At 41.7% G+C, this 57,671-nt stretch carries 53 protein-coding genes (2 of these 53 cut by a window edge); 22 read left to right on the top strand and 31 right to left on the bottom strand.

What is annotated here, in order from left to right; all coding sequences use genetic code 11:
• The 8 genes from CHA01nite_RS07780 to CHA01nite_RS07745 all read left to right on the top strand — a co-directional run.
• On the top strand, positions 1-363 hold the final stretch of the coding sequence (locus tag CHA01nite_RS07780; protein ID WP_174771813.1) for a heavy metal translocating P-type ATPase. 2,013 nt of this gene lie to the left of the window's left edge; 363 of the gene's 2,376 nt are visible here — the last part of the coding sequence; the start codon falls outside the window, past its left edge; its stop codon occupies positions 361-363.
• Positions 364-472: 109 nt separating this feature from the next.
• A complete protein-coding gene (gene ccoS / locus CHA01nite_RS07775; RefSeq protein WP_146940747.1) occupies positions 473-697 on the top strand; it encodes a cbb3-type cytochrome oxidase assembly protein CcoS in 225 nt (74 codons plus the stop codon).
• Between the two features lie 5 nt (positions 698-702).
• The gene (gene ccoN / locus CHA01nite_RS07770; protein WP_146940746.1) at positions 703-2,961 is read left to right on the top strand and encodes a cytochrome-c oxidase, cbb3-type subunit I; all 2,259 of its coding nucleotides are present in this window, start codon (positions 703-705) and stop codon (positions 2,959-2,961) included.
• A 17-nt stretch (positions 2,962-2,978) separates the two neighbouring features.
• Complete coding sequence (locus tag CHA01nite_RS07765) at positions 2,979-3,179, top strand: CcoQ/FixQ family Cbb3-type cytochrome c oxidase assembly chaperone (RefSeq protein WP_146940745.1); 201 nt, start codon at positions 2,979-2,981, stop codon at positions 3,177-3,179.
• A gap of 7 nt (positions 3,180-3,186) precedes the next feature.
• Positions 3,187-4,068, top strand: coding sequence for a cbb3-type cytochrome c oxidase N-terminal domain-containing protein (locus CHA01nite_RS07760; protein WP_146940744.1), 882 nt, complete (start codon positions 3,187-3,189; stop codon positions 4,066-4,068).
• A gap of 95 nt (positions 4,069-4,163) precedes the next feature.
• Positions 4,164-5,618: a cytochrome c oxidase accessory protein CcoG gene (ccoG, locus tag CHA01nite_RS07755; protein ID WP_146940743.1), complete on the top strand. Its 1,455-nt coding sequence runs from the start codon at positions 4,164-4,166 to the stop codon at positions 5,616-5,618.
• Positions 5,619-5,681: 63 nt separating this feature from the next.
• Complete coding sequence (locus CHA01nite_RS07750) at positions 5,682-6,134, top strand: FixH family protein (RefSeq protein ID WP_146940742.1); 453 nt, start codon at positions 5,682-5,684, stop codon at positions 6,132-6,134.
• Positions 6,125-6,892 (top strand): sulfite exporter TauE/SafE family protein, encoded by a 768-nt coding sequence (locus tag CHA01nite_RS07745; RefSeq protein ID WP_146940741.1) that lies wholly within the window; start codon positions 6,125-6,127, stop codon positions 6,890-6,892. The genes CHA01nite_RS07750 and CHA01nite_RS07745 overlap by 10 nt, the downstream gene beginning before the upstream one ends.
• An 85-nt stretch (positions 6,893-6,977) precedes the next feature.
• Here CHA01nite_RS07745 and CHA01nite_RS07740 read toward each other — a convergent pair whose 3' ends face one another.
• From CHA01nite_RS07740 to CHA01nite_RS07690, 11 genes are all read right to left on the bottom strand, one after another.
• The gene (locus CHA01nite_RS07740) at positions 6,978-7,688 is read right to left on the bottom strand and encodes a peptidase associated/transthyretin-like domain-containing protein (RefSeq protein WP_146940740.1); all 711 of its coding nucleotides are present in this window, start codon (positions 7,686-7,688) and stop codon (positions 6,978-6,980) included.
• Positions 7,689-7,756: 68 nt separating this feature from the next.
• Positions 7,757-9,025 carry a serine--tRNA ligase gene (serS, locus tag CHA01nite_RS07735; protein WP_146940739.1) on the bottom strand — a complete coding sequence of 423 codons (1,269 nt, stop codon included), beginning with the start codon at positions 9,023-9,025 and terminating at the stop codon, positions 7,757-7,759.
• 68 nt (positions 9,026-9,093) lie between these two features.
• Positions 9,094-9,597 carry a hypothetical protein gene (locus CHA01nite_RS07730; protein WP_146940738.1) on the bottom strand — a complete coding sequence of 168 codons (504 nt, stop codon included), beginning with the start codon at positions 9,595-9,597 and terminating at the stop codon, positions 9,094-9,096.
• 38 nt (positions 9,598-9,635) lie between these two features.
• Entirely contained in the window at positions 9,636-10,850 is a 1,215-nt protein-coding gene (locus CHA01nite_RS07725; RefSeq protein WP_228458367.1) for a lipopolysaccharide biosynthesis protein, read from the bottom strand.
• Positions 10,851-10,888: 38 nt separating this feature from the next.
• Positions 10,889-12,022, bottom strand: coding sequence for a glycosyltransferase (locus tag CHA01nite_RS07720; protein ID WP_146940736.1), 1,134 nt, complete (start codon positions 12,020-12,022; stop codon positions 10,889-10,891).
• A 106-nt stretch (positions 12,023-12,128) separates the two neighbouring features.
• Entirely contained in the window at positions 12,129-12,617 is a 489-nt protein-coding gene (locus CHA01nite_RS07715) for a hypothetical protein (RefSeq protein ID WP_146940735.1), read from the bottom strand.
• Positions 12,618-12,642: 25 nt separating this feature from the next.
• Positions 12,643-13,803 carry a hypothetical protein gene (locus CHA01nite_RS07710; RefSeq protein WP_170234701.1) on the bottom strand — a complete coding sequence of 387 codons (1,161 nt, stop codon included), beginning with the start codon at positions 13,801-13,803 and terminating at the stop codon, positions 12,643-12,645.
• A gap of 13 nt (positions 13,804-13,816) precedes the next feature.
• Positions 13,817-14,602 (bottom strand): (Fe-S)-binding protein, encoded by a 786-nt coding sequence (locus tag CHA01nite_RS07705; RefSeq protein WP_146940733.1) that lies wholly within the window; start codon positions 14,600-14,602, stop codon positions 13,817-13,819.
• 84 nt (positions 14,603-14,686) lie between these two features.
• Complete coding sequence (locus CHA01nite_RS07700; RefSeq protein ID WP_146940732.1) at positions 14,687-16,024, bottom strand: 4Fe-4S dicluster domain-containing protein; 1,338 nt, start codon at positions 16,022-16,024, stop codon at positions 14,687-14,689.
• Positions 16,025-16,033: 9 nt separating this feature from the next.
• Positions 16,034-16,984, bottom strand: coding sequence for an MlaD family protein (locus CHA01nite_RS07695; protein WP_146940731.1), 951 nt, complete (start codon positions 16,982-16,984; stop codon positions 16,034-16,036).
• Between the two features lie 126 nt (positions 16,985-17,110).
• Positions 17,111-19,258 carry a peptidylprolyl isomerase gene (locus tag CHA01nite_RS07690; protein WP_146940730.1) on the bottom strand — a complete coding sequence of 716 codons (2,148 nt, stop codon included), beginning with the start codon at positions 19,256-19,258 and terminating at the stop codon, positions 17,111-17,113.
• 260 nt (positions 19,259-19,518) lie between these two features.
• Between CHA01nite_RS07690 and lon the strand changes: the two genes are divergently transcribed.
• Together lon and CHA01nite_RS07680 are read left to right on the top strand one after the other, a co-directional pair.
• Positions 19,519-21,924 (top strand): endopeptidase La, encoded by a 2,406-nt coding sequence (gene lon / locus CHA01nite_RS07685; RefSeq protein WP_146940729.1) that lies wholly within the window; start codon positions 19,519-19,521, stop codon positions 21,922-21,924.
• A gap of 210 nt (positions 21,925-22,134) precedes the next feature.
• Positions 22,135-23,247, top strand: a complete 1,113-nt coding sequence (locus CHA01nite_RS07680; protein WP_146940728.1) for an AI-2E family transporter — start codon at positions 22,135-22,137, stop codon at positions 23,245-23,247.
• Between the two features lie 93 nt (positions 23,248-23,340).
• Here CHA01nite_RS07680 and CHA01nite_RS07675 read toward each other — a convergent pair whose 3' ends face one another.
• Together CHA01nite_RS07675 and CHA01nite_RS07670 are read right to left on the bottom strand one after the other, a co-directional pair.
• Positions 23,341-23,589 carry a bacteriocin-like protein gene (locus CHA01nite_RS07675; protein WP_146940727.1) on the bottom strand — a complete coding sequence of 83 codons (249 nt, stop codon included), beginning with the start codon at positions 23,587-23,589 and terminating at the stop codon, positions 23,341-23,343.
• Positions 23,590-23,714: 125 nt separating this feature from the next.
• Positions 23,715-25,073 carry an acyl-CoA dehydrogenase family protein gene (locus CHA01nite_RS07670; protein ID WP_146940726.1) on the bottom strand — a complete coding sequence of 453 codons (1,359 nt, stop codon included), beginning with the start codon at positions 25,071-25,073 and terminating at the stop codon, positions 23,715-23,717.
• A gap of 205 nt (positions 25,074-25,278) precedes the next feature.
• Between CHA01nite_RS07670 and CHA01nite_RS07665 the strand changes: the two genes are divergently transcribed.
• A complete protein-coding gene (locus CHA01nite_RS07665) occupies positions 25,279-26,184 on the top strand; it encodes a DUF4349 domain-containing protein (RefSeq protein ID WP_146940725.1) in 906 nt (301 codons plus the stop codon).
• A 15-nt stretch (positions 26,185-26,199) separates the two neighbouring features.
• Here the strand turns inward: CHA01nite_RS07665 and CHA01nite_RS07660 are convergent, their stop codons facing one another.
• The gene (locus tag CHA01nite_RS07660; protein WP_228458366.1) at positions 26,200-27,696 is read right to left on the bottom strand and encodes a glycoside hydrolase family 125 protein; all 1,497 of its coding nucleotides are present in this window, start codon (positions 27,694-27,696) and stop codon (positions 26,200-26,202) included.
• 324 nt (positions 27,697-28,020) lie between these two features.
• On the opposite strand from CHA01nite_RS07660, the gene pgi reads away from it, so the two are divergent.
• The 8 genes from pgi to CHA01nite_RS07620 all read left to right on the top strand — a co-directional run bounded on the left by pgi (position 28,021) and on the right by CHA01nite_RS07620 (position 35,390).
• A complete protein-coding gene (gene pgi / locus CHA01nite_RS07655; RefSeq protein WP_146940724.1) occupies positions 28,021-29,661 on the top strand; it encodes a glucose-6-phosphate isomerase in 1,641 nt (546 codons plus the stop codon).
• A gap of 40 nt (positions 29,662-29,701) precedes the next feature.
• A complete protein-coding gene (locus CHA01nite_RS07650) occupies positions 29,702-29,920 on the top strand; it encodes a hypothetical protein (RefSeq protein ID WP_146940723.1) in 219 nt (72 codons plus the stop codon).
• 266 nt (positions 29,921-30,186) lie between these two features.
• On the top strand, positions 30,187-31,071 hold the full coding sequence (locus CHA01nite_RS07645; protein ID WP_146940722.1) for a bifunctional 5,10-methylenetetrahydrofolate dehydrogenase/5,10-methenyltetrahydrofolate cyclohydrolase: 885 nt from the start codon (positions 30,187-30,189) through the stop codon (positions 31,069-31,071).
• Positions 31,072-31,078: 7 nt separating this feature from the next.
• The gene (locus CHA01nite_RS07640; RefSeq protein ID WP_146940721.1) at positions 31,079-31,708 is read left to right on the top strand and encodes a 7-carboxy-7-deazaguanine synthase QueE; all 630 of its coding nucleotides are present in this window, start codon (positions 31,079-31,081) and stop codon (positions 31,706-31,708) included.
• A 43-nt stretch (positions 31,709-31,751) separates the two neighbouring features.
• A complete protein-coding gene (locus CHA01nite_RS07635; protein WP_146940720.1) occupies positions 31,752-33,122 on the top strand; it encodes an exopolysaccharide biosynthesis polyprenyl glycosylphosphotransferase in 1,371 nt (456 codons plus the stop codon).
• Between the two features lie 105 nt (positions 33,123-33,227).
• Positions 33,228-33,980, top strand: a complete 753-nt coding sequence (locus tag CHA01nite_RS07630; RefSeq protein WP_146940719.1) for an MlaE family ABC transporter permease — start codon at positions 33,228-33,230, stop codon at positions 33,978-33,980.
• Positions 33,980-34,795, top strand: a complete 816-nt coding sequence (locus CHA01nite_RS07625; protein WP_146940718.1) for an ABC transporter ATP-binding protein — start codon at positions 33,980-33,982, stop codon at positions 34,793-34,795. The genes CHA01nite_RS07630 and CHA01nite_RS07625 overlap by 1 nt, the downstream gene beginning before the upstream one ends.
• On the top strand, positions 34,779-35,390 hold the full coding sequence (locus tag CHA01nite_RS07620) for an outer membrane beta-barrel protein (protein WP_146940717.1): 612 nt from the start codon (positions 34,779-34,781) through the stop codon (positions 35,388-35,390). The genes CHA01nite_RS07625 and CHA01nite_RS07620 overlap by 17 nt, the downstream gene beginning before the upstream one ends.
• 36 nt (positions 35,391-35,426) lie before the next feature.
• Here CHA01nite_RS07620 and CHA01nite_RS07615 read toward each other — a convergent pair whose 3' ends face one another.
• The gene (locus CHA01nite_RS07615; protein ID WP_146940716.1) at positions 35,427-35,753 is read right to left on the bottom strand and encodes a hypothetical protein; all 327 of its coding nucleotides are present in this window, start codon (positions 35,751-35,753) and stop codon (positions 35,427-35,429) included.
• A gap of 84 nt (positions 35,754-35,837) precedes the next feature.
• Positions 35,838-36,644 (bottom strand): M48 family metallopeptidase, encoded by an 807-nt coding sequence (locus CHA01nite_RS07610; protein WP_146940715.1) that lies wholly within the window; start codon positions 36,642-36,644, stop codon positions 35,838-35,840.
• 112 nt (positions 36,645-36,756) lie between these two features.
• On the opposite strand from CHA01nite_RS07610, the gene CHA01nite_RS07605 reads away from it, so the two are divergent.
• Entirely contained in the window at positions 36,757-37,314 is a 558-nt protein-coding gene (locus tag CHA01nite_RS07605) for a DUF4251 domain-containing protein (RefSeq protein ID WP_146940714.1), read from the top strand.
• On the opposite strand, the gene meaB is transcribed toward CHA01nite_RS07605, so the two are convergent.
• Entirely contained in the window at positions 37,315-38,298 is a 984-nt protein-coding gene (gene meaB, locus CHA01nite_RS07600) for a methylmalonyl Co-A mutase-associated GTPase MeaB (RefSeq protein ID WP_146940713.1), read from the bottom strand.
• A gap of 324 nt (positions 38,299-38,622) precedes the next feature.
• On the opposite strand from meaB, the gene CHA01nite_RS07595 reads away from it, so the two are divergent.
• Positions 38,623-38,913 carry a cytochrome C gene (locus CHA01nite_RS07595; protein ID WP_146940712.1) on the top strand — a complete coding sequence of 97 codons (291 nt, stop codon included), beginning with the start codon at positions 38,623-38,625 and terminating at the stop codon, positions 38,911-38,913.
• A gap of 19 nt (positions 38,914-38,932) precedes the next feature.
• A complete protein-coding gene (locus CHA01nite_RS07590; protein ID WP_146940711.1) occupies positions 38,933-39,223 on the top strand; it encodes a cytochrome C in 291 nt (96 codons plus the stop codon).
• 177 nt (positions 39,224-39,400) lie between these two features.
• Here the strand turns inward: CHA01nite_RS07590 and CHA01nite_RS07585 are convergent, their stop codons facing one another.
• From CHA01nite_RS07585 to CHA01nite_RS07520, 14 genes are all read right to left on the bottom strand, one after another.
• A complete protein-coding gene (locus tag CHA01nite_RS07585; RefSeq protein WP_146940710.1) occupies positions 39,401-39,910 on the bottom strand; it encodes a tetratricopeptide repeat protein in 510 nt (169 codons plus the stop codon).
• Positions 39,897-40,595, bottom strand: a complete 699-nt coding sequence (gene prfH, locus CHA01nite_RS07580) for a peptide chain release factor H (RefSeq protein WP_146940709.1) — start codon at positions 40,593-40,595, stop codon at positions 39,897-39,899. The genes CHA01nite_RS07585 and prfH overlap by 14 nt, the downstream gene beginning before the upstream one ends.
• Positions 40,574-41,161: a hypothetical protein gene (locus CHA01nite_RS07575; RefSeq protein ID WP_146940708.1), complete on the bottom strand. Its 588-nt coding sequence runs from the start codon at positions 41,159-41,161 to the stop codon at positions 40,574-40,576. The genes prfH and CHA01nite_RS07575 overlap by 22 nt, the downstream gene beginning before the upstream one ends.
• Before the next feature lie 4 nt (positions 41,162-41,165).
• Positions 41,166-41,711, bottom strand: a complete 546-nt coding sequence (locus CHA01nite_RS07570) for a nucleotidyltransferase domain-containing protein (protein ID WP_146940707.1) — start codon at positions 41,709-41,711, stop codon at positions 41,166-41,168.
• A gap of 67 nt (positions 41,712-41,778) precedes the next feature.
• The gene (locus CHA01nite_RS07565; RefSeq protein ID WP_146940706.1) at positions 41,779-43,170 is read right to left on the bottom strand and encodes an RtcB family protein; all 1,392 of its coding nucleotides are present in this window, start codon (positions 43,168-43,170) and stop codon (positions 41,779-41,781) included.
• A gap of 10 nt (positions 43,171-43,180) precedes the next feature.
• On the bottom strand, positions 43,181-43,807 hold the full coding sequence (locus CHA01nite_RS07560) for a hypothetical protein (RefSeq protein ID WP_146940705.1): 627 nt from the start codon (positions 43,805-43,807) through the stop codon (positions 43,181-43,183).
• A gap of 724 nt (positions 43,808-44,531) precedes the next feature.
• Positions 44,532-45,032, bottom strand: a complete 501-nt coding sequence (locus tag CHA01nite_RS07555) for a hypothetical protein (RefSeq protein ID WP_146940704.1) — start codon at positions 45,030-45,032, stop codon at positions 44,532-44,534.
• Positions 45,033-45,093: 61 nt separating this feature from the next.
• Positions 45,094-47,211, bottom strand: a complete 2,118-nt coding sequence (gene scpA, locus CHA01nite_RS07550; RefSeq protein WP_146940703.1) for a methylmalonyl-CoA mutase — start codon at positions 47,209-47,211, stop codon at positions 45,094-45,096.
• A 149-nt stretch (positions 47,212-47,360) separates the two neighbouring features.
• Positions 47,361-47,891: a hypothetical protein gene (locus CHA01nite_RS07545; RefSeq protein WP_146940702.1), complete on the bottom strand. Its 531-nt coding sequence runs from the start codon at positions 47,889-47,891 to the stop codon at positions 47,361-47,363.
• Entirely contained in the window at positions 47,891-50,434 is a 2,544-nt protein-coding gene (locus tag CHA01nite_RS07540; RefSeq protein ID WP_146940701.1) for a hypothetical protein, read from the bottom strand. Before CHA01nite_RS07540 ends, CHA01nite_RS07545 begins: the two co-directional genes overlap by 1 nt.
• Positions 50,435-50,670: 236 nt before the next feature.
• Positions 50,671-52,776 carry a prolyl oligopeptidase family serine peptidase gene (locus tag CHA01nite_RS07535; RefSeq protein ID WP_146940700.1) on the bottom strand — a complete coding sequence of 702 codons (2,106 nt, stop codon included), beginning with the start codon at positions 52,774-52,776 and terminating at the stop codon, positions 50,671-50,673.
• Between the two features lie 76 nt (positions 52,777-52,852).
• On the bottom strand, positions 52,853-53,518 hold the full coding sequence (locus CHA01nite_RS07530) for a hypothetical protein (RefSeq protein ID WP_146940699.1): 666 nt from the start codon (positions 53,516-53,518) through the stop codon (positions 52,853-52,855).
• A 287-nt stretch (positions 53,519-53,805) separates the two neighbouring features.
• The gene (prfA, locus tag CHA01nite_RS07525) at positions 53,806-54,891 is read right to left on the bottom strand and encodes a peptide chain release factor 1 (RefSeq protein WP_146940698.1); all 1,086 of its coding nucleotides are present in this window, start codon (positions 54,889-54,891) and stop codon (positions 53,806-53,808) included.
• 603 nt (positions 54,892-55,494) lie between these two features.
• Positions 55,495-57,671, bottom strand: partial view of an alpha-amylase family glycosyl hydrolase gene (locus tag CHA01nite_RS07520; RefSeq protein WP_146940697.1) — the 3' portion only. It continues 661 nt past the right edge of the window; the window shows 2,177 of its 2,838 coding nt (coding positions 662-2,838); the start codon falls outside the window, past its right edge — the gene reads right to left on this strand; it ends in the stop codon at positions 55,495-55,497.

Here is a 57,671-nt window from a genome sequence, read left to right as displayed (position 1 = left end):
AAAGTGGCGATGCTCGGTGACGGACTGAATGACGCGGGTGCACTGAAACAGAGCAATGTAGGCATTGCAATTGCCGATGATTCAAACAGCTTTACCCCGTCTTCGGATGTCATCATGAACGGGGAAAAAGTGGTGACTCTGGACCGTTACCTGAATGTCTGCAAAGGCTCGATCACGATTGTGAAAATCACATTTATAATCAGTTTTCTTTACAATATCGTTGGTTTAAGCTATGCAGTAACCGGGCACATGCACCCTCTCTTTGCTGCACTGATCATGCCGGCCAGTTCAATTACGGTGGTTTCCTTTACGACACTTTCCACCTGGATCCTGGGCAGAAAGTATTTTAAAAAACGGCCTTAAACAGGCTTATTTAGACTGATTTTAAATTAGCTAAAACCGGTATTTCGTGATGAAAGTCATTATTTTTCATTAAATTTGAACCCCGAAAATAGGTTAATTTTGTTGTCTAATGGATATTCTGTATTTAATGATCCTTTGCAGCGTTTCTTTGGCTGCTGTTTTCCTGGTTGTGTTTATCATATACGCAAGAAAAGGGCAGTTTGAGGATGATGAATCCCCGGCTGTCAGAATTCTGTTCGACTCCGATGAAATCAAGGAAAAGGAAGAGCCCGACAACAAAGAAGACCTGAAAAACAAAGGAGAAAATAATAAAATTGAAGATAAAAGTGAATAGTTGATATGGAAACACAAAAGTTTAGTTATGACAACAGTATTGTCCGGGCATTCCTCTATGCTACCGTAGCTTTCGGGATCATAGGGTTTTTATTCGGGCTTACGGCGGCATTAATGCTTTTCTATCCTGAGCTTCCGGAATTCCTTTTCGGAACCGATGATACGACCATTAAGAGTTTAGGTGGCGGTATCGACGGATTGATAAAAACGCATGGTGCATTCGGGTTCGGAAGGATCAGGATGCTGCACACGACCACTGTAATTTTTGCATTCGTAATGAATGTGGTTTATGTAGGGGTTTATTACTCGTTACAGAGATTATTAAAAACAAGAATGTACAGCGACACCTTATCATGGATCCATTTCTGGACATGGCAGATTATGATCCTGGTAACTTACGTTACATTCTTTATGGGAATCAATACTTCCAAAGAATATGCAGAGCATGAATGGCCTATCGATATCCTGATTGCTTTCTCATGGATTATTTTCGGAGCAAACATGTTCCTGACGATCGCCAATAGAAGGGTAAGACACCTTTATGTAGCCATCTGGTTCTACGTAGGTACATGGATTGCAGTAGCGATGCTGCATATCTTCAACAACCTGGAAGTTCCTCTGTCTTTCACAGGATGGAAATCCTATTCAGCTTATGCAGGGGTAAAAGACGCTATCGTACAATGGTGGTACGGGCACAATGCCGTAGCATTCGTTCTTACGACACCGGTACTGGGATTAATGTATTATTTCTTACCGAAAGCGGCAGACCGACCGGTATTCTCCTATAAATTATCGATCATTCACTTCTGGTCACTGATCTTCGTATACATCTGGGCGGGTCCTCACCACCTTCAGTATACCGCTCTTCCGGCCTGGGCCCAGGCAGTGGGGACAGGATTCTCGATCATGCTGATCGCCCCGTCATGGGGAGGAATGCTGAACGGGCTTCTTACCTTAAGAGGAGCGTGGGATAAAGTAAGGGAAAACCCTATTCTTAAATTCTTTGTGGTAGCCGTTACCTGTTATGGGATGGCCACTTTTGAAGGGCCGCTATTGGCAACAAAAAACATCAATAAAATCGGTCACTTTACCGATTGGGTAATCGGACACGTACACTTAGGTGCTCTTGGATGGAATGGTTTCATGGCATTCGGGGTAATCTATTATCTGATCCCGATCCTTTGGAGAACGAAATTATATTCCGTAAAATTAGCGAACTGGCATTTCTGGCTGGGAACACTGGGAATCATTTTCTATGCGGTACCGATGTATATTTCAGGTTTTACGCAAGGGTTAATGTGGAAGCAGTTCAACCCGGACGGAACTTTGGTTTGGAAAAACTGGCTGGATACGGTGACAGCAATCATTCCTTACTTTAAAATGAGATTCGTAGGAGGATTGTTCTATCTTTCAGGAGCTATCCTGATGGTGGTAAACCTTGTAGCAACTGTAAGAAAAGGATCATTCCAGAAAGATGTACCGGCAGAAGCTCCGGCTTTGGCTAACATCAGCAAAAAACGTAAAGAAGGGGAAGGAACCCACCTTTGGCTGGAAAGAACTCCGGTATTGATGGGAATCTTATCTTTATTAACGATCTCCATCGGTAGTATGGTGGAAATCATTCCTACGCTTTCGCTTAAGAAAAGTGTACCTACGATTTCAGCGGTAAAACCTTATTCGCCGCTTGAACTGGAAGGCAGGGATATTTATATCAGAGAAGGCTGTAACGCCTGTCACTCACAGATGGTAAGACCTTTCAGGGATGAGATCGTAAGATTCAACGGTAAAAACGGACAGTACTCCAAAGCAGGGGAATTCGTTTACGACAGACCTTTCCTTTGGGGATCAAAGAGAACCGGACCGGATTTGCACAGAGAAGGAGGTAAAAACCCGAGTTCTTGGCACTACAAGCACATGTATAACCCGAGATCAACGTCAGCAGGTTCCATCATGCCCCGTTACCCTTGGCTGATCGCTACCGATCTGGACCGGTCTAAGATGGTAGACAAAATGAAGCTGATGAAGAATGCTTTTGAGGTACCTTACACCAAATCTGAAATCGATTCTGCCAACTCATGGGCTAACAACCAGGCTTCAAAAATCGTAAGAGACATCATGTCTGAAGCACCGGATTTGAAGCAGGCCTATGCGAAGAGACCGAAAGGAGAACTGGAGAAAAAAGAAGTGGTAGCGCTTATATCTTATCTTCAGAGATTAGGAACGGATATTAAGACGACTGAAATTAAAACAGCAAGTAATAACTAATATTAAAGGTTCACATCATGATCCCTCAGAATTTTAAAGACATCTTATCCAACACCGACAATGCCGGTTTTTACCAGACGTTGGCTTTGATATTCTTTTTGCTGTTCTTCATCAGCCTGGTAATTTATGTTTTCAGCAAGCCTAAAAAATATTACAAGGAAGAAGAGGAAGCTCCCCTGCAGGATGATCAGGATGACGATTTTAATTTAAAAAATTAATTTTATTATGAAACAAAGAACACCGGTTGTTATAAACATCCTCATCATAGTCGTACTTTTAGTTATTTTTTACTACCTGTTTGTACAGAGTTATCAATTCTTAAGCTCACCTTATTTCTGGGGAACCGTGATCATTGCCGGTATTCTGGCGTACATCCACGGAGCTATCGGGGACCTTGTTGAAAACAACAAGTTCAAGAAATTATCTCCTGAAGAAAAGGCGGCTTATCTGGCTGAGAAAAAAGTACCTTATTTTAAGAGATTATACAACGCAGCATTCAAGAAGCAATCTGCCGCAGAGGAAAAGGATATCCTTATCGATCATGGCTTCGACGGGATCATGGAATTGGATAACCAATTGCCGAAATGGTGGGTAGGCCTGTTCTATTTTGGGACCGCTTTTTGTATTCTATACGTAGCAGCCTACTCTTTTACTGACTTTGCCCACCCAATCAACGAGTACGAGCAGGAATATAAAGAGCAGATTGCAGCAATTGATATCTATAACAAAACCCAGCCTCCTGTAACCATTGAAACGGCTAAATATTCGGCAGATAATATTGCGGAAGGTAAGGAATTGTTTAAAACCAACTGTGCATCCTGCCATAAGGAAGACGGCGGTGGCGGTATCGGACCTAACCTTACCGACAAATTCTGGATCAACCAGCCTGAGAAGACGTTGTTTAAAAACGTATTTCACATGGACTGGAACGGTTCGCCAAACAATCCTGCGATGAGAGCCTTCGGTAAGAACGGAGAGGTTTCGGGAGCTGAAATTGAAAAGATTGCAGCTTATGTATACCACATCAACCAGGAATTGCCTCCGGTTACGGAAGCTCAGGGCGGTGCAGCTCCTCAGGGAACTGAAGCGCATTGGGAAAAAGAATAATTTTAAATAAAAATTAAGCATATGAGAAACATAATTTGTTATTAGAATAAAAAATAATAACGAATTATGTTTTTCTTTTTTAAATACTATTGCAAATGGCAAATATAGAAGAAACAGAAGCACGCGGCGGACAAGGGCAGGTTCTGGACCCTGAAACTTACAGAGATTCTATTGGCACCATGGATCAGTCCGGGAAGAGAAAATGGGTATATCCCAGAAAACCGAGAGGGAAATTCACCAACTACCGGCATCTTGTAAGCTATACTTTATTACTCATTTATTTTGCGGTACCTTTCATTAAAATTAATGGAAACCCGCTGATCTTATTTAATGTGATCGACAGGGAGTTCTTTATTTTCGGACAGCCCTTCTATCCTCAGGATTTTTTCATTCTTACTTTGGGGGCTATTGCTTCTCTGATATTCATTATTGTGTTTACGATTGCTTTCGGCAGAATTTTCTGCGGGTGGATCTGCCCTCAGACAATTTTCCTAGAAATGATTTTCCGTAAAATAGAATATGCGATTGAAGGAGACCGGAACAGACAGATGAAGCTCGACCGGCAGGAATGGAATACTGAAAAAATCTGGAAAAGGGGACTGAAATGGACAATCTATCTTTTTATCTCGTTGATTATTACCCATTTTATGTTTATGTATATCGTGGGATATAAAGAAGTGATAAAAATCGTATCCGAAGGACCTTTTGCCCACCCTACCAATTTTATTGTAATGATCCTTCTGACGGCAGCCTTTTATTTCGTATTCGCCTGGTTCAGAGAACAGGTTTGTACGTTGGTCTGCCCATACGGAAGATTACAGGGTGTGCTGATTGATAAAGATACGGTAAATGTTTTCTACGATTTCAAGAGAGGGGAAAACAGAGCCAAATGGAGAAAAGGGGAAGACCGTAAAGCAGCAGGGAAAGGAGACTGTATCGACTGTCACCAGTGTGTGGTGGTCTGCCCTACCGGAATCGACATCAGAGACGGACAGCAGCTGGAATGCGTCAACTGTACCGCCTGTATCGACGCCTGTGATGAAGTAATGGAGAAAGTAGGATTACCGAAAGGACTGATCCGGTATGCTACCGAAAATGAAATCGAGAAACAGACCGAGTTTAAATTCTCCGGCAGGATGAAAGGTTTTGCAGTTATCCTCGTACTGTTAACTGCATTTTTGGGTTATCTTTTATACAACAGAGGTGAAATGGAAGCTAAATTCATTAAGCCGGCAGGAAGTACCTTCTTTGTAAGGGATGGCAATATTACCAACACGTATAATTACACCTTCCTTAACAAAACGAATGATAAGAAACTGGTGACGATTAAAGTTATCGAGCCAAAGCATGGAGAGGTGATTTACAGCGGTTCCAGTAAAATTCCTGTGGAAAGAGATAAAATTACCAAAGGGACGGTAAATATCAGCTTCCCTGAAAGTGAGATGAACCTTTCAAAACAGAACATCACCATCGGCGTCTACGATATGAACGGTAAGCTGATCGATTCTTATCAGACTTATTTTGAAGGACCATTTAAATTACAATTTTAACCATCATCCATCCTCACGATTGAATATTGATCGTGAGGATCTTTATAAGCAATACAGAAAGAAATGAAAAATTTTAGTTGGGGACACGGCGTATTCATCGCATTAGCAGCATTTATTATCTTTATTTTATCGATGCTGTTCCTTTTCCCGAACGGACAGAAAAATTCTGAGATGGTAACGGACAATTACTATGAAGAAGAACTGAAATACCAGGATGTGATTGATGCTAAAAAAAGAGCTGATACATTACAGGAAAAACCGGTATACAGCCAGGATAAAGCAGGGATTAAAATTACCTTTCCGCAGGATTACAATAACTCCAATGCCACGGTAAAATTCGTTATGAACAGAACCGATGACCAGAATCTGGACATTCATAAAGCGGTACAGCTTGATGCGAACCGCTCCTTTACGATTCCTGCCCAGGTTTTGAAAATGGGAAGTTATACTTTACGTTTGAACTGGACAAAAGACAAGACCGACTACCGACTGGATTATGATGTGATATGGAAATAGCACTTATTATATCAGCCATCGGATTGGGTTTCGCCTCAGGATTCCATTGTGTGGGAATGTGCGGACCGATTGCCCTTTCCATGGGGCTGACCAAAAAACAGGCCACCAATTTTTACCTTCAGAACCTGACGTACCAATTCGGCAGGATTTTCACTTACTCTCTGTTGGGAGCAATCCTGGGGATTATCGGAGAAGGCTTTGAAATGGCCGGATTTCAGAAATACCTTACGATCGCCGTAGGAGTTCTGCTAATTATCATGGCGCTTTTTTCTTTCGGAGGAAAGGACTTTGCTTCGAAGATACCTTTTATTTCTAGGTTTCTATTCAAAGTAAAATCGAATCTCGGAAGACTGCTTCAGAAAGCAGATTACCGCTCCAGATTTACTACCGGCGTATTAAACGGGTTTTTACCCTGCGGAATGGTCTATATGGCCTTAACTGCAAGCTTGGCAAGCGGCGGAATAGCACAGGGCGCTTTATATATGGCTTTATTCGGACTGGGTACTCTTCCGTTTATGTTTGCTGTCGTTCTGGTGGGAAACCTGATGAATCAGGCATTCCGGGTAAAAGTCTTGAAAGTCATCCCTGTAGTAATGATCATTTTAGGCGGACTGTTTATCGTCAGAGGTATGGAATTAGGCATTCCCTACATTTCTCCCAGAGCAGAAGCCATGACGGTTTCCAAAGACAACCAGGGCGACTGCCATTTGCCGGGAGATCACAGCACCCATGATCATAGCAAAGTGAACTGCCATTAGGTATTCTTAAAAGAACAAAATTATTATTAAGTAAACCACCGGAATTTTCGGTGGTTTTTTGATTAAGTCTAAAATTATATCATTCTTACCTGATGTAAATTTCGTAAGAAAACTCCTTCGAATCAACAGGGGTCATTCCTTTGATCTGTGATCTTTTAACAAGGGAATTTATTTCTGAAGCCCTGACCATCCTTTTTCCGTCGGTAGAAATAGGCTCTTCCGGTGATGAAATTTTCAGCCATCCGCCGTTGTTGATCAGATAATATTCATAACCGATCTCAAAAAATACTTTTTGATTATTACTTTTTGCTGCTTCGAGCTTATTTTTAAAATCTAATTTTTCTTTTACCGCTCTGAATCCTGATAATACCGAATCAAATGAAGAATCCTTATTAGAGGTCATCTCAGAAAAAGAATTTCCTGCTCTGCTATCTTTTTGTATGATTCCGAAGTAATACGTACTGCGGATCACATTTCCTAGGTTTCCCCAGTTTTCTGTCTGAACGAAAGTGGTATATCCTTTTTTTTTCACCCGGATTTTAAAATGAACCGGCCCATCTCCAGAATGATTGATCTTACCCGTAAAGTATCCCTTGGCATCGGTAGTCGCGATCAGGAGCCCTTTTTCATCGTAGAGTTGCGCGTTTTCCAAAGCATTTAAATTGGCAGCATCCACAACAAGTCCTGCAACTTCTATCATATTTACTTTCTTGGTATCAAATTCTATTTCAGAAGCATTTAATGATACAGAGAAAACAATGCACAGCAATAAAAGAACATTAAAATTTTTTTTCATTTGTTTTAGAATATTTTCATGGTTAATTATTTATAAATGAAAATGCCCTTTTTAAAAGGGCATTTGTATCAGTTGATCACATCAAATCTCGCATAGTCCGCAATCTTCTTCGGAAGCTTAATGCCTTCTTCGGTCTGGTTATTTTCCAGCAAAGCAGCCATAATTCTCGGCAGAGCCATGGCAGAACCGTTTAGGGTGTGGACGAGCTGGGATTTTCCGTCTGTTTTGTAACGGCACTTCAGCCTGTTGGCCTGAAAGGTTTCGAAATTGGAGACGGAACTTACTTCAAGCCACATTTCCTGGGCTGCGCTCCATACCTCGAAATCATAGGTCATCGCAGAAGCAAAGCCGGTATCACCTCCGCAGAGTCTGAGTACCCGGTAAGGCAGCTCCAGATCCGTAAGAATTTCTTTGATATGCTCCACCATTTCTTCCAGCACGGCATAAGAGTTTTCAGGCTTTTCAATTCTTACGATTTCTACCTTTTCAAACTGGTGAAGACGGTTCAGGCCTCTTACGTGGGCACCGTAGCTTCCCGCTTCTCTTCTGTAGCATTGGGAAAAAGCCGTATTCTTTATCGGTAAATCTTTTTCTTCCAGCAAAACATCGCGGTAAAGATTTGTTACCGGAACTTCCGCCGTAGGGATCAGGTATAAATCATCTGCCTGGATGTAGTACATCTGCCCTTCTTTATCCGGAAGCTGGCCCGTTCCATATCCGGAAGCTTCATTCACAACGTGAGGCGGGTTTACCTCAGTGTATCCCTTTTCAACATTTTTATCAAGGAAATACTGAACCAAAGCTCTCTGCAACCGGGCTCCTTTTCCTAAATACACAGGAAAACCGGCACCGGCAATTTTAACCCCCAGCTCAAAATCGATCAGGTTATATTTTTTCGCCAGTTCCCAGTGCGGGATAGCTCCTTCCCCCAGGCCTTCCACGTCGTGAGACTGGTAAATAATTTCATTGTCATCCGCAGAAGCCCCGCTTTTTACGAGTTCGTTCGGAATATTCGGCAATTGGTACAGGATATTGATCAATTCTTTTTCCTTGACATCCAGCTGAGATTTCAATTCCGAGATCGACTCTTTATATTTTGCGGTTTTAGATTTTGCGGATTCAGCTTCTTCTTTCTTCCCTTCTTTCATTAAAAGCCCGATTTCTTTCGAGATTTTATTGCTTTCGGCAAGCTGGGAATCCAATTCAAACTGAATTTTCTTTCTTTCCTCGTCGGTAGTGATCGCTTCATCTACCAACCCGGGATTTCTGAATTGTCTTTTCTGAAGACCTTCTAAAACGCGTTCTTTGTTGTCGCGCAAAAAATTGACTTGTAACATTTTATTTAGATGTTAGTTATTAGAATGTTGAACATCTGGATGTCAACCGTTTTGCAAAGGTATTAAATTTATTTTACGATGGTTACCACATTGGAGGCACCCGGTGTTTTTGTAAACCTCAGGGTATCGTTATAATATACTTTCGAGACTTCAAACACAGATGGCGTCATCCGGTATTGTATTTCCAGCTTTTCGTTGATCGTATCAAGAATGGTATTGTTACGCTTCTTAATTAAAGAAACGGCAATAACCGAATGGTAGGTTTTATTATTGGGATCAAGGGTATCCAGCCCGATTCTCCTTGCGCCTGCAATGTATTCGATGAAAAGCGTGGAATCGGCAGTCGCCCGTAGCGTACTGCTTACAGGGGCGATATCCTTGATTCCGTTTACGTCATTCATGGAATAGGTAAAGTATGTCTGGTCCTTCTTCTGGTGAAGCAGATCCCGACCGGCACCGTTTTTCATGTAGATATTTAAAATCTGATCGATCTTCTGCAGATCATCATCGCCCGTCCTGCAGCTCAGAACAGCTAAACATACGACCAGGATTCCGAAAACAATATTCCTCATTTCCAACAAAGATAAAAACTTATTTTTATTCCGTCCTCCTATTTTTTCTTTAAGACCTTATTTAAAAGTAAACTGATCTCGGCTTTTGAAAGGAAATAATCCCGGATCCTGAATTCCGTCATCTTATAAAACTGCCAGAACAGAAGCCCGGACGAGAGACAATATGAAATAGAAGTCACAATGCAGGCTCCTGAAATTCCCCATCTCGGAATTACGTAGAAAGAAGAAATAATCGTAAAAATCAGTCCGATCAGTGATTTTACATTAAGAATCCTGAGCTTATTGATTCCTGCAAAATAATAACCGATAATATTGCTTACGGCAATGGCAAGGATGCCCGGTGAAAGCAGAAGCACGATTTCCTTGGTACGGCTGAAATCCTTTCCGAAAATCACGGCATACACCTGAGCAGGGATCATAAGCATCATCACAATAAATACTAAAGTAATTAAAAAACTCATTTTCAAGGAAACCTTTGTTTTCTCAATGGCTTCCACAGGGCTTTTGTTGTTTACCACATCCGCGTACAACACCAGGGAAAGGCTGCGGCTGACCGTCCATACCGCTTCAGAAAAGGCTATACCCACTGAAAAAATCCCGACGCTGGCAATTCCTTTAAAATATTCCAGAAAGTAAAAAGACAACCGGTAATTCAGAAACTGAAGAAAAGCGCTTACCTGCGTTTTCCATCCGTAATCGAAAAGCTTATAACCGGCCGCCTTTGGGAATGATAATTTTTTAAAGCTACACGGTCTCAGTACCTGAATGGCACTGACCAGAAATAAAAGCCCGAAACAGCTGATCTGGGCAATAAAATAAGCTTCAACGGAAGTTATACGGATCAGGTAAATAATAATGATAATAAAAGCGATATGCACCACCTGCTGCAATACCGTATACAGGTTAAACATTCGGATGTTCTGCTGACCGACAAACAGATTTACATTGGCCGCCAGCAATGCCGATAAAACAGACAGGATCACCAGGTAGCATGAATATTCCGGAGCCTGGTTAAAACTGAAAACAACAGAAACAACACCTCCTATGAGAACAGACCATAGATAGGCAAAAGGCAAAATCTCTTCAGTCCTGTATCTTTTCGCGAAGTAGCTCATGCTGCTCCCCACAAAGACATTGGCAAAAAAACTGATAACGGTAAGATTGGCCACCATAATGGAAATGGTTCCCTTTCCTTCGCTTCCCCACTGATTGGTTGTATAAATGACCAGTCCGAAATTTAGGATCAGAATCAAAAACCGCGAAACAAAAGTCTTAAAAATAGTCCCCTGCTTCATTTTCGCACTGCATTATCGATAAATTTTACGAACGGTCCCCTGATCGTTGCCCAATTGTATTTTTCTTCATAAGCATTCCTGGCATTTCGGGCATGTTTCACATACAATGCCGGATCTTCAAGATATTTTAAAATATGCCCGGTAATGGTTTCCGGATCTTCGGGATCCACCAGAAATCCGAATCCGGATACATCCATATGTTTTCTGATGGCTTTCAGGTCGGTGTAGACAACAGGCTTACCTGAAGCGGCATAATAGAATAATTTGATCGGTAAACAGTGATGATTTTCATAATTCATGCTTCTCAGGTCGAAACAAATATCCGCTTCCGCATAGGTTTCCGTAAAAGTTTCAAAAGAGGCCGGTTTGCTGATGCTTATATTTTCAAACCGGTATTTTTCAAGCTGTTCTGCAAAATACCTTTCGTCGCTATCCTTTCTAGTCCCTCCGATCAGCAGAATACGGAGATTCAGGCCCGGCCTCTTTTTCCTTAATCGGTCGGCAGCTGCAAAAAAATGCCCGATTCCCTTTTCTTCGGAAAACTGTCCGGTATAGCACAGGGTAATGGTATCCGGCTGCAGCGTCTTCATATTCTGGTGAATGTAAGCATCATCCGGATAATACGGCAGTACCATCTTTTTTTTAAACGGAAAAAAATAAGCCAGCGGAAACTTTTTCGTATCCTCACCAAAGATAAAATGGGTGCTGATTAACCCCGCGTAAAGCTGGATCATGAAGAACTTCAGGGCATGAAAGATATTGAATGGAAAAGAAAAAGGCTCGATCATTCTCATCGAAGGGTACCACTCGGTGATATCGTACACAATATTGGCTTTTTTCTGTTTTTTAAATTTTCCCGCAGCCATTACCGCCAGCGGTTCCGAACAGATGACCGTATCCGGATTAAAACCTTGAACTGCTTTTTTAAAAACTTTTAATTTCTCCTCCGTGCTCTTTTCAAGTACTGCATAGGATTCGCTTTCAATCCCGTCAGCCATTCCCTGGAATTCTGAGGTAAGGCTGCAGATTTTCACCCGGTGTCCTTCATCTTTCAATGCTTTCGCCTGATGATAAAAAATCCGGTCATCATCATATCGGTGGGCAGTCGTTAAAAAAAGGATCCTGGCCATCAGCGTCTGGAATTTTTATTGAAAGCTTTAAAAATTTCTACAAATATACTTAAACCAAAAAAAGTGGAAATACTCCACTTTTGTATTGATTTTCACCATAACCGGCTTATTTAATGCCTGCTGCCCAGCTTCTTTCGAAAGGCAGTAGAAAATTACCCAGAAATTCCAAATAGGTATTTTTCGAAAAGTCGAAAACCTGAATGTCCTGAGCGATTTCCCCGCTTCTGACCTTCGATTTAAAATCATTAAGCTTCAGGGTTTTTACCTCTCCATTTTCAACAAAGCTGGCTTTCATCCGGTCAAACAGGCCAAGCTGATATTCTTCATCAATTTTCCTCATTACCTTTCCTAATGCATCGATACTGCACCCTGATGCCATTTCTTTTTCCTCATCCACACAGATGATGATGAACTGGTTTTTTTCGATTTTAAAGGAGGAAGAAAGTGGTTTCCCATGTGCTGCCCAGGTCGCCAGAAAGTCGAAAAGCGTTTCGGTAATCTGCTTGGCTTCTTTCGTTTCAAAAGGCCGTGACGCCGGATATATAATGACTCTGTAATCGTTTGCTTCCACGATATTGGATTCTTCAATCTTCATTGCTGATTTGTTTTAAAGTTCAAAATTACACAATTTTCCTGAGTCTGAAGCCATTATATTTCCTGCTGAATACGGATAAACAGATGAACAACAACAGGATAATATATCCGAAGAAAAACCTTAATCCCGCCGAATGGGGGAAAATTAAAAATTTGATATAAATATTGATGAGAACAACCACTGAAAATGCCCTGATCCACCGGTCCTCTGACCAATAGAATATCAGCCCGGTAAGCCCGAATGAAATTAAGGTCACCTTTTTGAAATGGATCACTTTCGTACAGATGATATTCAGGTAATCATGAAGCGTGAAATGCGGCGGAGACCCTGAAATCAGCGGCCGCCTGTAAATGAAAGAATCATAAAAAAGATGCTTCCATCCGGGATAACCTGAAAATTTAATGATGGTTAAATACAGAATCACCAGAATGATTCCCTGTGCCGCCAGGCTAAAATCCAGTTTTCTATCACCGAAATATCCGTATATACCTTTTAACATCAGATAACTTAAGGTAAGGGGCAGATAATCGGGCCTTGTAAAGGTAATTACAAAAAGAACGCTAAACATCATCCATCGGCTCCATTTTTTCAGAAACCCGATCATAAAAACCAGCAGGAACTGCAGAACAAAGAGGTCCGGCGTGGAAACCCTGGACATATACGTTACCGGAGGCAGAAGCATAATTCCGACTGTTAAAAGGATGGCCGGGAAATAATTTTCAGGAAAGATAATTTTCAGAATGAAAAAGGCAAGCAGCCCGGAGATGAAATAAGAAAAAATACTGAGTAAGCTAACTGCATCCGGCGATGAAAGCTCCGATTCATACAGCAGTAAAACAGCGAGATTATACCCGGTTTTGATTTTAAAATAGGGCAGCTGTTCGGTAAAAGCTTTTGTATTAAATGCAAATGCCTGCCGGGCCTTATCCGGAATTTTTAGTGTTCCGGTGATATCCCGGAATTCGTAGGCAGATGCTTTTTTCTTGATGTCCGAATAAGTCAGCTGATGCACCTTATCCGGTGCATCAGGGAATTTTAAAGTATACAGACATCCGATGTAGCCCGGCATGTCCCAATCATACACCCTATTTTGGTAATTCCAGAAACTGAGGTACGCCATAATACCGACGATGAAAATGAAAGACATCTTCCATCCCGTTTTTATGGAAGCATGGATTTGTTTCACTAAGACAAAACTTTTACAGATCTTCCGCTTCTGCCAGAAGCTCAACGATATCTTTTACTGCGACTTCATTATTTTTATTGAAATGTTTTACCCCATCCGTCATCATGGTATTGCAGAACGGGCAGCCCGTAGCAATCACCTTCGGCTCAGTGGCTAATGCTTCTTCAGTTCTTTCGATGTTGATGTCTTTCTTTCCTTTTTCAGGTTCTTTAAACATCTGTGCGCCCCCCGCACCGCAGCAAAGGCCATTGGTTTTACAACGCTTCATCTCCACAAGCTCGGCATCCAGTTTTTCAAGCAACATTCTCGGCGCTTCGTATTCGCCATTGGCGCGCCCCAGGTAGCACGGATCGTGAAAAGTAATCTTCTTTCCTCTAAAAGCCCCGCCTTCAATCTTCAGTCTCCCTTCTTCCATAAGATTTCTGAGAAACTGGGTGTGATGGATTACTTCATAATTTCCTCCAAGGCCCGGATATTCATTTTTCAGGGTGTTGAAACAGTGAGGACAGGCCGTAACGATTTTTTTTACCTCGTACGCGTTCAGTACTTCAATGTTCGTCAGGGCCATCATCTGGAAAACAAATTCGTTTCCGGCACGTTTTGCAGGATCCCCGGTACAGCTTTCTTCCTGTCCCAGAACGGCAAATTCAACCCCGATTTTATTTAATATTTTGCAGAATGCTTTTGTGATTTTCTTAGCACGGTCATCAAAACTTCCCGCGCAGCCTACCCAGAATAAAACTTCCGGTGACTTCCCTTCGGCAGCATATTCTGCCATTGTTTTTATATTGAAATCCATTTGTATCAATTTGAAAATATGAGAATTTGAAAAATTGAAAATCTATGATTAATTTTCATATTTTCAAATTACGTAATTGATTAATTAGTCTTTTGCCCAGTTCAGACGGTCTGCCTGATTATATTGCCACGGAGCAGCATTGTTTTCGATATTCGACATCATCAGGTTGAGTTCCTGTGGCGCCGCCGACTGTTCCATGACCAGAAATCTTCTCATATCGTTGATGATCGACAAAGGGTCCAGCAGTACCGGGCAGGCTTCCGTACATGCATTGCATGTCGTACAGGCCCACAGTTCCTCCTTGGTAATATAGTCATGCAACAGCTTTTTACCGTCATCTTCAAACTTGCCGTTTTTGTCGATATTCTTTCCTACTTCTTCCAGACGGTCCCTGGTTTTCATCAAGATCAGTCTCGGAGAAAGTTTTTTTCCGGTAATATTAGCCGGACAGACGGCTGTACACCGACCGCATTCCGTACAGGAATAAGCATTTAACAGCTGAACCTGATTCAGATCAAAGATATCTTCCGCTCCGAATTTTGACGGTGCTTCCCCCTCTCCTTCCGCCGGAGCCGCATACGGGTCGGCGTTGGGATCCATCATCAATTTAATTTCCTTGGTTACGGATTCGAGATTATTGAATTTCCCTTTTTTCTCAAGGTTGGCATACCATGTACTTGGGAAAGCCAGGATAATATGTAAATGCTTCGAGTAATACAGATAATTCATAAAGAACAGAATCCCTACAAAATGGAACCACCAGGCAGCTCTTTCAATGCCGAACAGGAATCCGCTGTCAAAGCTGAAAGTTTCAAGAAACGGAACAAAGGAAATGTTACTTACCGGAAAAGATCCTACATTTGCAAAATGACCATATCCTCTGCTCTGCAGAATAGAATCTGAGGCATTCATCATAAAGAAAGCCATCATCAGCGCAAATTCAATAATCAGGATCCAGTTGGCGTCCTCTTTCGGCCATCCCAGAAGTTCCTTCATCGTGAGTCTTTTCACTCCATAAAAGTTTCTGCGGATAAAAAACGCTACGACTCCGATAACCACCAATAAAGCTAAAATTTCCAGCGTTGCGGTAAAAAAACCGTATACGCTTTCTCCTATGATAGTGGATAAAAACCGGTGGGTCCCGAAAATTCCGTCTACCACGATTTCTATAAGCTCGATATTGATAATGATAAATCCTACATAGACGAAAAGATGGAGTACGCCTGCAATCGGACGCTTGGTCATTTTGCTCTGGCCCATCGCTACTCTGGCCATGGTTTCCCAGCGTTCACCTTTTCTGTCGCTACGGTTAATCTCCCTCCCTAACCTGATATTTCTGTAAATTTTAAGCAGACTCTTGGCAAACAGCCCGAAACCGGCTACTAGTAAAATAAAAAAAATAATATGAGGAATATATTGCATGGTAATCTATTAGTCTTTACTGTTCTTTCCGAATACGGAGAAGTTAACGTATTTCTTAGGATGTGCTTTAAGGTCTTCAATCAGAGAATTAAGATTGTTGGAAGCTGCATTAAGATTGTTGTACAGCTGATCGTCTTTCATGATCTTCCCTAAACTGCCTTCTCCTCTGTCGATTCCGGAAACCACTTTATTCAGCTGGCCTACGGTTTCATCCAGGTTGGCAATGGTGGCATTCAGCTTTTTGGTATCAATGCTCTCCGCTAAATTCCCGTATTTATCTAAAGTAACCTTACCGCTCTGCATGGTAAGGCTTGCGTCATCCAGCACTTTCTGAAGCTTCGGATCATTATGGCCTACCAGAGAGTTTACGCTGGCTGCCGTGCTTTGTAATGCACCAACGGTTTTGTTAAGATTAACCAGAAGTAATTTGATTTCCTGTCGGTTTTGGGTATCTACCAATTGGTTGGCATTGGTCATCAGTGAATCCACCCGGTGAAGCACTACCTGCAGCTGGTCTTTTACCGGACCTACCTGGGAAGAAAGGCTCCCTAATGTTCCCAGCTTAAAGGCTCCCCTTAAGGTATCCCCGTCTTTTGCTGTCTGTCCGCCGTACATCAGATTGATTCTCATTTCTTTGCCGCCCATCAGGCTGGGTTCAAAAATCTCTAATGTTGAATTTTTTGAGAATTCAAAATTATTATCAACCGTAATTTTAACAAGAAAATCGATTTTTCCTTCTTTGGAGGTATGGGGAATAATTTTGTCTACCTGCCCTACTTTCAAACCATTGATTGAAACAGGCGAAGACTGGGCTAATCCCTCTACATTATCATATTTTGCGTAAAATATATTGTCGGTAGTAAAAAGGCTCCTGCCTTTCATAAATTGAAAAAGCACCACAAAGCCGACGATGGCCAATAGTGCGATCACACCAGCTTTTAATTCTTTACTGAACTTCACTTGCTAAATTTTTTCTAATGAGCAAATATACTACATTTAAATTAATGTTTTTCTGTAATGCTCTGCGTTAAACACAAAAAAAGCGGCAAAAACTTTGCCGCTTTTCATTTATCTGAAAATATTTTTTTATTGTTGCTGAGAACCGGATTTGTTCCAGATTTCGATTCTGTAGTCATCGATCTTCGCATTGTCCTGTAAGCTCTTTAACCAAGCCTGTCCGAACATTCCGCCGTTTCTCTGGGTAACAGATTCGGTAAACTGTTTGAGGTCTCCCGGCTGCTTGTTGGTCGTTTCGTTTTTCTTTACCAAAACGTAAACTCCCGTTCCGCCTTCAACCGGATTGGACACCTGTCCTTTCTTCGCACCGAACGCAGCACCTGCTACTTTCGGCTCCATAGAACCTGCTACCGACGGATTCAACAGGTTAACCTGTGCCGATTGTTTTGTTGTTCCGAACTGTTTTGCCACCTGATCAAGACTTCCCGGTTTACCCAGTTTCTCCGTGATTTTTTTTGCAGCCAGTTTGTTTTTCACCACCACTTCAATCTGGTCTCTTACCGATTCCGGATCTGCGGTTCCTTTTTCCTGCTTGCCGTTTAGGTAAACAACAATTTTATCTCCTGTTCCGTCTACCGTAAATAATTCGGTATCCCCTTTCTCTCTTTTCTTATCGAATGCCCATGAAAGGATATCCGCATCTTTTTCCGTTCCTAATCCCTGGAGCTGACCGTCGAATCTCTTAGCCTGCTTCGGATTCGAGAACTGGTAGTTTGCTTTTTTGGCAATGTTTACAAAATCGTTGAACGACTTCCCCTGAACCTGCTGAACAAAACGGCTTGCCTTTTTATTTACTTCCGCTTCGGTAGCATCAGAAGGCTTCACGGCTTTTACCAGGTTGGCAACTTTATAGGCCATCGCTCCCGGCTTTTTATCTTCGATATTAATGATGTGGTAACCGAACTGGGTTTCAACCACTCCTGTTGCTCCTTTAGGATTTTCTGCCAGATACTTCAGGAATTCCGGTACGAAAGGCGTCTCAGGCGTTGTCCATCCTAAGCTTCCCCCCTGTGCTGCAGAACTCGGGTCATTAGACAGTTTAAGGAATTCCGTGAATTTTGCCGGATTTGCTTTTACTATTGCTCCGATAGAGTCGGCCAGTTTTTTAGCCTGCTCTTTGGATCTTGTTACGCCTTCTCCTGCCGGGCTTCCCTTGAAAGCAATAAGGATATGTCTGGATAAGGTAGAATCTGAAGTCTTTTTATCCAAAAGCTTAGACACCACATAAAAATTCTGCTCTTTGTAAGGACCGAAAGTCTGGCCGATTGCAGCGGTAGGAAGCTGCGCCTGGATTGCCTGTGGCAACTGATTCGGTTTTACATACTGAGGATTGTAAGGCATATCTGAATTCGCCATCACGAACATCGAGTCGTTTTTGGTATTCTGGAAATTTTCAGAACCTCCGCTCGCATCCGTTCCTGCTGAGAACAGTTTATTGATCTCCTTCTGTGCGGCAGCATCATCTGCTGAACTCGGCTGGGAAGGGAAATAAACGATCCCGATGTTGCGGCTTTCGTCAGCCTTGAACATCACCGGATGCTGTTTGATATAATTAGCCAGATCTTCAGTGGTTACTTTAATATTGTTTTTCTGAAGGTAGGTTGCATAGTCGATCTTCACAAAATCGATATCTGCCAGCTGATCTCTTTCTCTCATCAGCTCTTCCGCTTCTTTTTTACCGGTGGTAATCCCTGTGGAAACATTGGCAAAAACCTGTCTTGCCATTAATCTGTATTCCACAGACTTTCTAGTTTTCAGCCACTGGTTATACCCTTCCGGTGAAGCAGCCTTCATCTCTTCGATCTGTTTTTTAAGCTCCTGGGTCTTGAAATTGCCTTTCTCATCGAAAAACTGCTTCTGCTGAGCAAACATCTGATCGTACTGCAGCTGGCTCCAGAAATAGTCTTCGGTCATTTCGAAGCCCATTTTCTCGAATTGCTGCTTGATCAGCTTAGACTGTACCAGCAATTGCCACGCCTGTTCTTCAAGGCCTGCTTTCGGCTGTCCCTGCTGCTCGGCCTGCTGTTGTAGCACGAAAAGTTGATCGTTAAACTCTTCACGGGTAATTTTCTCACCATTCACTTTTCCTAAAACATCAGGATTTTTACCAAAAACCTTATCAATACTGTCGGGGTTTACAAGGAACGCCAAAAGCGCCAGTGCAATTACTCCCATCAAAAGCCAAGGTCTACTCCTAATTTGTCCTAAAATTGCCATTATATATATTATAGTTTTTTATCAGTTTGCGAAAATACACATTTTTAAGAAATTACGGAAACCCAAGTCCTTTATTTTAATTTTTAAAATTTAATTTTTATAAAAAAAGGAAATTATGGCCATATTTTTTAACAAAAAACAAATGGCATAAGTCTTGTGCCTTATAAACCCACGCAATATGTACTCTCTTTTCAAAACATATTGTGAAATTTCACGTTAACGAATTAAAACGATAATGACAATTTGTCATTCGATTTACTATGACAGAATTTGAAGATATTAGTTTAGAAGAAATGATAAGCGACGGATTTGATATTGTAGCCCAGGAAATCACCCTTGATGACCTTGCGGAAACGGAAAAAAATTCCGAGCAAAAGATATTCCCGATCCTTCCTGTAAGAAATATGGTGATGTTTCCAAATGTTGTAATCCCTATTACTGCAGGGCGAAAAACCTCTATTCAGCTTCTGGAAGATGCTCAGAAGAACGGGGATCTGATCGGGATTGTAAGCCAGAAAAATTCTGAACTGGAGCAGCCTACGGAAAAAGATATTTTCCAGGTAGGTACCTTAGCAAAAATCATTAAGATCATTAAGCTTCCGGAAGGAAATATTACCGCGATTACCAAAGGCTTCTACCGGTTTAAGGTGAAAAAAATCGTGGAAACCCAACCTTATTTTAAAGCTGAAATTTCAAAACTCAAAGATGCAAAGCCCAAGAATGAAGAAGAATACGAAGCCCTGCTGGAAAATGTAAAGGATCTGGCTTTAAAGATTATCGAACTTGATCCCAACATTCCGAATGCGGCTAATTTTGCTATCAAAAACATCAACAATAATGATGATCTTCTGAATTTCATCTGCACCAATGCCAATTTCCCTTCTTCCGACAAGCAGAAACTGCTCGAAGAAAAAAACCTGATGGAAAGAGCCAATAAATGCTACGAAATGATGCATGAAGATTTCAGGAAGCTGGAACTGAGAAATCAGATCCATCAGAAAACATCCAAAGATCTTGACAAACAGCAGCGTGAATATTTCCTGAATCAGCAGATCCGTACCATCCAGGAAGAATTGGGCGGCGGACCTGAAGGCGATGTAGACGACCTTATTAAAAAAGGGAAAGACAAAAAATGGAGCAATGAAGTAGAAGAGCATTTCCAGAAGGAAATCAACAGGCTACAGCGCCAGAACCCGAATTCACCGGACTACAATGTCCAGCGGAATTACCTGGACTTCTTTACGGATCTTCCTTGGGAGACCTATACGAAAGACGTTTTCGATATTGCCAAAGCAGAGAAAATTTTAGATAAGGCCCACTTCGGACTGGAAGATATCAAAAAGAGAATTCTGGAGCACATGGCGGTTTTAAAACTTAAAAACAACATGAAGTCCCCTATTCTGCTATTGGTAGGACCTCCGGGAGTCGGTAAAACGTCTTTAGGAAAATCGATTGCCGATGCTTTAGGCAGAAAGTATATAAGGCTTTCCCTGGGCGGGCTTCACGACGAAAGCGAGATCCGTGGCCACAGAAAAACCTATATCGGAGCTATGGCCGGAAGAATCCTTCAGTCTATTAAGAAATCAGGAACCTCAAATCCGGTAATTGTGCTGGATGAGATCGATAAGATCGGTCAGGGTCTGCACGGAGATCCGAGCTCCGCCTTACTGGAAGTCCTGGATCCTGAACAGAACAAATCATTCTACGACAACTTCCTGGAAATGGGCTATGACCTTTCCAAAGTGATGTTTATTGCTACTGCAAACTCTTTATCCACCATTCAGACGCCGCTTCTGGACAGAACGGAAATCATCCAGATCGCCGGCTATACCATGGAGGAAAAAATAGAGATTGCAAAAAGGCATTTAATAAAAAAACAACAGGAAGAAAACGGACTTACTGTAAAATCCTTCAAGCTTGGATACGACGAACTGAAGCATATCATTGAGGCCCATACTTCGGAAAGCGGCGTACGTTCCCTGGAAAAAAGGATTGCCGGGATTGCCCGTTGGGTAGCCCTTCAGACAGCTCTGGTAAAAGACTACGATCCTAAAATTTCCGTTGAAAAGATTGATGAGATTTTAGGGGTACCGAGACCTAAAAGTTTATCTGAAATCACAGGGGTTCCGGGTGTAGTAACCGGACTTGCCTGGACAAGCGTCGGCGGTGATATTTTGTTTATCGAAAGCATCCTGAGCAACGGAAAGGGAAATCTTACCATGACCGGTAACCTGGGAACCGTAATGAAAGAATCGGCAACCATCGCCCTGGAATATATTAAAGCAAAGCATGATGATCTGGGCATTTCCCAAGATGATATCGAAAAGAAAAACATCCACGTCCATGTTCCGGAAGGGGCAACGCCAAAAGACGGGCCTTCTGCAGGAATCGCGATGCTCACTTCCATGGTTTCTTCATATAAAAACAAAAAAGTAAAACCTCATCTTGCGATGACGGGAGAGATTACCCTGAGAGGAAAAGTCCTTCCCGTAGGCGGAATAAAAGAGAAACTGCTGGCTGCAACAAGGGCCGGAATTAAAGATGTTATTCTATGTGAGGCCAACCGGAAAGATGTTGAGGAAATCAAAAAGGACTATCTGAAGAATCTCAATGTTCATTATGTAAGCAGGATGGAAGAAGTTATTGATATTGCCATCGAAAAATAAACTGCAAAACATTTACAGTACAACACGTCTCAGAATTTTGGGACGTGTTTTATTTATATCCCATGTTATATAATTTTAACAACTCAAAATATTTTTTGTGGTACAATCTCTGGCACAGAATTTTCTAATGCCATCAAAAGAATTAAAGTCATTTCATGTAAGCCCTTCAATTCAAAGGGTTTTTACTATTTTTATAAACCTATTAAGATCATGAATGTATTCCGGCTTCCTTTCCTGGTAAAACTTACCCTTGTTATTATATGCATTATCGGCATCGGATACCTTCTGGCATTGGGAGAAAGTATTCTTGCCCCTTTTTTCCTGGCATTTCTGATGGCCATGCTTTTCCTACCGGTTGCCGATTTCCTGGAGAAAAGACTTAAATTCAAAAGAACGTTATCCACCATTGCCTCATTGATGATCATGCTGACCGTTCTGATGGGGCTGATTTATTTCTTCGGATCACAGCTTTCGGATTTCAGCAAAGATATCCCTCATCTGAAAAACCAGTTTAACTCGGTAGCAACAGACCTTCAGCATTGGGTCTCCAAAACTTTCCATGTAAAAATCGACCAACAGCTCACTTATATTGATCAGGGACTGAATAAACTTCTTTCTTCCAGCGGGGTCATTTTAGGATTTACTTTGGGGATCTTTTCCACCGGACTAGGCTTCGTGGTATTTTTCTTACTTTTCTTTATTTTTATTCTGAATTACCGGAGGGTTTTGAATAATTTTATTTTAACGGTATTCAACGAAAAACATAAGTCAAGCGTTCTTGAGATCGTCCGTGAAGTAAGAATCATGACTAAAAAATACATTATCGGACTTTGCCTGCAGATATTGATTGTTTCTACGCTGACGTCTGTGATTCTCACTGTTTTAGGGGTTAAGTATGCTATTCTTTTGGGCGTCCTGTCCGGTCTGTTAAATGTTATCCCTTATCTGGGAATCTGCATCAGCCTTCTGATTTCCTGTTTTATCGCTTTTGCCACAGCTACACCGTCGACGTGTATTTATGTTGCCCTCGGATACATTGGTGTGCATATTATAGACGGAAATATTGTTCTGCCGTTCGTAGTCGGTTCAAAAGTAAAAATCAACGCTTTGTTTTCTTTTATCGGAATCGTACTTGGTGAACACCTTTGGGGCATTGCAGGAATGTTCCTGTGTATTCCCGCTATTGCGATTATTAAAATTATTTTTGAAAGAGTGGAAGGATTGCAGCCATGGGGGAAACTGCTCGGTGAAGAGGAGGTACCGGACCGGAAGAAGAAAAGTTACCGGATATCAAAAAATATTACATTGAAAGAGATGGATTAAAAAATGAATCCTTGAATTACTTTGCTTGTCAATTTTAATGATTGAGAACAGTTTAAAATAAAGAAGCCTTCAATTGAATTGAAGGCTTTACTTTTACAATGCGCAAAGGGGCTGTAATCCGTTCGGGCAAATCTGGTCACAAGGAATGTAAGACTGGCTATCCGGACAGTATCCCACCGGCGCACCCGGATTTCCCGGTCCGCCAGGACCTCCCAGACAAGGATCGCCTGCAGGAATTTTACAAGGACAGCCTTCCGGACCGATGTCACAGATCTGTTGTCCTCCGCCTCCTTTGATTTCTCTTAAATCACCACGGTTCAATTTCTTAAGATTTTTCAACATAATATTTAGTTTTAATTGTTGCAGGACAAATATAAAAAACCAAAATGATACCACAGCCAAATATTTCACACAACAGGGTTTAATCAATATTTGATCGAGAAGCAAATTAATTTCAACCTTCCCTTTTAAACAAACGCACTAAATCCGGTAATCGATCTTCCGACAATCAAGGAATTGATTTCTTTGGTGCCTTCATAGGAATAAATCGCTTCGGCATCGGCAACAAATCTGGCAACATCATATTCCAGCAGGATTCCGTTTCCGCCCATGACTTCCCTCGCTCTGGAAACGACATCACGGGTTCTCATGGTACAGAATACTTTGGCCAGTGAGGCATGCTCATCCTTTAAAATTCCTTCATCCTGCATTTCCGAAAGCCTGAAAACCATCGTCTGCATGGCGGTGAGATTGGAAAGCATCTCCACGAGATGGCCCTGAATCATCTGGAAAGATGCGATGGGCTTCCCAAACTGTTCTCTGGTCCGGGTATAGTTCAGGGCGCTTTCGTAAGCACCTCTGGCGCAACCGGTAGCCATCCAGGCGACTCCGGCCCGGGTCATTTGGAGAACTTTTGCCGTATCCTTAAAGGAATTGGCATTCTGCAGGCGGTTGTCTTCGGTAATAACGCAGTCTTTTAAAGTAATCAGTCCGTTCTGGACGATCCGCAATGCCATTTTTCCTTTTATCTTTTCAACGGAGTATCCCGGATTATCTTTTTCTACGATAAACCCTTTTACTTCGCCATCGTCAAGGTCTCTTGCCCAGATGATAATGACATCCGCAAAGGTCGCATTGCCGATCCATTTCTTCTGTCCGTTCAGGATCCATCCTTCCGGTGTTTTTTTACAGGTAACCGTTAATCCCCCCGCTGCTCCGGATCCTACTTCCGGTTCTGTAAGGCCGAAAGCCCCTATCTTTTCAAACTTCTGCATCTGCGGCAGCCATTTCTGTTTCTGCTCTTCGGAACCGCAGATATAAATGGAACCCATGGACAAGCCGGACTGTACGCCGAAAAAGGTGGCGATGGAGGCATCGATCCTTGCCATTTCCATAGCAATGACCCCTTCCATCAGAAAAGGCATTCCCGGACATCCGTAGCCCTCATACGTTACCCCACAGATGCCCAGTTTCTGGAATTTTGGAATCAGCTCATGGGGAAATTCGTCCCTTAGCCAGTAATGATTTACCAGAGATTTTACTTCCTTTTCCATAAATTCCCTGACCTTCAGCTGCACTTCCCGGTGTTCGGGGCTTAAAGTATGGGATATATCATAAAAATCACCATCAATCGGCGGAAGTTCTTTTTTCTTCCGGTTAGGATCCAGCATTTTCATCATCCCATTAAGCTGCTTATCATCAAGTTTAGAGAAATTTTCCATCAGCTTCGGCAGGTTTACCTTTTGGGAAATCGTGCTTAGCTGGTCAAAGTCTATGGATTTGAATAATTCTATGGCGTTTCTGATTGTAGAAAAAGTATTAGACATAATAACCGTTGTGTTTGATTTTGTAAAAGATAAGCAAAAATCACTCCGAAAACAAGACGTTATGATCAGGATCATTTTACAAATATTTGATTTTCAAAAACTTAAAACAGAATTTCTATTTACAGAATCTTTACTTGGGATTTTCAAGCTTTACAACCGGTTCCATATGAACTTTGGAGTAGGCAAAACATAAAAAATCAGACTTATGAAAACAACGTACATCAGATTATCATTGGCAGGCATCCTTGTATTGGGAATGTATTCATGCAAAAAAGGGGAAACCACGGCAGATTATGATGCGGCTGCATCAAAAGATTCCGCAACAGCAGTTTCGGACAGCGTCTCTTCAGCTGCTACCATGACCGTAAAGGATAAACAGTTTATTAAGACGGCAGAGGTAAACATGGAGGTAAAAGATGTGTATGATGCAACAATTTCTATTGAAAAATCGGTTCAGGAACTGGGAGGCTTTGTTACGCACAGCGATCTGAAAAGCAATGTTGTTTCTGAGAATACCTATAATACTTCGGATGAAGAAGCAGTACTCGTTAAGAAATACCAATCTGAAAATACCATGCAGGTAAGGGTTCCCACAGCAAGACTCGGGGAATTATTAACGCTTGTCAACAATAAAAAACTGTTCCTGAATTCCAGGTCCATCCATGCAGAAGACGTTACGTCAGGAATAAAATATGCCGAAATGGAGGGCAAACGGATTAAAAAAACCGGTGAACATATTGATCAGCTAAAAACCAATAAGGATAAGGTGAATATGAGCGACCGTAATATGACAGAAGACAACCTCCAGCAGATGGCCAATATGGAAGTAACGGATCAGCTGAAATACAGCACGGTTGACATTTACATTAAAGAACCCAAAGTAAGAATCGCCACCATAGCCGTTACCAATACCGAAAGCATCGACGACAAATATACTTTTGATTTCCTTTACAGCCTGAAATCAGCTTTCGTGGAAGGATTCTATTTAATCCAGAAAATTGTTGTCGGGCTGGTTGCCATCTGGCCGTTCATCATAATCGGAGCTGTCATTCTCTATTTCGTAAAAAAAAAGAAGCCCCTAAAAAAACAGCAGCCGACCCAGGAAATATAAGATCCTAACCTTTGGTTATTTATATATTTTAAGTCTTACAATTGAACCTCCGGACTGCCGGAGGTTCATCTTTAGAATTTTCTTTTCAGGATTCCAGGGTTTGTCCGGTGAAGATGCAGGATCAGTTCGCCAAAAAGGGTATTTGCCCAGGCAAACCAGGAAGGATCTTGTAAAATCTTTGGGATTATCGACATCAAAAGATTCATGAATGAAACCTGTTCCTGCATGAGTGGATTTCAGCATTTTTAAACAGGAGACAATTTCTTCCCCGTCATCCGTAGTTAAAGCCTGCATGATCAGACCAAGCGGCCAGATTTTATGCTCCCCGATATGCGGACCGCCGATTCCCCTGGCCCATTTCCCTTCACTGTACCACGGATTGGATTTGCTTAAAGAAAATGTTCTTGTATTCTTATAAATGGCATCTTCTTTCGACCGGTAGCCCAAATAAGGAATGGATAATAAGTTCGGGACGTTGGCATCATCCATGAACAATCCGTTTCCGAAACCGTCGATTTCCAGTGCATAAATTTTGCCGGCTTCCGGATGATTGAAAACAGCATATTTCTGAATGGCATCATCCACTTCCTGCGCCATTTTCCTGAATTGAGCAGCCGTATTTTCATCGTGAATAACTTTAGAAAAAATTTCTGCCGTCTCGCCTAAAGAAACCACCGCAAACATATTGGAAGAAATTAAAAACGGATAAAAGGTCGCATCGTCCGAGGGCCTGAACATGGAATGGATCAATCCTATCTTCTTCGTCGGATTACCGTATCCGCCTGCAAACTGCGTATCCAGCGGATTGCCTCCGGAGCGCTGGAATTTATACGGACCTTTTGATTCTATCCTTTGTTGTTCCCTGAAGGTCTGCAGAATCAGAAGCATGGCTTTTTTCCAGTCAGCATCAAAAACCGAAGCATCTTCCGTAATTTTCCAGTAATTGTAGGATAAGCGCATGACGTAGCACAGAGAATCCACCTCCCATTTCCGTTCATGAAGCCCCGGTTTCATCTCCGTAAAATCGTCTTTCCATTCGCTGACTTTGGAAGCATCCTTATAGAACGCATTAGCGTAGGGATCCAGCAGAACACATTCCACCTGTTTATTAATGACGCCTTTCAGCATTTTTTTCAGCTTTCCGTCTTCATTCGCCAGCCCGAGGTACGGATATACCTGTGCGGAAGAATCGCGAAGCCACATCGCATCAATATCCCCGGTAATGACGTAGGTAAAGGGTTTTCCGTTTTTCTCATAAAAGTTCACCGTTGTATCAAGCGTATTCGGAAAACAGTTTTCAAACATCCAGGCCAGCTCTTCATCGGCGATGGATTTCTTAACGGTTTTAATCATCTTTTCGACAGCTTCCGAAGTAAATTTCCGTTCGCCTGCTGCCGGCCTTTTAGAAATATAATTATCCATCCATAAAAATTTTACCGGAACAGGCAAAGCTGCAAAGCCTAATCCTAAGGATGATTTTTTAATAAATTCGCGTCTGTTTAATGGAGCCATCAATGAAAAATTTAATTTAAAAATAACAATTCTTCTTCATATCTGATGATATTCTTTTAAAAGCCAGGCATTCAATAATTTTTTTAAAAATCTTCACAGCGGCAGTAATGTGGGTCTTAAGTTTACCGATACCCGTAGCTTGCCAATGGAATCGAAGCGATGACGGATCGTTTTGATTAGCCTTACTTTCAGAAGCTGATTTTTAATCATCCATTAACATCATTGGAGTAAAATTCCGTAAATTTGCCAATCAATAATTCTGCGAGAGAATCCGGCTTTTAACAATCCTGGCTCTAAAGCATTAACACCCTAATTTCTAAAGATATGCTATCGAAAATAAACCCTACACACACGAACAGCTGGAAGGCGCTTGACGAACAGTTTGCCAGCAACGACTTTGACCTGAGAAGCCTTTTTGAATATAATCCGAACCGTTTTAACGAATTTTCAATCAAAAGAACCAATTTTCTGTTTGATTATTCTAAAAATCTGATGGATTCCAAAACCAAGAACCTTCTGCTGAACCTGGCGGAAGAATGCCGGCTAAAAGAAGCGGTTTCTAAAATGTTTTCGGGTGACAAGATTAATGAAACCGAAGGGAGAGCTGTGCTGCATACGGCCTTAAGGGATTTTTCAGATAAAGAAATCCTGGTAGACGGGGAAAATATCAAGCCTCAGATCAAAAGGGTTCTGGATCACATGAAATCTTTTTCCGAAAGCATTATTTCAGGAACCCACAAAGGGTTCAGCGGAAAAGAAATTACGGATGTGGTAAACATCGGGATCGGTGGTTCAGACTTAGGGCCGGTGATGGTGGTTTCTGCACTGAAGCATTTTAAGACCCGGTTAAACGTTCATTTCGTTTCGAATGTAGACGGAAATCACATGGCCGAAACGGTAAAGAATTTAAATCCTGAGACTACTTTATTCATCATTGCTTCTAAAACCTTTACTACCCAGGAGACGATGACCAATGCACTTTCGGCAAGGGAATGGTTCCTGAAAGCAGGAAAGCAGGAAGATGTCGCCAAACATTTTGTCGCTTTGTCTACAAATGTTCAGGCTGTGAAAGATTTCGGAATTGCAGAAGAAAACATCTTCGAATTCTGGGATTGGGTCGGCGGAAGATACTCTTTGTGGAGCGCTATTGGATTAAGCATTGTCCTTGCCGTAGGTTACGAAAATTTCGAGCAGTTGCTGAAAGGTGCTTACGATACCGACCAGCATTTCCAGACAGCAGATTTTTCAGAAAACATCCCTGTCCTGATGGGGCTGATCGGGATCTGGTACCGTAATTTCTATGCGGCCACCACGCATGCCATCCTTCCCTATTCCCAATATCTCGACCGTTTCCCCGCCTATTTCCAGCAGGGCGATATGGAAAGCAACGGTAAATGCGTAGACCGAAACGGTGAATTCGTAGATTATGAAACCGGACCGATTATCTGGGGAGAACCGGGAACCAACGGACAGCACGCCTTCTATCAGCTGATCCACCAGGGAACCGAGCTGATTCCGGCTGATTTTATTGCTTATGCAAAAAGCCCGAATAAAGTTTCTGACCATCAGGATAAATTGCTGGCCAATTTCTTTGCCCAGACCGAAGCTCTGGCTTTCGGGAAAACAGAAGAAGAAGTGGAAGCAGAACTTAAAGCATCCGGAAAATCCGATGAAGAAGTCGAATTCCTGCTGAATTATAAAGTTTTTCACGGAAATACCCCTACCAATTCATTTTTATTCAATGAATTAACCCCTTTTTCATTAGGCCAGCTCATCGCCTTGTATGAGCATAAGATTTTCGTACAGGGGGTAATCTGGAACATTTTCAGTTTCGACCAGTTCGGAGTGGAATTAGGAAAAGTTTTAGCCAATAAAATCCTGCCGGAACTTGAAAGCAGTGAGACTATTACCTCTCATGATACTTCAACCAACGGACTGATCAATTATTATAAAGCGAATAAATAAGTAATGCGGATTTTCTTTAATTTTGATTAAAAATAAAGATATGACACAGATTATCATAACCCTGAATAATAAGGAAGAAGAGATCTTTGTGGAAACTTTTTTAAACAGAATGAAAATCAGTTTTGAAAAGGATGAGGATGATTTCGAATTGACGGAAGAAATGACCGAGGCAATTCAAACGGCCTTGAAACAGGACAGATCTCAATATGTAGATGGAAAGGAACCATTAAAAAGAATCCGGGAAAAATATGGACTTTGATTTCAGGTTCCCACCTTTGGCTGAGAAAAATATCGAAGATGCAACAGATTATTATTTCCATATTTCAATAAAGGTTCTGAAAAGCTTTAATAAACAGTTAGACTTTTCTATTAACAGGATACAATCCTTAATTTTCAGAAAAGATTCAGGCATGTAAGAGCTTTAATGAAGAAAAAAAATGATTTATATCCTCTCTGTTTTCTGCACCCATCAGAATCCGGAGAAATATCCTTAAAATCTAATCAATAAAGTAAATAAAAAGTAAAATGGCAGAAATTCTTGACGGATTAAAAATATCCAAAGAAATAAAACAGGAAATCAAGGCTGAGGTTGAAAAAATCGTTGCCGGAAAAAGAAGAGCCCCGCATTTGGTAGCCATTCTCGTGGGGAACAACGGAGCGAGCAAAGCCTATGTGAATTCCAAAGTAAAAGACTGTGAGGAAGTAGGATTCCAGTCCAGCCTGATTAAATTTCCAAGCACGGTTTCCGAATCCGAATTATTGGAAAAAATCGACGAACTGAACAGGTCGAAAGCGGTGGATGGTTTCATCGTTCAGCTTCCTTTGCCGGATCAGATCGATCAGGAAAAGATCATTAATGCTATTGATCCGCGAAAAGATGTAGACGGATTCCACCCGGAAAACTTCGGAAGAATGGCTCTGGAAATGGATACCTTCTTACCGGCGACACCGTTCGGTATCTTAACATTGCTGGAAAGATATAATATTGAAACAAAAGGAAAAGATTGTGTGATTATCGGGAGAAGTAAAATCGTAGGAAGACCGATGAGCATCCTGATGGGAAGAAAAGACTTCCCTGGAAATTCTACCGTTACCCTGACGCACTCTTATACAAAAGACATTGAAGAATATACGAAGAAAGCGGACATTGTTATCACAGCCTTAGGCGACCCCCATTTCTTAAAGGGAGATATGATCAAGGATGGAGCGGTAATCGTGGACGTGGGCATTACGAGAGTAGATGATGATTCTCCGAAAGGATATTACCTGGCGGGTGACGTAGATTTCGACAGCTGTGCCGAAAAAGCAGGCTGGATCACGCCGGTACCGGGAGGAGTCGGGCCTATGACCAGAGCAATGCTGATGAAAAATACCATCATTGCTTACAAAACTTCGGTCTATAACGACTAATTTTAAAATGAAGACAGAAGAAGATATTTTATTAAAAGAAGGTAAAATGCTCCCGGTGATGGAGCATTTTTACACTCTTCAGGGCGAAGGAGCGCATACCGGAAAAGCAGCCTATTTCATCAGATTAGGCGGTTGTGACGTCGGATGCCACTGGTGCGATGTAAAAGAAAGCTGGGACCCGAACCTGCACCCGCTGATGAATGCGGAAGAAATTGCGGAAACGGCTGCCAGGCACTGCAAAACCATTGTTTTAACAGGCGGTGAGCCCTTGATGTGGAATCTGGATATTTTAACCTCACGGTTAAAAGCATTAGGCTGTACCGTTCATATTGAAACGTCGGGTGCTTACCCGATGAGCGGACAAATCGACTGGATTACGCTTTCACCTAAAAAAACAGGGCTTCCGAAAGAAGAGATCTATGCCAGGGCACATGAGCTTAAAGTAATTGTTTTCAATAATAATGATTTTAAATTCGCCCAGGAGCAGGCTGCTAAAGTCTCAGCAAACTGTACGCTTTATCTTCAGAGCGAATGGAGCAAACGGGACGAAATGTATCCTAAGATTACGGATTTTATTCTGGAGCACCCGGAATGGAGGGCTTCGGTTCAGACCCATAAGTATCTGAATATCCCGTAAAAATTATGTAAATTAGCCCCTGTTGTATCCGAAATACTGATAGATGCAGAGAATCCGATATTCCAGATACCTGAAATCGATCATCATTTTGCTTGACCTTTTGGTTATGGCCTCTATCTTTATTTTCTTTTTTCTCAGCAGGAATCAGAATTTAAGGTATGATCCGGAAACCTGGTACCAGAATTTATTTTCTCTCGCGTTGTTATTTTTGTTCTGGATGCTGCTCAGCGGCAGGACAAAGATTTATAATATCCAGAGAAATTTAACCTACACCTTGTTTCTGGAACGGCTGTTTGCTCACTTTCTGCTGTTTATCCTGGGCATTCTTCTGCTTGGCAAAGTGAGTTACAACGTATTTTTCAATTCGGATATCTATTGGCTCTCATTCTATCTGTTTTTCTTTATCTTCCTGGCCAAATCCCTGATTTATTTTGGAATTAAATACATCCGGAGCCTGGGAATCAATCACAGGAACATTATGTTTCTGGATGAGAACAGCTCTACCGAAGTGCTGAAAAACATTTTAAAGGAAAGAAAAGATTACGGTTACAAAATTTTTGAATACCAAAAAGCCGGGTTACACGCCGGTGATCTGGTGGACTTCTGGAAAAGCAACGGGATCCATACCCTGTTTATTCCTGTCGAAAATACCTATGATGACCGGGAAGAAAGAGAAATCTTCAGATTGGCCGAAGCCAACAAAGTTCACATCTCCCTGATTCCCAGCATTACGCAGAATAGTTTCTTTTTATATGACATGGGCTATATCCAGACGCAGCCCGTTCTGAATCAGGCAAAGTATCCGTTGGACTCGTATTATAATTTTTTGCTTAAAAGAGCTTTTGATATTATTTTTTCCGTTATCATACTGGTAGGCATCTGTTCCTGGCTGTTTCCCATTATTGCCATCCTTATAAAATCATGTTCCAAGGGTCCCGTATTTTTCATCCAGGAACGTTATGGCTTTCACGAAGAGGTATTCCGGTGCATCAAATTCCGGACAATGGTAATAAATGATGAATCGACAGTAAAAACCACTTCAGAAAACGACTCCCGGATTACCCGCATCGGAAAAATTTTAAGAAAGACAAGCCTGGACGAAATGCCGCAGTTCCTGAATGTCCTGAAAGGGGAAATGTCGGTCGTTGGACCCCGTCCCCATATGCTGGTAGTGGATGATTATTATAAGCCCAAAATCGGACGTTACAGTTTACGGAGTATGGTAAGCCCAGGAATTACAGGATTGGCACAGGTGAACGGACTGCGCGGCGATGCCGGAGATATGAAGGTGGAAATGAACAAACGCGTGCTCGCCGATGCTTTTTATGTAAGAAACTGGAGTTTCGTGCTCGATCTGGTAATTATTCTGAAAACCATTTTATTAATACTGACCGGCGACAAAAATGCAAAATAAATTGTTTTGGTCTACATTATGATATATTACTTTAATAGTAAAGAAGAGCCTGAGTCTTAGCCTCAACTTTAATCTAATTCAATAAAAAAAGTCTAATTTAGCAGAATGTTAAAAAAGTTTTTTACAGCGATTGGAGAATACATTATTCTTCTGGGAAAATCCATCCAGAAACCTCAGAAAATGAGGGTCTTCTGGAAGCTGTTTATGAGAGAAATCAATGATCTGGGAGTCAACTCGTTCGGGTTGGTGATCTTTACTTCTATATTCGTAGGAGCGGTAGTGGCCATCCAGATGTTTAATAACTTCGATTCGTCATCATTTCCGATTCCACCTTCATTTGTGGGTTATGCAACGAAGGCTGTTCTGGTACTAGAGTTCTCTCCAACTATCATCAGTCTTATTTTGGCAGGAAAAGTAGGATCATATATTGCGTCCAGCATCGGTACCATGAGGGTTTCCGAGCAGATTGACGCTCTTGACATTATGGGGGTCAACTCACCTAATTTCCTGATATTGCCAAAAATTCTAGCCTGTGTTATTTTTAACCCTTTACTGATTGCCATCAGTATCGTATTCGGTATCGGAGGCGGTTATATTGCGGGGATACTGACCGGAAACTGGACTACTAACGAATATATTACCGGAATCCAGATGTACATGCCGAACCTTTTTGTTTATTATGCATTTACCAAAACCATCGTTTTCGCCTTTGTTATTGCAACGGTTCCTTCTTATTTCGGATATAACGTAAAAGGAGGCTCCCTGGAAGTAGGTAGGGCCAGTACCCAGGCAGTAGTATGGACGATGGTCTTCATCATCCTTTCGGAATTGTTATTAACCCAATTAATTTTAAGCTGATGATTGAGGTAAAAGATCTAAAAAAGAGTTTTGATAATGTAGAGGTACTGAAAGGGATTTCTACCACTTTCGATAAAGGAAAAGTAAATTTGATCATCGGGCAGAGCGGATCCGGAAAAACGGTTTTCCTGAAAAGTTTACTGAATGTCTACCAGCCGACATCAGGAGAAATCCTGTTTGACGGTAAAGACATCAATGTCATGACCCGTGACGAGAAGCAGCACCTCCGGTCTGAAATAGGAACGGTATTCCAGGGAAGCGCCCTGTTCGACTCCTTGACCGTAGAAGAAAACATTATGTTTCCACTGGACATGTTCACCAACCTGACGTTCAGGGAAAAGAAAAAGAGGGTATTTGATGTTATCGGAAGAGTACATCTTGACAAGGCCAACAGGAAATTCCCATCCGAAATTTCCGGAGGGATGCAGAAGCGGGTGGCGATTGCAAGAGCCATTGTCAACAATCCGAAATACCTTTTCTGTGATGAACCCAACTCCGGGCTTGATCCGTACACTTCAAACATCATCGACGATCTCCTGCTTGAAATTACCCAGGAATACAACACGACCACCATTATCAATACCCACGATATGAATTCGGTAATGACGATCGGCCAGAAAATCGTTTACCTGAGATTAGGACTGAAAGAATGGGAAGGAAACAAGGATGTACTGATTACGGCAGGCAATAAAAACCTGATCGATTTCGTTTATTCTTCGGAACTGTTTAAAGAACTCAGAGAATATCTGCTTGAGAATAATAAGACTATTGATAATACAATCACAAAAATAGACGATAATGAAAAAGGCAATTAGTATAGCATTAATAGGATTTTCTGTCTTTGCTTCAGCCCAGGTTTCCCTGGCAGGTAAAGTAAACCTGATTTTTCCTACAGGATCGCCTTCATGGCAAAACATCAAAGGGACGGTAAACCAGGCCATTCAGGGCGAAGGAAAAAACAATGTAGGTTTTAACGTAGGTCTGTCCCTGAAAGCCAATCTTCCCGCCTCATTTTTCCTGATGCCGGAATTGTACTACACCAATTTTAAGAATGAATTCACTACGGAGAATACAACGTTTGATGTTAAAAGCAGCCGAATCGACCTGCCTGTTCTGGTAGGACATAAAGTACTGGGTGATCTTTTAGGGGTATATGTAGGTCCGGTGGCAAGTTACAACCTTGCAAAAGAAGATACCTTTAACGATTTCCAGGAAAATGCAAGCAATAATTTCACGGTAGGCTACCAGTTCGGAGCCCAGCTTGAAGTGAAAAAATTTCTTGTGAATGCCAGATATGAAGGTGCTTTCAGCAAGGATTCCAGAAACTTTATCAACAGGGTTTCCGGTACGGAAATCCGGTATGACAACAGACCAAACCTCTTTATGGTCGGAGTTGGGTACAAATTTTAATAAGGAGAAAAGAAATTTATCAAAATCCTCAGATCATCAGATCTGAGGATTTTGATTTGTATATGTTTTCTGTTGCCGAAGCTCGGATTCGCGTCTGGCAATTTCAGCAGCCTGTTTTTCGAGTTCTTCTTTTTCTTTCTGCAGCTGCAGATATTCTTTTCTTCTCTGCTCAGCTTTGATAGCACTTCCTTTGCTTACATAGCCCACCATTCCACCGATAATAAGACCGATTCCGATTCCTCCCAGGATTCCCATGATATGAGGCATTCCAAGATCATTAACGGTAAAATTATTGGCTGTAAGATAAAACAGCAAAATGGAAACGGCAAGGAGTACAAGCCCGATAATGGTTAAATTTTTCATAGTGTTTTTGGTTTTGGTATTAAAAAGCCTTATCAAATTTAATAAAATTCAATAAGGCTTCTGTTTTATTCTGAATTAATATTTTTATATTTTTCCACCTGCTGCTCTGTAATACTCCAGAGCTTTCGGTAAATCTTTGTTGATATCCGCAATCCGGGTCTGCGGGTTCGGGTGTGTAGAAAGGAATTCCGGCTGTCTGGCTCCTTTGGATGCCCCTTCCATCCGGCTCCAGAAAGGAATAGCTTCCCTGGGATCATATCCTGCCATCGACATCAGGTACAAGCCCATCTCATCCGCTTCAGATTCCTGGTTTCTTCCGTATTTCAACAAAGCAACCTGAGAACCGATCGGATATACCTGCTGGAAGACAGTTGCCCATTGCGAATTGGAAATTGATCCTCCAAGGATCTGGCCTCCATATTGTGCAACCATGGCCTGGGAAATCCTTTCATTCCCGTGACCTGCCAGTGCATGGGAAACTTCATGTCCGAGCACTACTGCCAGCCCGCTGTCGTTTTTTGTTACCGGCAAGATTCCGGTATATACGGCTACTTTTCCGCCAGGCATACACCATGCATTCAGTTCCTGGCTCTGGATCAGATTAAATTCCCACTTGTAATTGGCCAAATCTGCAGAACGGCCGATTTGCTGATAATATTTTTCTGCGGCAGATTTTATTCTTGATCCTACATTCACCACCCTTTTGGCATCAGCTGTTCCGGTAATTACCTTAGATTTTCCTAGGGTCGACCGGTATTCCTGCGCTGCCATGGTCGCAATCTCTGAATTATTGGCCAGCTGTAATGAGGATCTCCCCGTAATCGGGTTCGTAGTACAGGCTGCCACTGAAAGAGCCATCGCTCCTATTCCAAAAATGTGTTTTATTTTCATATGTCGAGTGTATTAGTTCAACCTTTACAATTTTTATTCCAAAACAAATTCCAATCGGTATATTTGCATACATTTTGCTATTATAGAAGTACTTATTAATTATTTCAAAAAGATGAAAAAGTATATTTCAATTATATGGATCCTGGGTTTTCTGCTGTCTTTCCAAAGCTGTTCTTCACAGACTGCAACCGGAGATACGCAGACAGTTGCCACGCTTATCAGTTCAGGGGATTTTTCTTTTCACGCCCAAAGAGCAACCCCTACCAACTATGATGTAATCAATGTCATGAATTCCCTCCCGAATACAACTTCTACCAGAATTCTGGACCTTTCGGGGAGCAACTATTCCATTGATGTCAGAAAGGATCAGCTGGAGGTGGCCCTGCCTTATTTCGGACGGGTATTTAACCCGACCTACGGAAATACCAGCCAATCCGGTTACCGTTTTACGACAAAAGATTTTATCGTAAGCCAGTCGGCAGGAAGAAAAGGGAAGTCGATCGTGAAAATTAAAGTCAATGATCAGAGTACGGTAGATGAAATCATCATTGAGGTTTTCAAAAACGGAAAAGCATTTACCTCAATCAGAAGCAATGACCGCCAGCCGATTTCGTACGACGGGTATATCACCAAGAATGAAGAAACTAAGGAGAAACCTCAGCCTGAATAATCAATTTCTGGGTAAAAATTTTTCAACAAATAGTTTTGCTTCGGTACTGGGATTGGAAACCATGGCCGAAGCATTTTTTTTATGCTGCATATAAGCTTCCTCTACAGAATTGTTCTTCTTCATCATCGAAAGGATGTATTCCTGTACCCAATATTCAAACCGTTTTTCAGCCTGGCGGATCCGAACCTGCTCAAACCGGCCCGTTTTCTTTTTCAGGATGATGAAATCACTGATCTTTTCAAAAACCTCTTCAAGGCCGTTATTGCTCAGTGCCGAACCCAGCAATACCGGGACTTTCCAGTCTTTTTCTTTAGGAGGAATAAAATCAAGCGCCCGTTTTAGTTCCAGCCTGGTATTTTTAGCTTTCTGCAGGTTTTCAGCCTCCACTTTATTGATGAAAATAACATCTACCATTTCCATGATGCCGCGCTTGATGCCCTGCAGCTCGTCACCGCCGCCGGTAATCTTTAAAAATAAAAAGACATCGGTAATATCGGCAACCAGTACTTCGGACTGCCCAACGCCTACGGTTTCGATTAAAATATAATCGTAGCCGGCCGCTTCGCAGATCATCATGGTTTCAAAAGTGGTATTGGCCACTCCTCCTAAAAAACCGGAACTCGGGGAAGGCCGGATAAAAGCATTTTCCTCTTTTGCCAGCTCTTCCATCCGGGTTTTGTCGCCCAGGATACTGCCTTTGTTGATGGCTGAACTCGGATCAATTGCCAGAACAGCAACTTTTTTTCCATTGGCGATGGCCAGCCGTCCGAAATTCTCTATAAAAGTTGATTTTCCGGCACCCGGCACCCCCGTAACCCCTACCCTCACGGAATTTCCGGTGTAGGGCATGATCTGCATCAGCAGTTCCTCCGCCTGCTGACGGTGTTCGGCTTTCTTACTCTCTGCTAAGGTAATGGCTTTTCCGATCAGGCGCTTGTCGCCCGACCGTATTCCTTTGATCAGCTCTTCTGTAGAAAATTTCATTGATTCAAAAATAAGGATTAAAGCTTGAACCGTCAAGAACCAATTTGTCCTGTTTTTGATTTTTTGTATTGAAGACATTGGAATACACGATCAAAGGCTATCCATCAAAACCGGAATTTTAAATAATTTATCGTTCTCCTTTTGTCAATGGTTATTTCTTCGAGTCAATGGTTAATTTTTTACAGCCGTAAATTCACCTGCAGAGCAAAATTCAGCATTCGCTTTTCCCATCCTTTGTAATTTGTATTTCTTCTAAATTAAGCCGGTGCCTATCAATGGCAGACGGAATTTGCTACATTTGTTTTAATCAAAATTTATTTAGACATGAAAAAAATCATTGCTGTAGCTTCCTTCACTGCCCTTTTTCTGGCATCGTGTACTCCGAAAGCTTCTACGGCAACCACACCGGTAACGTCCAAATCTACGGCAGCGCAGATTGCACAGGGAAAGAGTATCTTTGAAAACTCCTGCGGAAGATGTCACAAACTACCGGATCCGACTTCTCATACGCCGGTACAATGGGTAGGAATTATGAACTGGATGGCACCGAAAGCAAAGCTTACCGATGAGCAGCACCAGTGGGTATACGATTATATCGTGTCTGTGAAGAAATAATTCACTTAAAAATATTGCTATGAAAAAATTGTTTCTGGGAATGATCACCGCTTCTGCATTGACGGTAGTATCCTGCGGACCGAAAAGTGTAGCCGTAACCGGGCCAAAATATACCTCATCCGAACATCTGGCCCAGGGAAAAAGCATTTTTGAAAATTCCTGTAACCGATGCCACAAACTGCCCGATCCTGCAAAGCATGATGACCAGGGATGGATCAATACCCTGAGCAGAATGGCACCAAAAGCAAAACTGACCGACGAACAGCATCAGATGGTTTATGATTATCTGATTTCTGTAAATAAAAAATAGGCTTTCTTCAAAGCCTATTTTTTATGTTCCCGTCAAAGAAAATTTTAAGTCAACTGGTAACGGGAATGCAAAAATGAACATGGAACACAAATTCATAATTTATAGTTTATAATTCACGTTTCACACAAGCTGTTTTATTTACTTTGAGATTCCGTAATTTAATGTCTGAAAGGAAATTTATTCCTTCTCTTTCTTCTTTTTGGCCTTTTTAGGCATTTTGGATTTAATGAATTTCCTCCGGGCTTTGATGCTGTTCAGACTGCACTCGGTGAAACAGTATTTTTCTGCTTCCCTCAGGAACTTCAGTGCATTGACCAGGCTTCCTCTTTTTTCGGAAAGCATCGACCGGTATAGCCACAGCGTTGCCTTGTCAATTCCTTTAATTCCCAGCGCGTAACTGATCAGCCTTTCTGCTTCGTGCCAATCTTCGTTATTCAGCAGGCAGATAATATAATACTGAGGGATATTGACGTTGGTCACCTCATACTGCATGGCTTCTTCAAAATAAAGTTTCGCTTTTTCGTAATCGCTGAGCATCTCACTGTAGATTCTTCCCATCAGACAGAGGGCATCGGCATCTTCAGGATCATAAGAGAGTGCGTAGTTTAAAGCTTCCATACATTCCGGCAGATTGTACGGATAATGGTCCAGGGCTTCGAAATAATATTTACTTTTAGTTAAGGTCATTTCTGTAATTTTTAAGTTCGTTTTTCAGGTGACGCCTTTGCTTGCTGAAAGACTTTTCCTGATAATTTTTTTTAAAATCGGTCCCGGAGAATATTCTCACAGGATTTCCGCGTTGTACATTCAGATGGTTATTCCAGGTTTCCTGCATCCTTTTCTGCAGCTGAATGATATTCTGCTCCAGGACTTTTGCTTTCAGCCTTTCCACGGATAGCTTTTTGTTTTCCAGCTGAGAGCGGGAATCCTGTACGAAAATACTTTGTCCGGTCGGGATATAGATCGCGCGGACTGCCGTGTTCACTTTATTTACATTCTGTCCGCCGCTTCCCTGGCTTCTTACCGTCTGAAACCGGATATCTTTTTCCTGAAAACTGACTTTCTCCAAGCCTTCCAGCTCAAAGATCCCGATAAACCAGTTGCTCCGTTTATGCAGCTTCCGGAAGGTACTTTTACCATTCCAGCAAATGCTTCCCAGCCAGGACTCTAAAAAATCTTCCAGCTCTTTTGATTTCAAAAGAAGAGTGACGGATTTCAGGGTAAGGTTTTCATCCCCGTTTTCACGATGGATGATCTCGTATGGGATGTTGTTGTTTTTTATTTCTTCCAGGAAAACTTTCAGCACTTTGGCGACGACCCACTGGCATTCCAGCGGTCCTTTTCCTGCGGTTATTTGGATGAGTTTTTCCATTTCTGTAAAATTTTTAAGAGGTTTTCCCTGTTTTTTGCTTCCTTAATGAAGGTCGGCAGCCTTTCCACCATATACATTCTGTAAGGAAGGCGTGTCCTCAGGCCGGAAGAAATATAATTTTCCATTTCCAGCAGATGCTCCATATTCCTGGCCCAGAAGAGTTTTCCTTTGAAATCTTCCTGGAAATAATACGGACATCCGAAGACCGGATCATGGATCAGCCCGGTTTCTTTTGCATAAGAGTCCGTGTATTTTTCTGTTTTGGGCCTTACCTGAAATGACGAATCACATTCGTTACACCGCACCGTAATATTTTTAGGTTTCTCTTTTAAATTTCCCTGCTCATAACGGATCGGATGGGCACATGCAGGACAGTTCAGCTTTATAAAAGCTTTATAAACCACCAGTTCACTTCCGCTTTTCAGTAAACTGCACTGCCGGCATTCCAAGGAAGCATCTTTGCCATTATTTTCATTTTTTACAAGAGCATCTTCTCCGCACCGGGGACACACAACCAGGGTCGTCGTATAATAGGAAAAATACTGTTGCTTATATTTTTTCTGCATTTTTTTATTTCGGTATTTCACTTAATTTCGGGTGGCCGACCGGATCAATTCCTTTTTCCAGCAGAGCTTTTGCAGCGACGACCGCCCAGCATTTATCACTCGAATGGATATTCCTGTAAAATGAAAGAAGGACCTTGGGCTTTACTACAGTAAAACCATTGGCTTCTACCGTCTCCAGATCATTTTTCTCAAAGAAATCAATTGTAATCCTGTGGGATTTTCCGCTTTCCATAGCTATCGTCTTTTCGTATCTCCTGAAATTTTCCTCACTCGGCAGATGATCGTATCGGGTCCAGACTTTCAGGAAACCTTCCTGCTGAAGGATCATTACGACTTCTGCTATATGTTCTTTTTTCACAAACACATCAATATCCTTGTGATCATGTGCGTGTTTGTATTCGGTATGCCCTGTCTCAGACATAAAATGCCATGCCCAGCCACCCGAAACAATGACTTTCTGTTTTAATTTTTCTAAAATGTCGAGTCCGTCCCGGATTCTGAATTCCGGCCAGACTTCACCGTATCTTTTTATATTATGTGGTGCTCCCATTTTTTAATTTTAATTTCTGTGTTAACAAACCTCATAGATTTAAAAATCCCATGAGGTTTTGAAGGCATTACCTGTCCATCCTCACCATTCTCGGCTGAAAGGTTCCCAGGATATCCACCAGTTCGCTCTGTGCATTCATCACTTCGTTGATGTCTTTATAAGCCATCGGAGCTTCTTCCGCATTGCCGCCCATAAGCGTAACATTCTTGAGTTTTAATTCTTTTTTGATGTCATTCTGAGTAAACAGGCTCCGGCATTCCCCTCTGGAATGGGCCCTTCCGGCACCATGCGACGCCGACTTCAGGGAGTCCGGGTTTCCTTTTCCGCGGACGATAAAGCCTTTAGCAGTCATGGATCCGGGAATCATTCCCAGTTCATTTTCATTGGCAGGAGTGGCTCCTTTCCGGTGGACGATCACTTCCCTGCCGTTGTGGATTTCTTTCCATGCAAAATTGTGATGGTTTTCAATTCTGGCCTTTACCCTTCCGCCCACGGCCTTTACCAGCCTGCGGTGGATATCGTCATGACAGGCAGAGGCATAGTCTCCGGCAAGATTCATTGCCGTCCAGTACTCCAGCCCGAGATGGGTGCTGAGGTCCAGCCAGGCAAACTGCTGCGCTTCTTTCGGCAGCGGGCACTGATCAACCGCCATTCTGGAATAATACTGGGCGATCTCCGCACCGAGGCCACGCGAGCCGCTGTGGGAAAGGATTCCCAGGTACCGGCCTTTCGGGAGCCCGATCTGCAGATCTTCTTCCGTAATTTCCACTTCGCCGAATTCGACGAAATGGTTTCCGCCGCCGGAACTTCCCATCTGCCTGATGGCTTTACCTTTCAGTCTTCTCAACAGCGGAATCAAACTGAAAGTATCCCGCTCGAAAATTTCATGGTCGATGTGGGATTTGTGGGTTTCGTACATCCCGAATTTGGTATGCTCGGCCAGTGCTTTTTCGTATTTGTCCCGGGCACCATCCAGATAGGAGACCGGGGTGTCTAGGATGCTGAGGCTCATCCGGCATCCGATATCCGTTCCGACGCCGTACGGGATGACTGCATTTTCTACTGCGAGCACCCCGCCTATCGGAAGCCCGTAGCCGCTGTGTGCGTCGGGCATCAGTGCACCCTGTACGGAAACCGGCAGCTTCAGTGCGGTATACAGCTGGTTTTTTGCTTCGTCCGAAATATTGTTTCCGAAAACCTGAAATGCTGCCCGCTGGATATTGAGCATTCTTTTTTCCGTTTTTTTGGACGAAAGCAGCGCTTCTGCAATCTGTCCGAAGGTGAGGTCTTTCTCAAAATGCTCCGGACTGATGAGGATTTCCTTTAAAAGAGATTTTACGTGATGGATGTTTTTGGTCGCAAAATTCCTTTTCATGACCTCCAGGGCGATGTTGACGCTCTGGTTGTTCGGATATCCCAGTTTTAATATATCTTTTCCTTTTAGTTTTAAATTTCCCATTGTTTTATTTTTAAATTTTAAGGAGGTCTGTGTCCTCCAACCGGTCTGCAACCGCTGTTGCAGAAATATTGTAGTGAAAGGCTTTCAGGCTTTTCCTGCGATCGCGTTTATACCTGTTTTTCCAAGGATCAGGTCTTCCGTAAATGTTTTTATGGATAATTCCCTGAACTTTGTGCCGTTTTAAAAAAGAATCGGTTCCATCGATTTCTTTTTCCAGATCCGATTGCAGCGGTTTGTAATGGGTAATGATGTCTGGTCTTACCCTCAATATAAACCGCCATGGCTCTGTAAATTCATAATACACTTTATATGACTTCTTCACCGGGCAGTAATTGTCTTTCATAGCGAAATACTGTTTTTCCCTTTTCGTCAGCCCGGACTTCGGGCTATTCCATTCCCGGGGATAGACATTGGCAACACGCTGTTCTCTGGGAACATAAATTTTTTTTCCGCGTTTCCTTTTTTTCTTAAGGAATTTCCGGGTCGGGGAACGCATTTCCGTATTTATTTTCTTTAGAAGTTCTTCGAAAAACCTGCCGTCTTTGGATCTTTTTACGTCATCCCTTACCACAAAAAAGCGGATAAAGCCCTTCTGATAAGGTTTTTCCAAAGGAACAAGCGGGGTATTCCGTTTCATTTCCCATAACTTACGCCGATGTTTATATTTTTGCCTGACCTGTTTCTCTACATCTTTTTTTATGATTCTTTTTCTGCTTCTCCGATTTCTCAGTCTGAAAAACAGAAGGTTGTCTTTTTCCATGAATGTTCTGCTCTTATAGTAATATAAAATAGTATATCACCTGATATTCTTAACCTTACCGGCCTGCGAAGCCCGTAAGATGATTCTGCGGAACGTTATCATTAGCCCCGATAGCAGTGGAAATCCTTTTTTGAAAAAAAAGATTGCAACGGATAGCGGGAAACAGCTCCTGAAAAACTGTATGAATAGTTCCTGTATGATTAAAAAAGAGTCCGGGGAAACCTGTGATGGGTTTGAAATACTATGCAATAAAAAACCCGGAATCTTACGACTCCGGGTGGCTATATTTCATTATACTGTAATTCTAAGAATGTACCCAACCACGAAGCCCTGCCTTTGCAAAAGGCAATCCTGCTGTAGAAATATGTACTTTACTGAACATTTGCTTCGTTATTTAAAGGGTTAAAAACTGATTTGAGCCACAAAATTAAAACTTTTTCCGGAACTGCCAAAAAAAATTCAATATAAAATTTTAAAGGTATATGATTATCCTGTACTATCACAGGGACATTCAGGCTTGCTTAAACTCTTTATAACAAAACAAACCGGCTGTTTCAAATGAAACAGCCGGTTTGTTTGTATGTATTTTATGATCTGATATTTAGTCTTTGGATCCAAGATCATCCATCGGATCATCCATTCCCCTGATCACATTAGAATGGTATACCCTTTCGGAGCCCAGGAAGTAAAGGTTATTTTTAGCCTTTGCAATAATCCCGTTGTATTCTTCTTCGGTCATTCCGTCAGGAACATCGGTTTTATTTTCCGACGGCTTTCTGTATACTTCCAATGCACCGTTTCTGTTTAAAACGGAATTTGCCGTTGCCGCCTGTTCGATTGTATCGGCATATACGACAACGTTGTGTTGTCCGACACTGTGTCTTCGGTAGGCATCCATCATTTCCGTATCATGTGCAAAGGTATATTCAAAAAAGCCTTTGGTCTGTTCGTCTTCACGATAGTCGTCTGCGGTTGCGCCGCTGTCTACATTCGACTTTGAAACTACAATATTCGCTTCGTCAATGCCGTTTTCCTTTAATTGTCTTTTGATATCATCGGTGTCTGCTGTTACCGGAAATACTGAAACTACTGTATAAGCCATAATGAAAATTTTTCATTAGGTTATACAAAAGCTGTGCAATTTATCTCTTTTCAGTTTTAATTTATCCTAAAAACCTTTCAAGAATATCCACGGCACATTTCGGAAGGTTGGTACCCGGCCCGAAGATGAAATCGGCTCCGTTGGCATACAGGAATTCGTAATCCTGCTGGGGAATAACACCGCCTACAACGATGGTGATATCATCGGCACCCAGCTTTTTCAGTTCACCGACAACCTGGGGAACCAATGTCTTATGACCGGCTGCGAGAGAGGAAACCCCTAAAATATGGATATCGTTTTCCACCGCCTGTTTGGCTACTTCCTCCGGTGTCTGGAACAGTGGTGCCACATCGACATCAAATCCCATATCGGCAAATGCGGTTGCTACGACTTTGGCACCTCTGTCGTGTCCGTCCTGTCCCATTTTGGCTACCATGATTCTTGGCCGGCGGCCTTCTTCTTCCTCAAATTTCTGGGTAAGGTTGAGGGCTTTTTCAAAATACTCGTTCTTTCCTGCATTCATGGCATATACTCCTGAAATGGTTCTGATGTTGGCTTTGTATCTTCCGAAGCTCTCTTCCATGGCATCGCTCATTTCTCCAAGGGTTACCCTTCTGCGGGCGGCTTCAATACACAGAGCGAGCAGGTTTCCCTGTCCGGTTTTGGCGGATTCCCTGATTTTATTCAGGATTTCTTCGACGGCTGAAGCATTTCTTTCTGCCTTGATGGTATTGAGTCTTTCGATCTGTTTTCTGCGGACTTCAGTGTTATCGATGTCCAGGATTTCAATCGGTTCCTGCTTCAGTTCCGAACGGAATGAATTCACTCCGATGATGAATTCTTCCCCACTGTCGATCTTAGCCTGTTTCCTCGCTGCTGCCTCTTCAATTCTCATTTTCGGGATTCCGGCTTCGATGGCTTTGGTCATTCCGCCCTCCTGCTCTACCTCATCGATGTATTTCATGGCTTCCTCAATCATCTGCTGGGTCAGGCTTTCCACTAGGTTGCTCCCGCCCATCGGGTCTACCACATCACAGATCCCACTTTCCTGCTGGAGGATGATCTGGGTATTTCTGGCAATTTTCGCCGAATAATCCGTAGGAAGTGCGATCGCTTCATCCAATGCATTGGTGTGGAGGGACTGGGTTCCACCCAAAGCGGAAGACAAGGCTTCAATAGCCGTCCTGGTAATATTATTGAATGGTTCCTGCTCCGTCAGAGACCATCCTGAAGTCTGGGAGTGGGTTCGCAGTGCCAGGGATTTCGGATTCTGCGGATTGAACTGTTTCAGCAGGCTGGCCCAGATATACCTTGCGGCCCGCATTTTTGCAATTTCCATAAAATGGTTCATGCCGATGGCCCAGAAAAAGGAGAGCCTCGGAGCGAAATCATCGACTTTCATCCCTGCTTTTATTCCCGTTCTTACGTATTCCAGTCCGTCTGCCAGGGTGTAGGCCATTTCCAGGACCGGTGTTGCTCCGGCTTCCTGCATGTGATAGCCTGAAATGGAGATGGAGTTGAACTTGGGTATATTTTGCGCGGTATATTCAAAAATATCCGCAATGATTTTCATGGAAGGTGCCGGCGGATAGATGTAGGTATTTCTTACCATAAATTCCTTTAAAATATCATTCTGGATGGTTCCCGACAGCAATTCCTGGGACACGCCCTGCTCTTCCGCTGCCACGATATAAAAAGAAAGGATCGGCAGCACCGCTCCGTTCATCGTCATGGAAACCGAAATCTGGTCCAGGGGAATTTCATTGAATAAAATTTTCATGTCTTCCACCGAATCGATGGCGACACCGGCTTTCCCGACATCCCCTACCACCCTTGCGTGGTCGGAATCGTATCCCCGGTGGGTAGCCAGGTCGAAAGCTACGGAAAGCCCTTTCTGTCCTGCCGCCAGATTCCTCCTGTAGAAAGCATTGGATTCCTCCGCCGTTGAAAAACCGGCATACTGACGGATGGTCCAGGGCTTCTGCACATACATCGTGGAGTAAGGTCCACGAAGATAAGGCTCGATACCCGGGGAAGTCTGCGTGAGCTCACGGTTTTTGATATCATCCGCCTTATAAGAGGATTTTAATGACAGCCCGTCTTTTTCAAACGGATAAACTTCCGTGGCCTTTTCAGTGATCTTAAATTGAGGAGTTTTATTCTGAACTTCCCTTCTCATACTTTAGGATTTATTAGATGGCTAAAATTAAGCATTTTTTAGGGAATAAATTATGTAGAGAAACTAAGCCTATTTTGAGGCGTTTTTATATAAAGAACGGCAACTCATGGATTGCCGTTATGTAATTATAATGCTATATTTCTATGAAATCATAAATCGGGCAAGGGGCTTGGTTTTGCTCCCTGACTCATCAACCTGCTTTTCATCTCCCTGAAAAATTTTATATCTCCAAAAGTTCCGTCATGAAAATCTTCCATATACTCTCCATTTCTCATCGTGTCATGCAGAAACAAAGGAAAAACTCTATCCAAATACCTTTTATTTTCATCCGAAATTTCAGGATCATTTTTATAAAGTTTAATACTGTCTATGCCGATCCAGTTATAGAGAAAACGAACATCTTCAAAATAAGGACCATCATCAATAAATACTCTGTAATTTGAAGGACGATTTACCTCTCTCATGATAATTCTCCAATCTTCTAATGAAAAATCCTTCCACAATTCAGGAATAATAACAAGAAGACTTCTTATATTTTTATACTTGAATTCTTTAGAATTAAGTAACTTAATTATTAGATCTTTAGAATTGTAATTTAATAGTTCTTTTTTTAAATGTTTGAATATATCCCAACCACTTTGTTTTATTCCCTGATGTAATTTTTGTATAATTTCTTCCATTATTTTATATTTTGTATATATATTATGATATCTTCTCCTGTCCTTATTACCTCACCATTACTATTTAATCCTAACGGTGTAATTTCATTTCGTGCTCTTTTAACATAAATTTCAAGTCCTTTTAATATCTCTCCCAATCTTTTTGCTTCTTCTGCCGTTGGTGTATAATGTCCAGACATATTATCAAATTCTACAATTCTACCATTTTTAAAACGAATACCTCCTGCAGCTAAAACGTTCTCTCTGTTACCCAAGAAATGATGTTTACTTCCAATTTTTAATTCACCAGATTTTGTTATTACAAAATCAAATTCAAGTGAAGGAAAAACATTCCCATTCTCTTGTCTAAAAACTCCATTAGAATTTATCGAATATTTAATGGAAAAACCTTCTTGGGGCAGTTCTTCTGTTGGAAATTTATTAGTAATCTTTGGCATCCTTTTACAGAAGGCAGCAACTCTTAATTCTTCGAGCCTTTCAATCATCTTAAAAGGATGATACAAGTGTCTGGAAAGAGTATAAATAATATGTTTATAATTTTTATCTGTAGCTACACCCTGCAAAATCACCTCATTTTTGTAAATAAATCCAAATTCTTTTTTCCCATTTTCATTTACTTCCACTATGATTACTCCCTTTTCATACAAACGTGTAAGATTGGTATCGTTAAAGAAAAATGCTGTTGCTTTTATTGCTTCTGCCGCATCCAGTACTCTTATATAAGCTTTTCCCTCTTTCAGCGTATTCCCTGTAAAAGTAATAATATTTTTTTCTAAAATAATCTTTACAATGCAGGCTTTTATAAAGTTAATCGCTTTAGTTTTTCCGGTAGTTCTTGCAAGCTGTATCAACTTCATTCCACTGGCAAAAAGTTCAGGAAGGGCAATTGCTGCAGATGCAATATTGGCAGAATAATAAACGGTGTTCCAGTCTTGGAGAAATTCCTCTCCTCCAGTTAATGATACAATGTCTTTATCAAAACCTTGTACTATGGTATCTGCCGTATTTACTACAACATCTGAAACAGCTGCTGCAGTAATGATGGGGTTTCCTGAGGTTGCCAATGCAACAGCACCCAATACAATTCCTAAGATATCAAAACCGATTCTTTTTATTTTTTCCCTTTCCTGCTCTTCGTGGGCATCCGCAATTGCCTTAATCAGAATAGCTGCGGCAATGTCAGGATATTTTTCTTCAGAATCTGCATCAACCAACAAAACCATATCCATAGGATGATAATAGGCACCTGTGTCATCATCAGGAATAATTTCATTAAAAGATTCCATGGGTAAAAAATCAATTATGGAAGCTTCTTTTTCTTTTTGCAGAAAAAATTCATTTCCTTTCTCTTCTCTGGGCAAATTATCGTCAGAATTTACACCATTGTACCTTCCAAAAGAAAATCCTTTGTCTATTTTTCTTAAGCTAACCATTCCGTTATGGAGACAAAGTGTAGAAACAAAGCTTGCAAAAGCTATTTTGTTTGAGGATTTTTCTCCATTTATTACAGATTCTCCTTCTAAATTTTCAAATATTTTTTTTACAAATGTCTGGTTGCTTTTAAACTTTTCGAATAAAAACTTACTATTCCCAAAAACCTTGAGGAGATTAAGCATGGCACCACTAAAATCAATATTCCAGCTAAAAAGATCCTGGTTTTCCATACCTCCGGAAAGTATTTCTAAATGATTCCAAACAAGATCTTCATGCTCTTGCTTAGAAGTATTTTTATTATTCGCACCTAATTTTTCCAGTAATTTTGAAGTTACAAAATCGGGCATATTTTCATAAAGAAATTTTATTTCTTTCTGGCTGGCTGCTTTTAAAGTTTCTTGAGCAAAAAGATTAACAATTTTTTCTTTGAGATAATTCTCATCATTCGGTTTTGCCAACATTACGAAGTCCAAAGCGTTTTTAGCTTTTACAATGATAGCGTTATACTTATTATTTAATTCATAATCCCTTTTATTTAACGTCGTATTATCAAAGTTCCGAAAATTTATATAATTGCTATAGACGTATTGTATTCTAAATTCTATAGTTTGCGAAACTAAATCCAAATAAAAAATATAACCTGGCTGTAAAACATCTACATGACAGGCCATCATATTAAGATAAATATCTGCTTTAGCATCTTTACGATGCTGATTCTGATAATATTGATAAGGTGTACTTCTGGAGATATCATTATATGATGCTTTCATCAATTTTTTTATCATGGCAGGATTTTCTTTGTTTAAAACAAAACCGTAATTCACTGCGTAGTTTCCAAAATTGAAAAAGAACTTTCCATTATTACTATTTTTATGTAAATCTGAAATAAGTTCATCTATTCTCATTTGTCCATGATAAAAAATTCCTAATTTCTCTTCATTACATTTATTTTCTATACCAAATTTTTTATCAAAGGATATTTCTTCGAATGAGCTATTTGGCATTGCTTGTAACAGTTTTTTACTTTCTTTAAAGAATGAAGTTGTTTCATCCAAGCTGAGTATTTTATATCCGGATAAATCTCCAAACTCGTCATCAAATTCTTCCATAGGCTATGCTTTTTAGTAATTAATATTTTTTTTAATGTTTCTAAAGCAAAGCTATATCGTATACACGCCAAAACTCGACGCATTATTTTATATTTTAGAATAAATTCTTACTACTTCTTACAAACAAAAAGTATAGTACGCGTCCTTTTGAGTACGAACAGAATTGGTAAAATTAAAGGCTGCCCAAATTATGGACAGCCTCTTTCTTTAAACAACATTTTAACGGCATAAATTTTCTAAAGTTTTCTAATCCCCATTTCATACAAAGCAAAAGAAAGCAGATCGGCATTTTCCCCGATCACCTGCTCGGTAGATCTTCCGGCACCGTGGCCTGCATTTTTTTCAATTCTTAAGAGAACCGGATGGTTGCACGCCTGCTTTTCCTGAAGTTCCGCGCCGAATTTAAAGGAGTGTGCGGGAACAACACGGTCGTCGTGATCGCTGGTGATGATCATGGTGGATGGATAGCAGGTTCCTGCTTTTACATTATGAACGGGTGAATATGATTTCAGGTATTCGAACATCTCTTTGCTGTCTTCTGCGGTTCCGTAATCGTATGCCCAGCCGGCTCCGGCGGTAAATTTGTTATACCGCAGCATATCCAGAACGCCTACTCCCGGGAAAGCCACTCTTGCCAGGTCGGGACGCATGGTCATGGTAGCACCGACGAGCAATCCGCCGTTTGATCTTCCGGAAAGGGCCATGTATTCTTTGGAAGTGTAGCCTTTTGCCTGTAAATATTCCCCGGCCGCAATGAAATCGTTGAAGACGTTTTTCTTCTGCTGTTTGGTGCCTGCATCATGCCATTTTTTACCGTATTCCCCACCGCCGCGAATGTTCGGAACGGCATAGATTCCGCCGTTTTCCATCCAGATGGCATTGACTACGGAGAAGGCCGGCTGCAGGCTGATATTGAATCCGCCATACGAATACAGGATCGTCGGATTTTTGCCGTTAAGCTTTGTCCCTTTTTTATAATTGATCATCATCGGGATCTTCGTTCCGTCTTTTGAAGTGTAGAAGACCTGTTCGGAAACATAATCGTCCGGATTGAATTTCACTTTCGGTTTCTGGTAAACTTCGGATTTACCGGTATCGGCATTGAACTTATAAGTAGTTCCCGGCGTAATGTAATTGCTGAATGAAAAGTAAAGCTCTTTCTCTTTTTCCTTCCCGCCGAATCCTGAAACATTTCCTTTGCCGGGAAGCGTAATTTCCCTAACCAGTTTCCCGTTTTTGTCATATTGTTTTACCAGATCGATAGCATCGACCATGTAAGTGGCAAAGAAATAGCCTCCTCCGGTGGTGATGCCCAATACATTACCGGTCTGCGGGATTACGTCTGTCCAGGTTTCAGGAGCCGGATTTTTAATAGTGGTTTTTACCAGACGCATATTCGGGGCATCCTTATCCGTAAAGATGTAAAGGTTATCGCCGTCCGTATCCACAATGCTTGCATTGATGTCGAACCCTTTATTGATCTGGATGAAATCACTGCCGTTTTTCAGATCTTTGATGTACAGTTCATTTCCGTTGGTGGCATTGGCAGCAGAAATGATCAGGTACCGCTGGTCTTCAGATACGCCGGCGCCCAGATATCTTCTCGGGGTCTTATCGCCACCGAAGATCAGCTGATCTGCCGACTGCTTTGTTCCCAGCTTGTGAAAGTATACTTTGTGCTTATCCGTCATTCCGGATAATACGGTTCCTTCTTTCGGTTTGTCGTAGCTTGAATAATAAAAGCCTTCATCCCCCTGCCATGAAATTCCACTGAATTTAACATCGGTCAGGGTCTCATCGATCTGTTTTTTGGTAACGGCATCCAGGATGATGATCTTATTCCAGTCGCTGCCACCTTCGGAAATGGAATAGGCTACCAGATTTCCTTTTTTGTTGAATGACAGCTGGGAAAGCGATGTGGTTCCTTTTTCGGAAAATTTATTCGGATCCAGGAAAACTTCCGTCTGCCCGGTTCTGTTGCTGGTTCTGTACAACACCGACTGGGCCTGGAGCCCGTCGTTCTTATAATAATAGGTATAATCGCCCTCCTTAAACGGGGCAGAAATCTTTTCGTAATTCCAGATTTCTCTCAGCTGATTACGGATTTCATCCCTGAACGGTATTTTAGCCAGATATTCCTGGCTGTGCTTTACTTCTTCGTCTACCCATCTGCGGGTGGCCTCGGAATCATTCTCCAGGTCTCTGAACGGATCCGCCACTGCGGTTCCGAAATAGGTATCGGTATGGTTTCCTTTTATTGCTTTTGGATAAGTCATTTTTTGTGCATAAAATGTCGCGGAAGATAGTACTCCGGCCGTTAATAATATGGATCTGAATTTCATAGTAAGCTATTTTCCCAAAAATAAGGATTCTGTTTAAATAAAAAAAGCTGCCGGAACGGGCAGCCCTGAGGTGGTATTAATTTATATTTTTAAAATAAAATTCGTTCAGTTTCCAGGCCATTTCCTGTGGGCCCCCGTTCCAGTAATAGGTATCCGTGCCGTATTTTACCTGATAAAGATTGAATTTCTGCCGGGTTGATATCATTTTATCGGCTTTTTTCAGATGATTGGCCATATCAATAAGATATTTCTTCATTTCTCCGGATCCGATTTTCTTAATATCCCCTATATTAATCTGCGAAGGTACAGACGGAACCTTAAAGCTTACCTCATAATCTACCTGTGAAATTTCCTGATTCTTTACCTGCTCATCGGATATTGTTTTGATATCTTTAATGGTATAGGTGGCATTCTTAAAATTTCCGATCAGTACTTTGAAATATTCCCGGGCCTCGTTTTTGCAGACAGAAGAAACCTCAGCAGAAAGACTAGAAAGAAAAATGTCGGTTAAATTTTCCACTTTCTGCTCATAGGATTCCTGAAGGCTCGTCTTATGGGTATTTTCTTTTCCTAAAAAATTAATAAGGTAACTGTTAAGTTCCTTTAATGAATCATCATTGTATCTGACAAAGGAACTGAAATAGAGATTAAATACTTTTTGAGGTGGTAAAATGTTTTGGGACCGTAAGTTTTGCGCAAGGCACAGAAGCATTACCAGAAAGGCTGCTTTAAGGTTTTTCATAAGTATATTATTCAAATTAGCGTATTATTTATTCCCCAGCTCCTGATTAATCCGGAACTATTCATAAATATACCTATTATATTTAAAAATACCACATTATTTACACGGAAATTCAGAGATCATATAAATTAAATTTTAATCTCTACTTAATTATCTCACTTAAAAATACTTACCATCAGAAAGACCATAGTTTTATGGTTTTGTTTAGAAATACATTTTCCGTTTTTATTATAATTAAAAAAGTCTCCGGGAATCCGGAGACCTTCTAAAGATTTTATGTAAAGATTTTATAAATTCTCTTCTTCGCCTTTCATTTTCTCAGCGTTTTCCGCCATGATGACGGCATCAATCATTTCGGAAATGTCACCGTTCATGTAAGCATCCAGATTGTACATGGATTTGTTGATCCTGTGATCCGTGACTCTTCCCTGCGGATAGTTGTAGGTTTTGATTTTTGCAGAACGGTCTCCGGTGGAAACCATCGATTTACGCTGGGCCGCGATATCACCCTGTACTTTCTGCAGTTCGATATCGTAGAGTTTGGTCCTCAGCATTTCCATGGCCAGTTCACGGTTGGCCAACTGGGAACGGGCCTGCTGGCAAACCACGACCAATCCTGAAGGTTTGTGTGTCAGCTGCACTTTGGTTTCTACCTTATTTACGTTTTGTCCTCCGGCTCCTCCCGATCTGGAAGTCTGCATTTCGATATCTGCAGGATTCAGTTCAAAATCCACTTCTTCAGCTTCCGGAAGAACCGCTACCGTTATAGCAGAAGTATGGACCCTTCCCTGGGATTCGGTTTCCGGAACACGCTGTACCCGGTGTACCCCCGATTCGAATTTCATGATTCCGTAAACGCCTTCGCCTTCTACTTTCATGATCAGTTCCTTGTAACCTTTCGCCGCTTCGTTGGAATCCGTTACTTCATGTCTCCAGCCTTTCGTCTTGAAGTACATGGAATACATCCGGTAAATATCTTCTACAAAAATCGCCGCTTCATCACCACCGGTCCCGGCACGAAGTTCCACGATAACGTTTTTATCGTCCGCAGGATCTTTCGGGATCAGCAATACTTTTAATTCATCTTCCAGTCCGGGAATTTTTTCCAGGGCTTCGTTTTTTTCGATTTTAGCGAGTTCCACAAATTCTTTGTCTGATCCGTCAGCAATGATTTCGTCAGACTCTTCAATCGTGTCCAAAGCGCCTTTATATTGATCGTAAACTCTTACAATTTTTCCCAAATCGCTATATTCTTTGTTCAGAGAAGAATATCTTTTCTGGTCTGAAATAACATCAGGCTGTATAATAAGGTCGGCCACCTCATTATATCTCTGTTTTATAGCTTCTAATTTCGGAATTAATGATTTAGCCATTATGAAAATTTTGTGGGGGCAAAGATACGGATTATTAATTCAATTGTAAAACTAATCGTTTGTGATTGTGAGTAAAACAGAGACCAATTATATTTTTCGTTTTGAAAAAATTCTTGACGTTAGGCAGAAAGAAATATTTAACCTTACCATCCACTGAACCAGGTTACACTTACCGGAAATCCGGGTATAGCGCTTCACCGGCCCTCAGTTCGTAGAGAAAGGCGGGGATACTACAGAGTCTTCATCTTTTTCCAGGGGTTGCTCAGCTGTTATGCAAGTATCGCAGATAGAATGTGAATAAGTTGTGGATAACCTGTGAATTTCCTATGAATAAGCTGTGAATTGGATATCAGTAACCATGAAAATAATCTGAATAAAAATTTTTACCGTTGTGAATAAAATATGGATAACAAGTAAATAAGATATTCATAAGGTATGGATAAGCCTGAATTCCGTTGCGGAAAAAGATGTGGAAAACCTATGGAAAACCCGTTAATATTGCATGGATAACCCGTGTTTTTACCGGGGATAAAGTATGGACAAACAAAAAGGAGGTCATGGTTATGACCTCCTTTTTGTTTAATCTACAGACTTATCCACAGGCTATTTCACAATCATTTTCTGGACAGCAACTCCCGTATCTGATTTTAAATGAACGAGATACGTTCCTGCCGGGTAATTTGCCTTTAATTCATAAATACCATTTTCCCCGCTAAGCCTGAATACATCCATCCTTCTGCCGCTTAAATCATAGATCTGAATCTCCCCGTTTTTTACTTTATGGTAAATTAGCTGAGCCATTCCGTTTTTCACCGGGTTATCCGCAATCTGCAGGGAAAGTTTATTTTCCGCATTTACGTCCGATGTGGATAAACTTCCAGCATAGTTTCCGAAAATCCTGAACTCACCCGGCTGAAGACTGATCGGCGCCGTTGTGGAAGTTATATTGGTCACGGAATTATCCATCAGGTTCTGCCACTGCCCGGCATAAGGAAAGTATGGTACGACATTCTGAACTGCTGTGGAATAATTTGCCAGTACCACTACATTTTTCATTCCCAAGGTTAAAAGATTATCATACACATAGATCCGGGTAATCAGTCCATTCGGATCATTTGCCAGATTATTGGATTCTATGGAATAGGTTTTTGATCTGAAAACCGGATACTGGTTCCTGAAATTGATAATTTTTGCCCAGGTATCATATACTGCTTTCCTGTTGGTATTCGTATCATAGTTCAACGTAAATGCAACCGGCTTCTGATCTGTCCGGCATCCGTTGTTAATGGTTCCGTCCTGACATCTGTTGATGCTGAATTCATACCCCAATTCCCCAAACTGCCAGATCATTTTCGGCCCCGGGATCGTAAAGAAGGTTGCCCCGAAAGTTTTCATCCGTTCCAAGGCCGTATTTAAATTTTTCACATCATAACTTCCGTTTATCGCTCCATACGCCAGATTCTTGAACATCAGCCTTTCCTCATCGTGGCTTTCCCCGTAACCGACAGCGGACATATTGGTAAAACCGTGAAGCGCATGGTTCATCCTGTCATAATTGCTATTGTCCTTATACCCCATGGTATTCTGGTTATAAGAACCGTTCTGGTTATTCCACAGCATGACGCCTTTTCCTTCGGCAACCCTGTAGTTGGCCCATTGCTGCTCTTCTGCATCCGTTCCCAGATGTTCGAAGATCATATAAGAATTCGGATCAAGCGCCCACTGCCGGTCGGCATAATATTTTAAAATATCCACCCGGTCCTGCTGATAGGCGTTGGTACAGGATTCATCATTTTCAGAACAGCTTTGGGTAAACCCTTTCGTTAAATCCCAACGGAACCCATCGATGCGGTACTCAGTCAACCATTGCTGAAGACACCTCTCAACGTAATATTTCGTTGAAGCACTGGTATGGTTAAAATCATTGAATACGTTATAGGAATGTTTAGGAACCTGGTTAAAGTAAGGGTTGTTGGCTGCAATATCTCCGTAACCGTCTCCATCCGGATCGATATTCCATAGCCTGGCCAGCGGAGAACGTCCTGTAGCGTGATTAAAAGCAACATCCAGAATAACGGCGATCCCGTTCTGGTGGCAAAGGTCTACAAACTCCTTGAATTTTTCAGGTGTTCCATAGGCTTTGTCCAGTGCATAATGGAAAGAAGTATTATATCCCCAGGACAGGTTTCCTTCAAACTCCATGATCGGCATCAGTTCAATGGCATTGATGTTCAATCCTTTTAGATATACGATCTTATTGATCAGCGACTGCCAGTTTTTTTCCTGCGTAAAATCCCGCAGCAACAATTCATAGACCACCAGATTTTCTTTCGCCGGTCTCTGGAAGTTGGTTATCTGCCAGTTGTATGGTGTCTGTCCGGTTTTAAACATGGATACTTCAAAGCCCTGACCGGCAGGAAATGCCGGCAGATTAGGATAGGTAGATGCAGCAATGTACTGATCGTCATAAGATGAAAGGATTTGCGGGGAATAAGGATCCGCCACCTTTCTCAGATCATTGGTTCTGTACTGGAACGTATAGAGTTGCTGTGGTGTAAGCCCGCTCAGCTCAATCCAGTACAGATCCGGATTGGCAGTGTCACGCTTCATTAAATAAGCGTCATTCACCGTCCAGTTATTGAAACTTCCGATCACATGAACGAAGTTTTTAAACGGGGCATATAAAGCCAGCCCGACTTTGGTGTTATCAGTAGGGCTGTAGTTGATTCCCTGTCTGATCCAGCCCGGAATAGCCTGCGAAACCACATTTCGCGGAACCT

Origin of the sequence: Chryseobacterium hagamense (genome assembly GCF_007991455.1) — a bacterium.
GTDB lineage: Bacteria > Bacteroidota > Bacteroidia > Flavobacteriales > Weeksellaceae > Chryseobacterium > Chryseobacterium hagamense.
The sequence above is the reverse complement of the archived record's forward strand: the minus strand, read 5'-3'. Positions and strand labels throughout refer to the sequence as shown.

Bases quoted from the DNA above. Each gene is read 5' to 3' on its own strand.
- ccoS (WP_146940747.1), top strand. From the start codon at position 473: ATGGATATTCTGTATTTAATGATCCTTTGCAGCGTTTCTTTGGCTGCT.
- ccoN (WP_146940746.1), top strand. From the start codon at position 703: ATGGAAACACAAAAGTTTAGTTATGACAACAGTATTGTCCGGGCATTC.
- CHA01nite_RS07765 (WP_146940745.1), top strand. From the start codon at position 2,979: ATGATCCCTCAGAATTTTAAAGACATCTTATCCAACACCGACAATGCC.
- CHA01nite_RS07760 (WP_146940744.1), top strand. From the start codon at position 3,187: ATGAAACAAAGAACACCGGTTGTTATAAACATCCTCATCATAGTCGTA.
- ccoG (WP_146940743.1), top strand. From the start codon at position 4,164: ATGGCAAATATAGAAGAAACAGAAGCACGCGGCGGACAAGGGCAGGTT.
- CHA01nite_RS07750 (WP_146940742.1), top strand. From the start codon at position 5,682: ATGAAAAATTTTAGTTGGGGACACGGCGTATTCATCGCATTAGCAGCA.
- CHA01nite_RS07745 (WP_146940741.1), top strand. From the start codon at position 6,125: ATGGAAATAGCACTTATTATATCAGCCATCGGATTGGGTTTCGCCTCA.
- CHA01nite_RS07740 (WP_146940740.1), bottom strand. From the start codon at position 7,688: ATGAAAAAAAATTTTAATGTTCTTTTATTGCTGTGCATTGTTTTCTCT.
- serS (WP_146940739.1), bottom strand. From the start codon at position 9,025: ATGTTACAAGTCAATTTTTTGCGCGACAACAAAGAACGCGTTTTAGAA.
- CHA01nite_RS07730 (WP_146940738.1), bottom strand. From the start codon at position 9,597: ATGAGGAATATTGTTTTCGGAATCCTGGTCGTATGTTTAGCTGTTCTG.
- CHA01nite_RS07720 (WP_146940736.1), bottom strand. From the start codon at position 12,022: ATGGCCAGGATCCTTTTTTTAACGACTGCCCACCGATATGATGATGAC.
- CHA01nite_RS07715 (WP_146940735.1), bottom strand. From the start codon at position 12,617: ATGAAGATTGAAGAATCCAATATCGTGGAAGCAAACGATTACAGAGTC.
- CHA01nite_RS07705 (WP_146940733.1), bottom strand. From the start codon at position 14,602: ATGGATTTCAATATAAAAACAATGGCAGAATATGCTGCCGAAGGGAAG.
- CHA01nite_RS07700 (WP_146940732.1), bottom strand. From the start codon at position 16,024: ATGCAATATATTCCTCATATTATTTTTTTTATTTTACTAGTAGCCGGT.
- CHA01nite_RS07690 (WP_146940730.1), bottom strand. From the start codon at position 19,258: ATGGCAATTTTAGGACAAATTAGGAGTAGACCTTGGCTTTTGATGGGA.
- lon (WP_146940729.1), top strand. From the start codon at position 19,519: ATGACAGAATTTGAAGATATTAGTTTAGAAGAAATGATAAGCGACGGA.
- CHA01nite_RS07680 (WP_146940728.1), top strand. From the start codon at position 22,135: ATGAATGTATTCCGGCTTCCTTTCCTGGTAAAACTTACCCTTGTTATT.
- CHA01nite_RS07675 (WP_146940727.1), bottom strand. From the start codon at position 23,589: ATGTTGAAAAATCTTAAGAAATTGAACCGTGGTGATTTAAGAGAAATC.
- CHA01nite_RS07670 (WP_146940726.1), bottom strand. From the start codon at position 25,073: ATGTCTAATACTTTTTCTACAATCAGAAACGCCATAGAATTATTCAAA.
- CHA01nite_RS07665 (WP_146940725.1), top strand. From the start codon at position 25,279: ATGAAAACAACGTACATCAGATTATCATTGGCAGGCATCCTTGTATTG.
- CHA01nite_RS07660 (WP_228458366.1), bottom strand. From the start codon at position 27,696: ATGGCTCCATTAAACAGACGCGAATTTATTAAAAAATCATCCTTAGGA.
- pgi (WP_146940724.1), top strand. From the start codon at position 28,021: ATGCTATCGAAAATAAACCCTACACACACGAACAGCTGGAAGGCGCTT.
- CHA01nite_RS07650 (WP_146940723.1), top strand. From the start codon at position 29,702: ATGACACAGATTATCATAACCCTGAATAATAAGGAAGAAGAGATCTTT.
- CHA01nite_RS07645 (WP_146940722.1), top strand. From the start codon at position 30,187: ATGGCAGAAATTCTTGACGGATTAAAAATATCCAAAGAAATAAAACAG.
- CHA01nite_RS07640 (WP_146940721.1), top strand. From the start codon at position 31,079: ATGAAGACAGAAGAAGATATTTTATTAAAAGAAGGTAAAATGCTCCCG.
- CHA01nite_RS07635 (WP_146940720.1), top strand. From the start codon at position 31,752: ATGCAGAGAATCCGATATTCCAGATACCTGAAATCGATCATCATTTTG.
- CHA01nite_RS07630 (WP_146940719.1), top strand. From the start codon at position 33,228: ATGTTAAAAAAGTTTTTTACAGCGATTGGAGAATACATTATTCTTCTG.
- CHA01nite_RS07625 (WP_146940718.1), top strand. From the start codon at position 33,980: ATGATTGAGGTAAAAGATCTAAAAAAGAGTTTTGATAATGTAGAGGTA.
- CHA01nite_RS07620 (WP_146940717.1), top strand. From the start codon at position 34,779: ATGAAAAAGGCAATTAGTATAGCATTAATAGGATTTTCTGTCTTTGCT.
- CHA01nite_RS07615 (WP_146940716.1), bottom strand. From the start codon at position 35,753: ATGAAAAATTTAACCATTATCGGGCTTGTACTCCTTGCCGTTTCCATT.
- CHA01nite_RS07610 (WP_146940715.1), bottom strand. From the start codon at position 36,644: ATGAAAATAAAACACATTTTTGGAATAGGAGCGATGGCTCTTTCAGTG.
- CHA01nite_RS07605 (WP_146940714.1), top strand. From the start codon at position 36,757: ATGAAAAAGTATATTTCAATTATATGGATCCTGGGTTTTCTGCTGTCT.
- meaB (WP_146940713.1), bottom strand. From the start codon at position 38,298: ATGAAATTTTCTACAGAAGAGCTGATCAAAGGAATACGGTCGGGCGAC.
- CHA01nite_RS07595 (WP_146940712.1), top strand. From the start codon at position 38,623: ATGAAAAAAATCATTGCTGTAGCTTCCTTCACTGCCCTTTTTCTGGCA.
- CHA01nite_RS07590 (WP_146940711.1), top strand. From the start codon at position 38,933: ATGAAAAAATTGTTTCTGGGAATGATCACCGCTTCTGCATTGACGGTA.
- CHA01nite_RS07585 (WP_146940710.1), bottom strand. From the start codon at position 39,910: ATGACCTTAACTAAAAGTAAATATTATTTCGAAGCCCTGGACCATTAT.
- prfH (WP_146940709.1), bottom strand. From the start codon at position 40,595: ATGGAAAAACTCATCCAAATAACCGCAGGAAAAGGACCGCTGGAATGC.
- CHA01nite_RS07575 (WP_146940708.1), bottom strand. From the start codon at position 41,161: ATGCAGAAAAAATATAAGCAACAGTATTTTTCCTATTATACGACGACC.
- CHA01nite_RS07570 (WP_146940707.1), bottom strand. From the start codon at position 41,711: ATGGGAGCACCACATAATATAAAAAGATACGGTGAAGTCTGGCCGGAA.
- CHA01nite_RS07565 (WP_146940706.1), bottom strand. From the start codon at position 43,170: ATGGGAAATTTAAAACTAAAAGGAAAAGATATATTAAAACTGGGATAT.
- CHA01nite_RS07560 (WP_146940705.1), bottom strand. From the start codon at position 43,807: ATGAAACGGAATACCCCGCTTGTTCCTTTGGAAAAACCTTATCAGAAG.
- CHA01nite_RS07555 (WP_146940704.1), bottom strand. From the start codon at position 45,032: ATGGCTTATACAGTAGTTTCAGTATTTCCGGTAACAGCAGACACCGAT.
- scpA (WP_146940703.1), bottom strand. From the start codon at position 47,211: ATGAGAAGGGAAGTTCAGAATAAAACTCCTCAATTTAAGATCACTGAA.
- CHA01nite_RS07545 (WP_146940702.1), bottom strand. From the start codon at position 47,891: ATGGAAGAAATTATACAAAAATTACATCAGGGAATAAAACAAAGTGGT.
- CHA01nite_RS07540 (WP_146940701.1), bottom strand. From the start codon at position 50,434: ATGGAAGAATTTGATGACGAGTTTGGAGATTTATCCGGATATAAAATA.
- CHA01nite_RS07535 (WP_146940700.1), bottom strand. From the start codon at position 52,776: ATGAAATTCAGATCCATATTATTAACGGCCGGAGTACTATCTTCCGCG.
- CHA01nite_RS07530 (WP_146940699.1), bottom strand. From the start codon at position 53,518: ATGAAAAACCTTAAAGCAGCCTTTCTGGTAATGCTTCTGTGCCTTGCG.
- prfA (WP_146940698.1), bottom strand. From the start codon at position 54,891: ATGGCTAAATCATTAATTCCGAAATTAGAAGCTATAAAACAGAGATAT.